The sequence below is a fragment of the Synechococcus sp. WH 7805 genome, from assembly GCF_000153285.1.
Taxonomy (GTDB): domain Bacteria; phylum Cyanobacteriota; class Cyanobacteriia; order PCC-6307; family Cyanobiaceae; genus Synechococcus_C.
This window is the reverse complement of record NZ_CH724168.1, coordinates 1,300,905-1,357,916: the sequence shown is the minus strand read 5'-3', so window position 1 is coordinate 1,357,916 and position 57,012 is coordinate 1,300,905. Positions and strand designations below refer to the sequence as shown.

Annotated in this window: 50 protein-coding genes and 2 tRNA genes (1 of these 52 cut by a window edge); 27 read left to right on the top strand and 25 right to left on the bottom strand. The window is 57.1% G+C overall.

The features are described from left to right. Positions 1-42 precede the first annotated feature (42 nt). Genes fabI through WH7805_RS07275 form a run of 3 tightly spaced genes read left to right on the top strand, consistent with a single transcriptional unit; the run spans position 43 to position 3,022 of the window. Complete coding sequence (gene fabI / locus WH7805_RS07285) at positions 43-825, top strand: enoyl-ACP reductase FabI (protein WP_006042383.1); 783 nt, start codon at positions 43-45, stop codon at positions 823-825. Positions 826-865: 40 nt separating this feature from the next. Continuing rightward, positions 866-1,477 carry an imidazoleglycerol-phosphate dehydratase HisB gene (gene hisB / locus WH7805_RS07280; protein ID WP_006042382.1) on the top strand — a complete coding sequence of 204 codons (612 nt, stop codon included), beginning with the start codon at positions 866-868 and terminating at the stop codon, positions 1,475-1,477. Positions 1,478-1,531: 54 nt separating this feature from the next. Beyond that, positions 1,532-3,022 carry a carotenoid oxygenase family protein gene (locus WH7805_RS07275; protein ID WP_038005210.1) on the top strand — a complete coding sequence of 497 codons (1,491 nt, stop codon included), beginning with the start codon at positions 1,532-1,534 and terminating at the stop codon, positions 3,020-3,022. Positions 3,023-3,057: 35 nt separating this feature from the next. Here the strand turns inward: WH7805_RS07275 and WH7805_RS07270 are convergent, their stop codons facing one another. After that, on the bottom strand, positions 3,058-3,252 hold the full coding sequence (locus WH7805_RS07270) for a PCP reductase family protein (RefSeq protein ID WP_369776001.1): 195 nt from the start codon (positions 3,250-3,252) through the stop codon (positions 3,058-3,060). 211 nt (positions 3,253-3,463) lie between these two features. Here WH7805_RS07270 and WH7805_RS07265 point away from each other — a divergent pair, with 211 nt between their 5' ends. After that, entirely contained in the window at positions 3,464-5,401 is a 1,938-nt protein-coding gene (locus WH7805_RS07265) for a sensor histidine kinase KdpD (protein WP_156783638.1), read from the top strand. 524 nt (positions 5,402-5,925) lie between these two features. Beyond that, positions 5,926-10,944, top strand: coding sequence for a peroxidase family protein (locus WH7805_RS07260; RefSeq protein WP_006042378.1), 5,019 nt, complete (start codon positions 5,926-5,928; stop codon positions 10,942-10,944). 1,004 nt (positions 10,945-11,948) lie between these two features. On the opposite strand, the gene WH7805_RS07255 is transcribed toward WH7805_RS07260, so the two are convergent. Beyond that, positions 11,949-12,734, bottom strand: a complete 786-nt coding sequence (locus WH7805_RS07255) for a response regulator transcription factor (RefSeq protein WP_006042376.1) — start codon at positions 12,732-12,734, stop codon at positions 11,949-11,951. 765 nt (positions 12,735-13,499) lie between these two features. Between WH7805_RS07255 and WH7805_RS13850 the strand changes: the two genes are divergently transcribed. From WH7805_RS13850 to WH7805_RS07245, 3 genes are all read left to right on the top strand, one after another. Then, on the top strand, positions 13,500-14,321 hold the full coding sequence (locus WH7805_RS13850) for a helix-turn-helix domain-containing protein (protein WP_071933689.1): 822 nt from the start codon (positions 13,500-13,502) through the stop codon (positions 14,319-14,321). Between the two features lie 61 nt (positions 14,322-14,382). Further along, positions 14,383-14,775 (top strand): response regulator, encoded by a 393-nt coding sequence (locus WH7805_RS13530; protein ID WP_006042375.1) that lies wholly within the window; start codon positions 14,383-14,385, stop codon positions 14,773-14,775. Between the two features lie 498 nt (positions 14,776-15,273). Next, positions 15,274-15,930: an SIMPL domain-containing protein gene (locus WH7805_RS07245; RefSeq protein ID WP_232198976.1), complete on the top strand. Its 657-nt coding sequence runs from the start codon at positions 15,274-15,276 to the stop codon at positions 15,928-15,930. Positions 15,931-16,079: 149 nt separating this feature from the next. On the opposite strand, the gene WH7805_RS07240 is transcribed toward WH7805_RS07245, so the two are convergent. The 6 genes from WH7805_RS07240 to WH7805_RS07215 form a co-directional block, all read right to left on the bottom strand. After that, positions 16,080-17,654 (bottom strand): BCCT family transporter, encoded by a 1,575-nt coding sequence (locus WH7805_RS07240; protein ID WP_038005205.1) that lies wholly within the window; start codon positions 17,652-17,654, stop codon positions 16,080-16,082. 36 nt (positions 17,655-17,690) lie between these two features. Next, positions 17,691-18,878 carry an FAD-dependent oxidoreductase gene (locus tag WH7805_RS07235; RefSeq protein ID WP_006042372.1) on the bottom strand — a complete coding sequence of 396 codons (1,188 nt, stop codon included), beginning with the start codon at positions 18,876-18,878 and terminating at the stop codon, positions 17,691-17,693. Then, positions 18,875-19,930: a Glu/Leu/Phe/Val dehydrogenase dimerization domain-containing protein gene (locus WH7805_RS07230; protein ID WP_006042371.1), complete on the bottom strand. Its 1,056-nt coding sequence runs from the start codon at positions 19,928-19,930 to the stop codon at positions 18,875-18,877. The genes WH7805_RS07235 and WH7805_RS07230 overlap by 4 nt, the downstream gene beginning before the upstream one ends. Continuing rightward, positions 19,930-20,967 carry a hypothetical protein gene (locus WH7805_RS07225; RefSeq protein WP_006042370.1) on the bottom strand — a complete coding sequence of 346 codons (1,038 nt, stop codon included), beginning with the start codon at positions 20,965-20,967 and terminating at the stop codon, positions 19,930-19,932. The genes WH7805_RS07230 and WH7805_RS07225 overlap by 1 nt, the downstream gene beginning before the upstream one ends. Positions 20,968-21,043: 76 nt before the next feature. Further along, positions 21,044-21,637 carry an RdgB/HAM1 family non-canonical purine NTP pyrophosphatase gene (gene rdgB, locus WH7805_RS07220; RefSeq protein ID WP_006042368.1) on the bottom strand — a complete coding sequence of 198 codons (594 nt, stop codon included), beginning with the start codon at positions 21,635-21,637 and terminating at the stop codon, positions 21,044-21,046. After that, on the bottom strand, positions 21,634-23,097 hold the full coding sequence (locus WH7805_RS07215) for a phosphoglucomutase/phosphomannomutase family protein (RefSeq protein WP_038005204.1): 1,464 nt from the start codon (positions 23,095-23,097) through the stop codon (positions 21,634-21,636). Before WH7805_RS07215 ends, rdgB begins: the two co-directional genes overlap by 4 nt. A gap of 52 nt (positions 23,098-23,149) precedes the next feature. Here WH7805_RS07215 and WH7805_RS07210 point away from each other — a divergent pair, with 52 nt between their 5' ends. Beyond that, on the top strand, positions 23,150-24,628 hold the full coding sequence (locus tag WH7805_RS07210; protein WP_006042366.1) for a TM0106 family RecB-like putative nuclease: 1,479 nt from the start codon (positions 23,150-23,152) through the stop codon (positions 24,626-24,628). Here the strand turns inward: WH7805_RS07210 and WH7805_RS07205 are convergent. Beyond that, a complete protein-coding gene (locus tag WH7805_RS07205; RefSeq protein WP_006042365.1) occupies positions 24,625-25,497 on the bottom strand; it encodes a folate-binding protein YgfZ in 873 nt (290 codons plus the stop codon). The genes WH7805_RS07210 and WH7805_RS07205 overlap by 4 nt on opposite strands. Continuing rightward, positions 25,494-26,075 (bottom strand): orotate phosphoribosyltransferase, encoded by a 582-nt coding sequence (gene pyrE, locus WH7805_RS07200; RefSeq protein ID WP_038005200.1) that lies wholly within the window; start codon positions 26,073-26,075, stop codon positions 25,494-25,496. Before pyrE ends, WH7805_RS07205 begins: the two co-directional genes overlap by 4 nt. A 59-nt stretch (positions 26,076-26,134) precedes the next feature. On the opposite strand from pyrE, the gene WH7805_RS07195 reads away from it, so the two are divergent. The 4 genes from WH7805_RS07195 to WH7805_RS07185 all read left to right on the top strand — a co-directional run bounded on the left by WH7805_RS07195 (position 26,135) and on the right by WH7805_RS07185 (position 29,131). Continuing rightward, on the top strand, positions 26,135-26,659 hold the full coding sequence (locus tag WH7805_RS07195; protein WP_369776000.1) for a hypothetical protein: 525 nt from the start codon (positions 26,135-26,137) through the stop codon (positions 26,657-26,659). A gap of 12 nt (positions 26,660-26,671) precedes the next feature. After that, positions 26,672-26,744 (top strand) — tRNA-Ile (locus WH7805_RS14395). A 13-nt stretch (positions 26,745-26,757) separates the two neighbouring features. Next, the gene (locus WH7805_RS07190) at positions 26,758-28,065 is read left to right on the top strand and encodes a hemolysin family protein (RefSeq protein ID WP_006042362.1); all 1,308 of its coding nucleotides are present in this window, start codon (positions 26,758-26,760) and stop codon (positions 28,063-28,065) included. 61 nt (positions 28,066-28,126) lie between these two features. Further along, positions 28,127-29,131: a Gfo/Idh/MocA family protein gene (locus WH7805_RS07185; RefSeq protein WP_006042361.1), complete on the top strand. Its 1,005-nt coding sequence runs from the start codon at positions 28,127-28,129 to the stop codon at positions 29,129-29,131. 30 nt (positions 29,132-29,161) lie between these two features. Here the strand turns inward: WH7805_RS07185 and WH7805_RS07180 are convergent, their stop codons facing one another. After that, on the bottom strand, positions 29,162-32,347 hold the full coding sequence (locus WH7805_RS07180; protein ID WP_006042360.1) for a glycoside hydrolase family 15 protein: 3,186 nt from the start codon (positions 32,345-32,347) through the stop codon (positions 29,162-29,164). Between the two features lie 49 nt (positions 32,348-32,396). On the opposite strand from WH7805_RS07180, the gene WH7805_RS07175 reads away from it, so the two are divergent. Further along, positions 32,397-33,143, top strand: a complete 747-nt coding sequence (locus WH7805_RS07175) for a WecB/TagA/CpsF family glycosyltransferase (protein ID WP_006042359.1) — start codon at positions 32,397-32,399, stop codon at positions 33,141-33,143. Between the two features lie 5 nt (positions 33,144-33,148). Here the strand turns inward: WH7805_RS07175 and WH7805_RS07170 are convergent, their stop codons facing one another. Next, on the bottom strand, positions 33,149-33,292 hold the full coding sequence (locus WH7805_RS07170; RefSeq protein ID WP_006042358.1) for a photosystem II reaction center protein K: 144 nt from the start codon (positions 33,290-33,292) through the stop codon (positions 33,149-33,151). Positions 33,293-33,323: 31 nt separating this feature from the next. Next, the gene (tgt, locus tag WH7805_RS07165) at positions 33,324-34,442 is read right to left on the bottom strand and encodes a tRNA guanosine(34) transglycosylase Tgt (RefSeq protein WP_006042357.1); all 1,119 of its coding nucleotides are present in this window, start codon (positions 34,440-34,442) and stop codon (positions 33,324-33,326) included. Positions 34,443-34,472: 30 nt separating this feature from the next. Between tgt and cobS the strand changes: the two genes are divergently transcribed. Continuing rightward, positions 34,473-35,285 (top strand): adenosylcobinamide-GDP ribazoletransferase, encoded by an 813-nt coding sequence (cobS, locus tag WH7805_RS07160; protein WP_006042356.1) that lies wholly within the window; start codon positions 34,473-34,475, stop codon positions 35,283-35,285. On the opposite strand, the gene WH7805_RS07155 is transcribed toward cobS, so the two are convergent. Then, on the bottom strand, positions 35,242-36,378 hold the full coding sequence (locus WH7805_RS07155; RefSeq protein ID WP_006042355.1) for a sensor histidine kinase KdpD: 1,137 nt from the start codon (positions 36,376-36,378) through the stop codon (positions 35,242-35,244). The two genes, cobS and WH7805_RS07155, sit on opposite strands and share 44 nt — an antisense overlap. 14 nt (positions 36,379-36,392) lie before the next feature. Next, positions 36,393-36,614, bottom strand: coding sequence for a hypothetical protein (locus tag WH7805_RS07150; RefSeq protein ID WP_006042354.1), 222 nt, complete (start codon positions 36,612-36,614; stop codon positions 36,393-36,395). A gap of 149 nt (positions 36,615-36,763) precedes the next feature. Here WH7805_RS07150 and WH7805_RS07145 point away from each other — a divergent pair, with 149 nt between their 5' ends. Further along, positions 36,764-37,132 carry a DUF3155 domain-containing protein gene (locus tag WH7805_RS07145; protein ID WP_038005198.1) on the top strand — a complete coding sequence of 123 codons (369 nt, stop codon included), beginning with the start codon at positions 36,764-36,766 and terminating at the stop codon, positions 37,130-37,132. Positions 37,133-37,141: 9 nt separating this feature from the next. Here the strand turns inward: WH7805_RS07145 and WH7805_RS07140 are convergent, their stop codons facing one another. Continuing rightward, entirely contained in the window at positions 37,142-37,765 is a 624-nt protein-coding gene (locus tag WH7805_RS07140) for an alpha/beta hydrolase (RefSeq protein WP_006042352.1), read from the bottom strand. A gap of 59 nt (positions 37,766-37,824) precedes the next feature. Here WH7805_RS07140 and purH point away from each other — a divergent pair, with 59 nt between their 5' ends. Together purH and WH7805_RS07130 are read left to right on the top strand one after the other, a co-directional pair. Beyond that, on the top strand, positions 37,825-39,411 hold the full coding sequence (purH, locus tag WH7805_RS07135) for a bifunctional phosphoribosylaminoimidazolecarboxamide formyltransferase/IMP cyclohydrolase (protein ID WP_006042351.1): 1,587 nt from the start codon (positions 37,825-37,827) through the stop codon (positions 39,409-39,411). A 69-nt stretch (positions 39,412-39,480) separates the two neighbouring features. Next, a complete protein-coding gene (locus tag WH7805_RS07130) occupies positions 39,481-39,942 on the top strand; it encodes a DUF4079 domain-containing protein (protein ID WP_038004521.1) in 462 nt (153 codons plus the stop codon). Positions 39,943-39,957: 15 nt separating this feature from the next. Here WH7805_RS07130 and WH7805_RS07125 read toward each other — a convergent pair whose 3' ends face one another. The 4 genes from WH7805_RS07125 to sfsA all read right to left on the bottom strand — a co-directional run bounded on the left by WH7805_RS07125 (position 39,958) and on the right by sfsA (position 44,300). Continuing rightward, positions 39,958-40,584, bottom strand: a complete 627-nt coding sequence (locus tag WH7805_RS07125; protein WP_006042349.1) for a DUF1997 domain-containing protein — start codon at positions 40,582-40,584, stop codon at positions 39,958-39,960. Positions 40,585-40,644: 60 nt separating this feature from the next. Beyond that, the gene (locus WH7805_RS07120) at positions 40,645-41,844 is read right to left on the bottom strand and encodes a 4-hydroxy-3-methylbut-2-enyl diphosphate reductase (RefSeq protein ID WP_006042348.1); all 1,200 of its coding nucleotides are present in this window, start codon (positions 41,842-41,844) and stop codon (positions 40,645-40,647) included. 129 nt (positions 41,845-41,973) lie between these two features. Continuing rightward, positions 41,974-43,443, bottom strand: a complete 1,470-nt coding sequence (locus WH7805_RS07115; RefSeq protein ID WP_006042347.1) for an ammonium transporter — start codon at positions 43,441-43,443, stop codon at positions 41,974-41,976. Positions 43,444-43,535: 92 nt separating this feature from the next. Then, positions 43,536-44,300 carry a DNA/RNA nuclease SfsA gene (sfsA, locus tag WH7805_RS07110; protein WP_006042346.1) on the bottom strand — a complete coding sequence of 255 codons (765 nt, stop codon included), beginning with the start codon at positions 44,298-44,300 and terminating at the stop codon, positions 43,536-43,538. A 77-nt stretch (positions 44,301-44,377) separates the two neighbouring features. Between sfsA and murJ the strand changes: the two genes are divergently transcribed. Then, a complete protein-coding gene (gene murJ / locus WH7805_RS07105; RefSeq protein WP_006042345.1) occupies positions 44,378-45,985 on the top strand; it encodes a murein biosynthesis integral membrane protein MurJ in 1,608 nt (535 codons plus the stop codon). Here murJ and WH7805_RS07100 read toward each other — a convergent pair. From WH7805_RS07100 to WH7805_RS07090, 3 genes are read right to left on the bottom strand one after another with little or no spacing between them, the layout of a single operon-like run. Next, complete coding sequence (locus tag WH7805_RS07100) at positions 45,972-46,235, bottom strand: hypothetical protein (protein ID WP_006042344.1); 264 nt, start codon at positions 46,233-46,235, stop codon at positions 45,972-45,974. The genes murJ and WH7805_RS07100 overlap by 14 nt on opposite strands. Positions 46,236-46,259: 24 nt before the next feature. Next, positions 46,260-46,550, bottom strand: coding sequence for a DUF3181 family protein (locus WH7805_RS07095; protein WP_006042343.1), 291 nt, complete (start codon positions 46,548-46,550; stop codon positions 46,260-46,262). Positions 46,551-46,580: 30 nt separating this feature from the next. Continuing rightward, the gene (locus tag WH7805_RS07090) at positions 46,581-46,835 is read right to left on the bottom strand and encodes a hypothetical protein (protein WP_006042342.1); all 255 of its coding nucleotides are present in this window, start codon (positions 46,833-46,835) and stop codon (positions 46,581-46,583) included. 94 nt (positions 46,836-46,929) lie between these two features. Between WH7805_RS07090 and WH7805_RS07085 the strand changes: the two genes are divergently transcribed. The 7 genes from WH7805_RS07085 (at position 46,930) to WH7805_RS07055 (ending at position 53,494) form a co-directional block, all read left to right on the top strand. After that, positions 46,930-47,003: transfer RNA gene (locus tag WH7805_RS07085), tRNA-Arg, on the top strand. Between the two features lie 90 nt (positions 47,004-47,093). Beyond that, positions 47,094-48,383, top strand: coding sequence for a serine hydroxymethyltransferase (gene glyA, locus WH7805_RS07080; protein ID WP_006042341.1), 1,290 nt, complete (start codon positions 47,094-47,096; stop codon positions 48,381-48,383). Positions 48,384-48,473: 90 nt separating this feature from the next. After that, the gene (locus WH7805_RS07075; RefSeq protein ID WP_006042340.1) at positions 48,474-49,619 is read left to right on the top strand and encodes a glycosyltransferase family 4 protein; all 1,146 of its coding nucleotides are present in this window, start codon (positions 48,474-48,476) and stop codon (positions 49,617-49,619) included. Further along, the gene (locus WH7805_RS07070; protein WP_006042339.1) at positions 49,612-50,889 is read left to right on the top strand and encodes a competence/damage-inducible protein A; all 1,278 of its coding nucleotides are present in this window, start codon (positions 49,612-49,614) and stop codon (positions 50,887-50,889) included. Before WH7805_RS07075 ends, WH7805_RS07070 begins: the two co-directional genes overlap by 8 nt. 54 nt (positions 50,890-50,943) lie before the next feature. Then, positions 50,944-52,365, top strand: a complete 1,422-nt coding sequence (gene leuC / locus WH7805_RS07065) for a 3-isopropylmalate dehydratase large subunit (RefSeq protein ID WP_006042338.1) — start codon at positions 50,944-50,946, stop codon at positions 52,363-52,365. Next, complete coding sequence (locus tag WH7805_RS07060; RefSeq protein WP_006042337.1) at positions 52,358-52,972, top strand: 3-isopropylmalate dehydratase small subunit 2; 615 nt, start codon at positions 52,358-52,360, stop codon at positions 52,970-52,972. The genes leuC and WH7805_RS07060 overlap by 8 nt, the downstream gene beginning before the upstream one ends. Positions 52,973-53,056: 84 nt before the next feature. Continuing rightward, positions 53,057-53,494, top strand: coding sequence for a pentapeptide repeat-containing protein (locus tag WH7805_RS07055; protein WP_006042336.1), 438 nt, complete (start codon positions 53,057-53,059; stop codon positions 53,492-53,494). Positions 53,495-53,506: 12 nt separating this feature from the next. Here WH7805_RS07055 and WH7805_RS07050 read toward each other — a convergent pair whose 3' ends face one another. Then, entirely contained in the window at positions 53,507-56,716 is a 3,210-nt protein-coding gene (locus WH7805_RS07050) for a DUF3769 domain-containing protein (protein ID WP_038004516.1), read from the bottom strand. A gap of 111 nt (positions 56,717-56,827) precedes the next feature. Beyond that, positions 56,828-56,947: a photosystem II reaction center protein I gene (locus WH7805_RS07045; RefSeq protein ID WP_006042333.1), complete on the bottom strand. Its 120-nt coding sequence runs from the start codon at positions 56,945-56,947 to the stop codon at positions 56,828-56,830. A 61-nt stretch (positions 56,948-57,008) separates the two neighbouring features. Between WH7805_RS07045 and WH7805_RS07040 the strand changes: the two genes are divergently transcribed. Next, positions 57,009-57,012: the 5' end (the start) of an alpha-mannosidase gene (locus tag WH7805_RS07040; protein WP_038005194.1), read on the top strand. It continues 2,984 nt past the right edge of the window; 4 of the gene's 2,988 nt are visible here — the first part of the coding sequence; the start codon lies at positions 57,009-57,011; its stop codon lies beyond the right edge, outside the window.

Genomic DNA, 57,012 nt, shown 5'->3' with positions numbered 1-57,012 from the left:
GATAGGAGAGAATCCCAGCAGTGTTCAATATCAGCCGGTCCGATGCTTCTCGATCTCACGGGCAAGAAGATTCTCGTTACCGGCATTGCCAACAACCGATCGATCGCCTGGGGCATTGCCCAGCAGCTCAAAGCCGCAGGCGCTGAGCTGGGTATCACCTATCTCCCAGACGACAAGGGTCGCTTCGAGTCAAAGGTGCGTGAGCTCACCGCACCCCTGGAGCCCTCGCTATTTCTCCCTTTGAACGTGCAGGATTCGGCTCAGATGGAGGCCGTGTTCAGCGAGATCAAGAGCCAGTGGGGTGTCCTCGACGGACTGGTGCATTGTTTGGCGTTCGCTGGCAAAGAGGAGCTGGTGGGCGATTACAGCGCCACCACGGCCGAAGGCTTTGCCCGTGCTCTCGAGATCAGTGCCTATTCCCTGGCTCCGCTTTGCCGTCATGCCAAGCCCCTGTTCAGTGAAAAGGCGGGGGTCGTGACCCTCACCTACCTGGGCGCTGAGCGCGCGATTCCCAATTACAACGTGATGGGCGTGGCCAAGGCGGCTCTTGAAGCTTCCGTGCGCTACCTCTCTGCCGAACTCGGCCCCGAGAAGCAGGTGCGCGTGAATGCCATCAGTGCCGGTCCGATCCGCACCCTGGCTAGTTCGGCCATCGGCGGAATCCTGGACATGATCCACAACGTGGAGGAAAAAGCTCCTCTGCGCCGGACGGTCACGCAGACCGAGGTGGGCAACACGGCCGCTTTCCTGCTCAGCGAGCTTTCCAGCGGGATCTCGGGGCAAACGCTTTATGTGGATGCCGGGTACTGCATTAACGGCATGTGAGCCGGCATGATCAGCGCATGCGTCCCCGATCCTGAGGCCGATGAGCATGCGTAGTGGTGAAATCCACCGGGTCACCGGAGAAACCGATGTGCAGGTGCGCCTGAACCTCGATGGCAGTGGTCAGTGCCAGGCCAGCACCGGTGTGCCGTTTCTTGATCACATGCTTCATCAGATCAGCAGCCACGGCCTGATCGATCTGGTGATCAGCGCGCAAGGGGATACGCACATCGATGATCACCACACCAATGAAGATGTGGGCATCGCCGTTGGCCAGGCCCTCGCTCAGGCCCTCGGCGATCGCCGCGGCATTCATCGCTTCGGCCATTTCCTCGCGCCTCTCGACGAGGCCTTGGTGCAGGTGGCGTTGGATTGCTCAGGCCGTCCGCACCTGAGTTACAGCCTCAGCATTCCCAGCCAGAAGATCGGCACCTACGACACTGAGCTGGTGAAGGAGTTTTTCGTGGCTGTGGTGAATAACAGCGGACTCACCTTGCACATCCGCCAACTCGATGGTGCCAATTCTCACCACATCGTGGAGGCTTGTTTCAAGGCCTTCGCCCGGGCTTTGCGCCAGGCCACGGAGATCGACCCACGCCGGGCCAATGCGGTGCCAAGCAGTAAGGGGGTGCTGGAGCAAGCTGGATTGAACTGAAGCGCGCGCTTCACAGTCCGTTACGAGAAGATGGGGTCAACTGCTCCATCTTCTGTGACCGTCGCTCCTGCCGTTGACCGTTTCGAGCGGTCGGAATGGGCTAGTGCCTTTCGCAATGTGGAGCAGGAGCTCACCGATGTGTCCCTGACCCCGGTGCGCGGCACCATCCCTCCCGACTTGGTGGGAACTCTGTACCGCAACGGTCCCGGTCGACTCGAGCGCAACGGTCAGCGGGTGCATCATCCCTTTGACGGCGATGGGATGATCACGGCTCTGCGCTTTCAGGAAGGTGCTGTTGCCCTGAGCAATCGCTTTGTGCGAACGGCCGGTTGGCAGGAAGAGGAAGCTGCAGGGAAGGTGCTGTATCGCGGTGTGTTCGGCAGCCAGAAGCCTGGTGGGCCTCTAGCGAATGCATTTGATCTCCGCCTGAAGAACATCGCCAACACCGGGGTGGTGCAGTTGGGCGATCAGTTACTGGCGCTCTGGGAAGCGGCGGAACCGCACGCGTTGGATCCCCGCACCCTTGAAACCCATGGCATCAGCCTTCTGGGAGGTGTGCTCAAAAAAGGTGAGGCCTTCAGTGCGCATCCTCGTTTTGATCCTGGCCATCACGACCGTCCACGCATGGTGACCTTTGGGGTGAAAACCGGGCCGCGCAGCACCATCCGCTTGATGGAGTTCGCCACTGAAACCGATCCTGCTGCAGGCATTAAGGCCGGCGATCTTCTCTGTGAACGTAAAGACAGCTTCAACGGCTTCGCATTTCTGCACGATTTCGCGATCACACCCAACTGGGCGGTGTTTCTTCAAAACGCCATCGCGTTCAACCCGCTGCCATTCGTGCTTGGTCAGAAAGGTGCGGCTCAGTGCCTGCAGTCAAAACCTGATGGTCAGGCGAAGTTCTGGTTGATCCCCCGCGACAGTGGTGCCTTCGCCGGTCAGTCGCCTCGCATTGTGGATGCCCCGGACGGCTTTGTGTTCCATCACCTCAATGCCTGGGAAGAGGAGGGTGATGTGGTGGTGGAAAGCATTTACTACAGCGACTTTCCCTCTGTCGGTCCGGAGATGGACTTCGCCGCGGTGGATTTCGATCTGATTCCAGAGGGTTTGCTGGAGCAATGCCGCATCAGCTTGGAGAGTGGCCGGGTGCAAACCACTCGCTTGAGTGAACGCTGCTGCGAATTCGCCATGGTGAATCCCGAAAAGGAGGGCCTGCCATGCCGCTACGCCTGGATGGCCGCGGCTGCCCGGGAGCAGGGCAATGACCCCCTGCAGGTGATCAAGAAGCTGGATCTCAGCAGTGGAGAGCGATGGATCTGGAGTGCCGCACCCCATGGCTTCGTCAGCGAACCACTGATGGTTCCCCGCCCCGGTGCAACGGCTGAGGATGAAGGCTGGGTTCTCGAGCTGGTCTGGAACGGTGACCGGGAAGGCTCTGATCTTGTGATTCTCGATGCGTCTGATCTGCGAGAGATCGCTGTGGTTGAGTTGCCTCTGGCGATCCCTCATGGTCTGCATGGGAGTTGGCAGCCGGCCTGCTCTTAAGTCATGCTTGCTGCCCTGATTGGCAGCAATGCTCCCTAACGTCCTCGAGCGGCTTTCGCTCTTGCGTACAGCTCGCTGTCGACCATGGTTTTGCCATCGGACGCAGCCATCTTTTCGATGCTTTTGCGAACGACAGGCCGAATGAAGAAAGGAACCTCTTTCAGGGTTTGTTCGGCATCAAGACTCCATTCCATCGTGGTAACTGGGGTGTAGTTCATTGAGACAGACATGTCTCAACATCAAGCTGGGAGAGTGGTGCTCTTGAAGGAATGAGCTGCTCCAGGTCTGCGTATTTGGTGTCTTGTGCATCGTTTTCCGAATAAATCTGTTGCTTCGTTGTCTCTTGGTCTCTAGGTGTGAGCTTAGAAAGCTTCCTAAGGGCGGTGCACTATTGCCTTTTGTCCGAAATACGAGCTCCTCTCAATTTTTGTGTGAATAGCGTTGTTTTGTTCGCTTGATGCTCAGCGTGCGATTCCTATTCCACCATCTGCTTGGGAGCAAAATGAGATTCTCGTAATGGCACTTAGTTCACTGGATCAGCAGCGCCTGTTTACTCGCAACAGTCTGGTTGAACGGATAAACACTGATGATGTTGCATTGGAAGCATATTTTTTATATAAAAATCCGCCTGCATCGCAGTTGGTTGCGGGCGATATGGAAACAAGTAAGTTCGATGGAGGCGCACGATGTGATGCCTTTTCAATTCCCTTTATAGATGAGAGAGTTGGTTTTAGATGGTGTCAATTGGTAGGCGATGGTTTAAGTGTTGGCGAGCAATTTCCCGAAAAAAGAGAAGCTATTGGAAGTTCAATAAATCATTTGGAGTGGGCGGACTTTCGTTGCCTGGATTGTAATCCTCAAGCGGTTATTCTCTCAAGAAGTGAGTTGAGTGATTTCGTTTCTTGGGTTAAGCTTTCATTGGAGATCGCTGATCAGTCAGCGCATGGGCAGTCTTCAAGTGCACTTTTCTATCAATGTCTTTCTACAGCTCTCTATAACGGTTGGGAGTTTTTCGGCGGCGCACCTGAAGCTTCTACGCTAAGGGTTAAGCACAAGAAAACTTTTATTCAACGGCTTGAAGAGTTGTCTTTGGGTGAGTGCTTTTTTGATGCTTTCAGGGAATTTTATGCAGGCCTGTCAGACAAGAGCCAGTTTAATCTGAGTGTGAATCTGCGCCAGGCAGTGATGAATATTGCGGTGTTTAATTTGTTGGCAAGCAGCAGTGCACTTGCATTGGCAGAGAACGAATTGCCATCTGCAATTGTCTCGAAGATGAATCGACTGCTTCAGCGGAATCTTCTGGTATTGAAGTCGAGCTCTGGGGACAGTCTTCTTCTTGAGGTGGCAACATTTGTCGCAGCTATCGTCTCACAAGGGATTATTGTTATCGCGAATGATCAGTCAGGATCTCAGCTTTTTTTAGATCAAGTGAAATCGCAGTGTATCTCTGCATTTGAATCAGGCAAAGTTCGAGGGAATTTAGATGCCCTCAGGACTCCATTGTCCGATCATCCGATGAACTCATTGATTCCTCATTTCAAGGCACTTGAAGAAATGATGGACCAAATGACATTGTGTTCTTATGGAGTGCCTCACAATGAATCTCTTTTGTTGGAGAGTCAACCTCAGGAATGGCAGGGAGTCGTGACTTCTTACAACCGACTTGCGGAACGCATTCAGCATGCATGGACACAGCAACAGCTCTTTATGCGATCAGTGAGTCACGAGCTGATGACACCGTTGGCATTGATCAGTGCGACAGCCCATCGTCTTGGAGATCGTCTGAAGGACGTACCTGACTCAGACCTTCAACTGATGCATTTGTTGGAAAATGAAGCGTGTAAAGCCGACCGACTCGTTCGCGATCTGACTGATTTGTCGTTGTGTGAATCTGGTCGATTGACTTTGTCTTTGGAGAAAATTTCTGCATTTGATGTGTTGCAACAGATGTTCAGACAGCTTGAATTACTCCCCTGGGGCTCCAGAGTTCAGCATGATCAACTTCAGGATTTAGAACAATTTAAAGACTTGTCATTGCTAATTAATCTTGAACGTTTGATTCAGTGTCTCATTAATGTACTTGAAAATGCTGCAAAGTATTCGCCTGAAGCATCGCCGATTTATTTAAGCCAGGGCACATCTTCGGAATGCTTCTTTTGTGAGATTAAGGATCATGGCCCTGGGATCTCAATCGAGGACCAAGCCAATATCTTCAAACCTTTTTTCCGCGGAATGCAGCACAATCAATCTGTACCTGGCTCTGGGGTCGGTTTGGCACTGGTTTCACAGCTCGTGGATCTGATGAACGGTCGGATTGCTGTGGCTGATTCGAGTGCGTTGGGAACAGTGATCAGATTGGAGTTTTCAGTTGTTCGCTGATTGTTAATTCAGCACGCACACCGTCTGAATCCCTTGACTGTTGGCTTGTGGCTCTGCGTTGATCAGTGAGCTTCACGCTGCTCTCTGCTATGAAGGATTTTCTGTTGTTGGGTCAGGCTCGATTGAACAGGTCATAGTCCCTGTTCAGTTGAGTACTGCGAACTCTTCCTGGTGCTATCGCCTCACGAGCTGTTCTGCTCGTGAGGTTTGTTGCGATTGAGCAAGGCCTGGTTGCGTTGACCTCTCCGAGGTTCGTTGACAGACGGGTGTCGCGTTGCGCCAGAGATGGTGAGCTAGAAGAGATGGATACTGATGCGTCAATGCTCTGAGAAAGCAGATGCATGCGTTTACTTGAAATGTAAACACGTTTACAAGCTTTGGTTTTCAGGCGCAGAGAAGTAGTCGTTGTGCAGTCTTTTTCTTGTCGATGTCGGTGTGGCGCACCGGGATTCATATGGTTGAACTGTAGGTGCCACTCTTGGGCTTACAAATAATGCAAACCTTTTCTCATTGAGGTAAAACTAGTGGCTCAAAACAAGCAGTCTAAAGACTTTCAAAACAATTCAAAGAAATTTATTGAAGAAGAATTTAAAGCAGAGTTTGGCACCGACATCAGTGGAGTTGAGATTAATCGAACGACAGAGCTGAAGCAAGACTTCGCTCTCGGCAAGGCAGATCTTTCGATGCTGCTGGACAAGTTCATGATGGACGATGTCCGCATTGTCGAGGTAGATGATGGCGGCTCACCGTTTGAGAGAATCTCCTCTGTTAATAATTACCCCGGAAGGGGTAGTCGTTCTCAAGGAACGATTGATAAAGCAGTGGCTCAGCTTGGAGAGGATAATTCTCCTACAGCCGTTGAAGGATATATTCAGAGTTTTGGTCCGGACGGAAGACCTTTCCCTAATTCTCGTCAAGTCAGCAACACGATTTCTGACCAGGGTGAGTGGTTCATGCCGGAAGAGGCCGGTTATAACAATCTCTTTATGGGCACTGGTCAATACATTGACCATGGCTTGGACCTGATTCCTAAACAGTCAGGTGAAGATGCAGATAAGATGACCGTTTTCCTGCCAAAGCAGGATCCTTTGCGAAATAAATCATTTGACTTTAATGGCCAGCCCGTCAAGTCGCTCCAACTTCTGAATGCAGCCGAACCTATTGAAGGCACTGATGCGCCTGGTGAAGGGGAATTCCAGAATGTCAAGACGCCTTTCTTTGACCAAGATCAATCCTATGGAGCAAATATTGAAATAAATAGCTATCTGCGTGAAAAAGATGCCGATGGTAATTTCACTGCAAGACTCCTTAATTCATACTGGTCAGCGACGAGTGATTTACGCTTTTTCAGAGAGTACACAGGGGATGTTGCTTCTCTCCCTAGCTTTTACGATGTCATCATCAATTCAGCCCAACGCTTGGGGTATGCATCACAGTCAGAGCTAAAGAATCTCGTTGATAGTCTGCTTGATAGCCGCTCTCTTTATTTCTCTGATCAAGTGGTCCGTGAGTGGGATCGCCAAGTTCGTGGTCAGGAATTGGGAAATAAAGTCACTGGAGATCCGCGGGTTGATGTCATTACTCTCAATATTGCAGGTAAAGACAAAACTTTTTCAGTGATGGAGGAGTTAGAGAACCTTCGAGCACAGCGTTCTCAATTTTTTGCTCAATTATCAGCAGGATCGAGCAACGGTACCGATTTTGAGCAAGTCTTTTCGATGCTGATTGGTGATGCAAGCCCCCTTGCGAATTACAGTGCTTTTTCAGCGCTCGGCCATAAAATTTCGGGTGATGCACGGACCAATGAGAATTCACAACTCATGGCCATCACAGAAGTCTTTTTGCGCAATCACAATCATCTTGTAGATCGTATTGAAGACCAGTTAGCTCAAGTTGCTGCAGAGTATGATTCGCTTGAGCAGGTAAGGCAAGAAGCACCTGGTTTAGAGCATATTGTCGCTTTGGCAAAGGGTTGGGATATTGAGCATGCCAATGCAGAGGGGCAGACACTGACGCTTGACGCCGCTCAAGCGGTGTTCGCAATGGCGCGTACTGTTAATAATGCTGGGTATCAGCGCATGATCGCTGATCAATATTTAGTGCATGCAACGGGTGGTATTCCTTTTGGTATTTCTGAGGCTCAGGATCGGGATCTGATGCCTGACACAGACCGGTTAATGCCACAAGAAATCATTCTCAATGAGCACGGATTTAACGGTGTTCATCCTGAGGTCAATCCTAATATTTCGACTGAGTTTGCCGGCGCTGCATTCCGTTATGGACATTCACAAATTTATTCTGAACTGAATGGAGCCAAGATTGAGGAATTGGAGGAATTGATTCGTGTCACGGAATTGATTGAAAAGCCTCTAATTGACGCTTTTATTAATCCAGCTCTTTACGGTGAGCTTGGTGGGGCAGAGGGAATTATCGCTGCCAATGTTCATGAGCGTTCCCAGGCTGTCGATACTCTGGTTGTCGATGCAGTTCGGAATATGCTTGTTGGACAGCCTAATGATTTGCTGGCCTTTAATGTTGAGCGGGCGAATGACATGGGTTTGCCGACTCTCCAAGAATTTCGTCGGTCGGTCAGCGAGTTGTTCTTAGAGACTGGTATTGGTAACGAACTCCAGTCTGGGGCTTCTGATGTTTCAGCTGGTATTTTTGCGCCTGGCTCGGAGCGTAATGAGTTTCTTCGGCGAATGAAGCCTTACGAGAATTGGGAGGACTTTTCTAAGAATCTCCGTGATACCGATCTTGTTTTCGATTTCATGGCCCTGTATGGAGGTCCCGATGCCGCCCTGGATAATAGTATTGGTTTAGATAATGTTTCGCTCTACGTGGGTGGACTTGCTGAGAAGCAAGTGAAAACCCCAACTGGTGAAGGGCTCATGCACAGCCTGATGGGGAATACATTTACATTCTTGCTGATTGATAGTTTTGATCGAGCACAAGATAGAGATGAAGAATATTACAAAATCAGTATTCCGGGCTCAGAGACATTGAGGCAACTGGGTCACCAGACCTGGACTGCAATGATTCAAACGGCACTGGGGGATGGAGCTCAATATGTCCATCAAGATACGTTCCGTGTTGCAAAGATCGATACCCTCGCTGATGGCACGAAGGATTTCGTTGCAGTGAATGAGCGTGATTGGGATGGCAATGCGTTTAATCGCATTATCGCGGGCAATGAACTGAATAATGTTATTCAGGGCAGTAGCGGAGCAGCGAAGAAAGGATTTGAGACGCGTGTAGCATCTGATGATATTCGTGGTGGTGCTGGTGATGACATTATCAATGCCCTTGGTGGTGAAGATTGGGTTTACGGCCAAGACGGTGCAGATCAACTTCGGGGAGGAGATGATCTCGACTTGGATCATATCTTTGGTGGTAATGATAATGACACTCTTTATGGACAAACCGAGGACGCTCTATTTGGTGAGAACAATGATGACTACCTGCTTCGCCTCAGCGGTTCTGGTCTCCATGATGCTGGCCTAGGCCATGATCTAGTTCTTGCAGGTGATCTGTTCGACGTTGTCTTTGGTGACTCTGGGGCTGCAGATGCCCTTAACGTGGAGGGCAATGACATTCTCTTTGGTGGGGCTGGGCCAGATGAGGTTGCCGGTGGTGGTGGTGACGACATCGTCGTTGGTGATGGTTCAGGCGGTCCTGGTGAAGAGTTTGGAGACATTCTCTTTGGCGATGGTGCGGCTCCTACCTTCAATGCCGAGATGCTTGCTCGTGCCTGGGAAAACCGTAATCGAAGAGGCAAAATTGTTAAGACCCTTCTGCCTCTCAAGACTGAAATTGGATATGGCGTTCTCGTTGGCGGAATCAATCCTTTAACTGGTGAGGCTTTTACTTCAGAACAGATCACTGCTTTCCGCGAATATATCGAAGGTACGCGTAAGATTGTTGATCCTGATGATCCTGGTGAGCGCGGTCCAAGACCAACGATGGTGGTGATGCCTTATGTCGGTCCAACTGGTAACGACACGATTTACGCCGGTAAGCATCATGACATTGAAGCTCTTCTCTCTAATCAAGTTGATGCTGAGGAATTAACAGCTTGGATGGAGCGTAACGGCTATATCGACGTTGCAGTAGAGGAACCACCCGTTGCTGAAGTGGTAGAACCGCTTGTAGAAGATCCGACGCTTCCGACTGATCTTATCTTTGCAGATGGAGGCGATGACACTATTTATACCGACGGTTCTGACTCAACTTATGTCTTTGGTGGTCCTGGGTACGACACCTTAGTGGCTGAAGTTTCACCTCAAGATGGTGTTCAAAGTGTTGCTGTTGATCTTTCATCTCTGAATCCATGGGGTGCAGAGGGTGTGGCCACTAGAGACGCTCTCGAAACTCTTGATCAATTCTTTGGCATTGAGCATGTCGTTTTGGATAAGGCGGCATACAAGCAGTTTGGAGCAAATTCATTTGTATTTAATACACCGGAGTCTGGTCTCAAGGTTGAATTTCAACCTGATGAAAGACATAGTGTGCTGTTAACGTCTGCTGATGAAGTTTCTCAGTCTTTGAAGGTGTCCAATGCCAATGATTTCGATTTTACCCGCGATAGCGGAGACAACACCGCAGTTTTAAAGCTTGGTGGTGAAGTTGGCAAATACTCGATTGATTTTGATGGACAGGCCTTGAATGTTGAATGGCGCAGCTCAGGTGTTAAGTCATTCCAAGGCATTGATAAAGTCGTTTATCAAAGCAATGGTGTTGTTAAACATGTTCAACTCGCTGACATGACGCTTGAAGTCGATGGTCATTTTGATCTAGGCACCGAGCTGATTGACGGTGGATTCTCGAACTTGGTTCGAGCCGGCTCGACCATTACTCAAACGAATTCTTGGTCGAATATTGCTGGATTTAAAGTGAAAGACCTGTCGCTCGAGAATTTTAGTAGTGATATCGCGCAGGTTTCTGCTGTGTTCGCTAACGGTGAAACTTTCTTAGAGACGCTTCCGGTCGATCGCTCTGTTGAAGTAACAGCAACGTTTAAGGTCAACGATGATGCTGTTGGTGAAATATTAAGCACCTCTGGTGATGCCGGTGCCGGCTATGAACTGACCACGAAGTCTTGGAATAGCTGGGATACTCGAGATATCAGTAATCTACATGTTAGGCATCTGGTGACTTTCCAGGGTGATCTTAATCTGGATGGTCGTGTTAATAATAAAGATGTTGACTTCTTGCAGAATGCAATCAATGCCGGTACTAATCCATCCCAAGCTGATGCCAACTTTGACGGCATTGTGAATGTCAATGATTTCGAGGTCATTGAGCAAGACATGTTGATTCCACGCCGTGTACGTAACCAAGCTTTCTCTGATCTTTTCCCAGAGGGAAATCTCGATGTCGCCGATGTCGAATTCTTGTTCGTGCAAGAACCACTCATTTGGGATAGCACCGCTTTCACGGAGCAATTGGGTGTGAATACACCTGATTTGATTAATGGAGGTTTGTTCACTCCATCTGGCGTTGATGAATTCTCCCCTAATGCTGACAGTAATGTCCTGGTATGATGTCAATTATTAAGATGGTTGTTTTCCTGTACAACGGCAAAATATTCTCAACCGAATCTCTTTGGCCCGTTGTAAACGACTAATGTTCTAGTCTTATCATTCTGAATTCAGCCCCAGAGTAAGTTCTGGGGCTTTTTTTATGGACTGACATCCACTATCACATGGTAATTTGGAAGGACATTGCCTTCACTGTATTGAGACGTGGACGATCTGCATTCATCCGTGTTTGATTCTTCAGGCATGGCAAAGGTATTGTTTTTGTCTGAGTCTTGTTCTCATCTCTTTGAACCATTGGTGATTCATCGAATTGTTCTAATGGCCATCGAATCTCTGTTAACGCATCACTTAATACTGCTTTCAGTCAAATTTCTTCAGATCCTTAATCCATTTGTAGCGTGCAAAACTCTCCGTGATGAAGTCCGTCTTGTCGCTCTTGAGTCTTCGTTCATTCCTTTTTTGCTGAGGCCTCTTGTCACCTCTGCTCATAAGTCACTTTCTTGCTAGTCGTTGTCCATCCATCAAGCCTTGCAATCCTAGTGGGGTGGTCATTGTTGCTGCCACAAGAAATCTTTTGCTTTGACGTTGTTCTTTAGAATTTGTGTCCCCGATGGGTCGTCAACATAGCAGTGAACGAGACATTGCCTCTATTTTGATTTGAGCTTCAATTTAGGTTGGCTTGAGATGCCTCTCAATACTTTTCTTCCGTCACCAATGGGCAGGTCACGTTTGTGAGCCGTTGCTTTTCAAATTTCAATGAATTCCTCAAGGGCATTGATGAGTGATTGATACTCATATCAACGCATCGGGATAAATTCCGAGGTCTTATTGTCTCTGCTTGCTTTAATCAGTGGCCTGGTCTGTAATTTGTTTTATGTGTGTAATATCCAGCATTGTTTTAATCCTCAAGCTTGATGAGTAGGCCAGTCTGATATCCTTGTTCGTTGTTCTGTCTTAACCAGGAGGGTTTTTAAATTTTTTTTGATTGCACTTGTTTTCTTGTGCTCTCATTTGATTTCTTGTATGGCTTGGGTATCACTCGTGAAGTGGTAACCTTCGTGTCGTTTTGACGTGATATATGTCTCATTTGGATCCAGAAGTGTTATTTTCTTTTTTAATTTCGAAATTCTTACATCAATAGTCCTGCTATTGCTGCTTTCTGTTTCCGTTAATGATGCTAGTCTTTGCCTGCTGATTGTCACTCCTTTGTTCTCGCAAAGTAGCAGAAGTAGGTTTACTTCTCCCTTGGTGAGCGATACGTGCTGCCCACTTTTGCTTTCTAAGTTTTTTGTTTCTGGGTAAAATTGTAAGTTGCAAATTGTATATTTTGCATTATTGTCCGTGTTTGCCGGAGTCGTGTGTGACCTGTTGGTTAATTTCGCGGCTCTTCTGGCTCTTGATACAAACTCTCTTTTGTTCAATGGTGAATGCAGATAATCATCGGCGCCTTCTTCTAGTGCTATGATGCAGTTTTCTGCTTGTAGTATCTTGCCAATGCATAGTATTGGAAACGTTATCCCCTTTTTTCTGAGCTCTCTAATAAGCTGATTCCCGAATGTAGACATTATGTCACTACACAGGATAAGAATGTCTGGTGATAGCTGACTAGCTAAAGACTCAAAGTAATCGAGTGATTGGATGGTTACAATCGGCCATTGCTCCTGTTTTAAGGCGTTGATTACTTGGCTTCTTTCTTCTCTGTCTCTTCCAAATATCCAGGCTTTAAATGTGCTTTTTTGCTGACTGAGGCTGTTTTTGTTTATTAAATTGAGATCTTCTTTGTAATATGACATGATGGCTACCCTCGTTTTTGTGTCTTAATTGGGACTTTGTTTGCAAGAAGACTAGTTTGCTTCGTTTTTGTCTGCTTTTATTGCCTTTGATTGCATCAGAGTCTGCTATCTATCTGCTTACAACTTAGTTGACAAGGATGATTTGAGCCTTGTGTGCGTATTATGTGCCTTATTGGCACATTGCTTTGCGCATCCGTCATAGTATTTGCCAATTGTCTTTTCCGGTGTGCCGTTCAATAGGTATATTCACTGATCTTTGGTGGCGTCAACAACCCTGGGGCTCGATCATTTTTTGCTTTCGCTCAGTGGTTTTCAGTACATTTATCGATGGCTATAGCTTGTGTGTTTTGCTTAAAACTCTTGTTCTGAACGTTTTCGCAAGTGTGATTTAAACGACTATTGGTTAGCGCTGATGCCTGTTTCTATGTGCATTGATCAAGATCCGTATTGTTGTTTGATTTTACCGCTCTGTAATGGTGGATATTTGTTGGTGTATTCTGTTTTGCGTAATAATTCGGTGGTTTTTGTGAAGCCGCGTTGTGGCTCGATCTTTATTTTTTGCTCATAGTGTTGTTGTTGAAGGCCTTTAAGGTTGCCTCTATGATTAATCGTGGATGAACCTAGGTCTTTATTCTTATGGAACTAGACGTTTGTTCTCGTCTGTCTTCCTGGTATGCCAGCCATAATGCTCGAGCGATTGCTCCTGAATCGTGTGATACGCCACCTTTTATAGAGGGTTTTCATTATGAGGGTACTGATCTTTGCGTGACTCGTCTCGAATTGCAGGCAATTGACAAGTTTTATTTTCGTAATCCAGAGTCTAGTTTCTGTTTTTTTATTCCAGAATTTGGTCAGTTTCGGGGTATGGTTGCTGAGCGATCAATCTGTATGACTCCTCAGCGCCTCGCATTTGTGATGTTGCCGGGAGAGTCGGCCAAGTTAGTTCCCAGTGCTGAATATGTAAGGCTTCTGCAAGTTAGTATCGGCGTTGAATTCTTGTTAAAAGAGGCTTCCATGCATGGAAGTCCATTTGTGAGTTTGATGTCCTTGAATGAATTAATCCCTGGTCACGAGCAATTAATACTCGCCTGTGCGCTGCATCTTTTTAAGTTCTCGTTAGCAGTTGATATTTCCCCCGAAAGGGTTCTTCAGCCTTTAGAGGCATCCATTATTTCTCTACTTGCTGCTCTGCTTGGCTCTAGCTCCGAGGTTCTTCAGCCAGTTGAGTCTGATACGACTTCTCATTCTTCCTATGTTCAGATGGCGTTGACATATATGGAAGATAATCTTGCGAAAGAAATTTGTCTTTCTGATTTGTGCAAGGTTTGTTGTGTGTCCTCTCGTACGTTGCAAGTTGCATTCAAAACTGTCATGAACCGCACTCCATTGCAGGTTTTGCATGAATTACGTCTAACGCAATTGCGAGGTTTGTTGCTTCAAGGTTTAGAGGTTGGTCGAGCTTGCGAAAGTGTTGGCCTTTTGCATAGTGGCAGGATTTCGGCCAATTACAAGCGTATGTTTGGTGAATTGCCGCGCCACACGCGTAGTCATCGTGTCCGGACCATCGAACCGGTTGGTTTGCTGTGAATTTCCTTTCAATATTTTTCGACTGTACTCGTAATGTTTTTTCGGTGATGTGGTATTGACGATGTCTTCGATTTTGCCTATAGATTGCGAGGGCCTTTCTGTCGTCATCCTTGATGATGATCCTAGGATTCGAGCATTATTAAACGCTCAGCTCAACGATTTCAATGTCACCGCGGTTTTTTTTGACAATGCTTTTGATTTGTTGCGAGACTTTGAACGCCATGAGCCTTCTTGCATTTTTTTAGACTTAATTCTTCCTCAGATGACAGGCATTGAATGTATTAGTAGTTTGCGTGATAAAGGGTATGCGAAGCCAGCATTTATTTTTTCAGCGCTCTACGATTCAACGCTACGAGAGCAGTCTCTTCGTGCTGGTGCAGATGATTTCTTTTTAAAAGCTGATTTTTTCAAGGATCTTGGCTCCATTCTGATGCGCGTGAGAGAGCATCATTGATGCTTGCTCTTGATGCTTTTTGAGTTCATCTTTCGCACGAGTTTGTTGGTTCGTTGCGTTCGTTTTCGACCATCTTTGATGACTTTTTTATGGTCGATGTCAGCTTGTATTGCATTTGGCTGATGAATCCTTGTTCAATGCGTTCTCCATGGTTTTTATCGCATCAGTTTTACTGCCATGAGTTTGGCTTGGGCCTAGTCGAGATTTCTTGCCTCGTGATAGTTGCGTACTTGTTTAATCCTGTTGCTCTCGATGCCTTGGGTCGTCGTTTCCCATGTTGCTCGCCATCCTTCACCGGGTGAACTCCCATGGCTTTCCTTGCAACTGCTGTGATTCCCGATGCTCAGATGGATTCTGAGATAACTGAACAGTGACACGTCACCTTGCAGTCACTAGCTCATGGCTCCCATTGATTTAGACAGCACTAAGGCTTTGTGTTCGTTCTTCGCCATGTGTTCCTGGAGATCCACGGTCTCTCTGCTTGCCGTCCCATTGACAATGCTGCTGTATCCCTCGGTTTCATCGGCTGCTTGGGCTGAGGTGAGTGGACCTCGTTGCAGTGGCACTGTGTTGCAGCTGAGTGTGCAGGAGCAAGGCGACACGCGCACCGACCGTTTTCGTTTCACGCTGCGTCTGGAGGCTGAAGCATCCAGCACTGCTGCTGCCCTCGAGCAGCTCAATGGTCGGCTCGCCCGTGTTCGCACTGATCTCACCCCTTTGGCGCTGGGTGGTCTGGACGTGTCTGCACCCAGCACATTCCCCATCAATCGTTCGCAGTCGTCTGATCGCTACCGGGCGTCCACAACCATCCGAGGCTCGGTCAGTCGCAGCAATTACGACACGGTGATTCAGCGGGCCGGTCGCCTGCCAGGGGTTCGCCTCCAGGGCATGACGTCCCTGGCTTCAGCGCAGGGCCAGACGGAGCTGGAAGAGCGCCTGCTCAAGCGGGCCTTGGATCGTGGTCAGTCGCAGGCGGCGAGCACGGCTTCAGCCCTGGGGCTGTCCCAGGTGAAGCTGTTGCGCATTGATCAGCGCAGCCAGCCCGCACCCCGTGAGCTGGCGATGGCGGCAACCGCCGCTCCCCGCTTCAGGCCTGGGGAGGCCCCACTCCCCACAAGGACTCTGATGCTCACCCTCGATTACTGCCTCTCATAACCCGCATTAGGCTGGTTTGGGTGGAGACCCGTCGTCGGTATCACTCCAGTTCTTTCGGATCTGACTTTCTTTTCAGTTCAACAGACCTGGCTCTGAATTTGGAGGTATCGGCCTCTCCCTTACAGACGCTGCTGACGTTCTTGCTCAGGTCAAATTTGAACTTGCTGACGCTGCTTCCACTCCCTCCATGCCAGCCGTGGCGCTGTCCAGAGAGTGATCAGCACGAGAGGAGTGACTGGAACGGCGGAGATCACAATGAAGGCCTGGAGGGCATTGATCGAAGTGCTGTCCCCCAGGCTGGTACCGATGCGCAGCAGCACCAGGGTGAGGCTGCCAATCATTAGTGCCCAGAACAGCCGCAGCAGTGCAGGTGGCTTGCGTTGGGCACTCACCACCATGGCGGCGGCGTAGCTCATCGAGTCGGCGCTGGTGGCCATGAACAGCACCACCAGGATCAGGCCCACAGGAATCAGCAGCCAGGGGAGTGGCAGCTGGCCAAGGATGGCGAGCAGAGCGCCAGCTTCGCCGCTGGCAGCCAGTGGTCCAGTGATGGCTCCCGGATTGCTCAGCTCCAGTTGCATGCCTGTGCCCCCTAGCAGCGTGAACCAGAGATTGGTCACGATCGGGCAGAGGATCGCGACCGCCAGCACCAGTTCACGAAGGGTTCTTCCCCGGCTGACGCCAGCGGTGAACAGCCCCATCAAAGGGGCGTAGCCCAGAAACCAGCCCCAGTAGAACACCGTCCAGCCATTCACCCAGTTGTCGGGCCCACGGTTGGCAGCCAGGGCCATCGGCACCAGGTTTCTCACGTACAGCGTGAAGGAACTGGCGAAGTGCTGAATCAGCCAAAGACCTGGTCCCAACAGAAGCAAAGCCGCGGCTAGGCCGAGCGTGAGCCAAACGTTCACTTCCGACAGCCATTTGATGCCCCGTTGAATTCCGCTCACCGTGGAGGTGGCAAACACCGCGGTAAGAAGTATCACCACTAGCGATTGCAGGCCTGCACTGTCGCTGAGGCCCGGAAGCATGCCCGCGGCGTTGCTCAGCTGCAGGGAAAGAAAACCGAGGGGCCCAACCGTGCCGGCAATGGCAGCCACCACAGAGAGTCCGTCGGCGATGTCTCCAAGCGGGCCTTCAACCCACCGATGGGGAAGCAGTCCCACCAGAAGAGTGCGCGGCCGCAGGGATTCACCGCGTTGTTCCTGGATCGAAAGTGTGATCGTGACCGTGGTGGCGACCAGTGCCCAAGCCAGGAATCCCCAGTGCAGGAAGCTGACGGCCAAGGAGGGATCGACAGCTGCCGCTGTGGAGCCTTCAACGTTGCTGAAGTAGGGCGCCGGCGTGCGGAAGTGGAACAGTGGTTCGGCCGCTGACCAGAACACACCTCCACCGGCGAGCAGCGTGCAGATCAGCACGGCGCACCAGTCGAAGAATTTCAGGCTTGGTTTGGCATCAACGCCTCCCAAGCGCAGGCGTCCCACTGGGCTGATCGCCATCACCACGGCGATCACGAACAGCACCAGCACCATCCATTGCCAAAGGCTGCCCAGGGAGTCGCTAACGATTGCTCTGCCCGAGCTGGTGAACTCCTGGGCCAGTTTCAGGTTGACGGCCGCCAGCACCAGAAAGGCCAGCAGTGGGCCTGCTCCGATCCAGAGGGGTGGGCGACGCCACCAGGGCCTTGGTGTACTTGAACCGTCGTCGAGATTGGTTGGATCGCTCACGGACAATGCTGAATCGAAGAACTGGCGGGTTGCGCTTCAGGCGCGCACGGCTTCGCGCTGGTGACCCCAGCAGGAGAGATCCACGGCTGGTGATTCTCCGCAAGCCAGTCGGGCAAGGGAATCCCCAACCAGAGGGGCGAACTTGAAGGCTTGGCCGGAGCCTCCGGCGAACAGGCTGAGCTTCGGCGAGAGGCGATCGAGAACGAAGTTCACATCGCTCGCCATGGAGTAAGGACTCATCACCGTCTCCACCCGTTCCTGTACACCGTCGAGTTCGTTGAATAGGAAGCTGTCGAGTAGTTCGACCAGTCGAGCCGGCGGTTCACTGCACATGGCATTGGGTTCGGCGACCCGCAGCTCTTTTGGAGCCCAGTCGATACCGGCCTTGATCCGCGGACGTCCATCCGCGGTGCGGCTGAGGACAGGGAATCCGTAGTACAGGCCACCATCGTCGCCGCGTTCCCGTTGGAAGCAGAACCATTGCGGGTAGCGATCCGCCAGGGACGGATCAACGGTGTAGTGCGCCCACAACATTGGCCAGATCTCGAGCTTGGGTGAAAGCCCGAGCGGAGCCAGCAACAGATCACTCCAGATGCCGCATGCCACCACCACCTGATCGGCGGCGATGTGATGACCGTCGGCCAGAGTCACGCCGCCGCCGTCGGAATCAATCTCCTTGACCGGAGTTCCCTCCAGCAGGCGATGCCCCGCCTGTTCCACTGTGCGTCGCCAGTGGGCGATCACCTTGTCGCTGCGCACGGCCCCGGCGGTGGGTTCGAACAGACCGGTGAAGTCTGGTCTGGGTTTGAGCGGAAAGCGTTCGGCGATCTCCTTCGCGCTCAGAGCCTCATAGGGAATGTTCTGTTCATCCATCACCCGTCGGGCGCCAGGGATGGACCCCTCGATGGTTTCTTCATCCCAGCTTTCGCCGTAAAACAGCAACCCGTGGGTTTCCCTCAGGCGCTCCCCGGCGTGCTGCTCTTCTTCGCGCCAGAGCCGATTGGCTTCCTGGGCCAGACGGCAGAGCACCGGGTCGGAATACATCTCCCGGAACATCCTGGTTTCACCGAAGCTGCTGGCCCGTGCATGGGCCAGGGTCTTCGCTTCCAGAAGCACCACATCACGCACTCCTCGCCGTGCCAGAGCTGCTGCACAGCTCAGGCCGGCCATGCCGCCACCGACGATTACGACCTCGGCCTTGACAGGCATTGGTGGCTGGCTCATTCCGCGTCTCCGAAGCTCAGGCCGATCGGATCATGTTCACGTTCTGCGGCCACTTCCACGAGGGCAGCCCCCACCGACAAGCCCTGATCACGCTGATTGAGATAGTTGGTTGCGCGTTGGTGCACTTCCTGGCGAACGAAGGCATAGACATCGTTTGCACCCGCTCCTTCCCAGGCGTCCGGTGAAAAGCGTTCGATTGAATCAGCAATCACCGCACCGGCATTCACCAGCGGGTCGGGAAGCACCCGAATGCCGCGACGGCGCAGCTCGTCCGCGAGCTGGGGGTGCTGGAAGGGGGCATTGGCGGCTGGTACCACTGCAGCAACCTTGAGGGCGGACGCCATCTCTGCGTTGATCAACCCGGAAATGGAGCAGGGGATCAGCAGATCCACCTTGATCTCCCACCAAGGGCAATCACTGGGCAGGGGAGTGGCTCCGGGAAAACTCGCCCGCGCCCGGTCAAGATCGGCGGTAAACACGGTCCAGCCGTGTTGGACCAGCACGCGAGCCACTGTGCCTCCCACGGCGCCGCAGCCATGCACGAGAGCGCGGCCAGGGGTTGCTTGGCTGAGCTCGGCCTCCAGCACGGCTTCAACGGCGCCCAAGGTGCCGTGGGCCGTGGCCGCACTGGCGTCGACCGGGCTTCCCACAGCGGCCAGCACATGGGGGGTGAGCGCCGTCAGACGCTCCATGTCTTCCAGGCTGGTGTTCAGATCACAGCCGGTGATCATGGCGCCATCGAGGGATTCGAGCAGGCTGGCGGTGACTTGGATCAACTCGTCTTTCACAGCGGCCGGCTCAGTGGCCCGCGCCACGATCTTGCCCCCGGCGAACCCTGTTCCGTAGAGGTCATGCTTGTGGGTCATCAGTCCTGCCAGACGTTCACCGTCGGCGATGCACGCTGCGTCGCTTGGATAGTTGAGCAAGCGCAGTCCGCCATTGGCGGGGCGCGCGGAGTCGGTGTCCTCTGCGACGACAAACACCGACAGGTGATCGGAGACATGCTCAGCGAGCACCGACACGGTCGGCTTGGTGTGGGTTGTGGTTGTCATCAGGCCACTTTCTCCATCATCTGGTGGTGTTCGACGTAATCAAGGCTCCATTCACTCGGAGCATCGGCGATTCGTTGCTGGAGGCGCTCATAGACCAGGTCCGCGGCTTTGTCGCCAGCGGCACTGGCGAAGCTGTGTCGACTCCAGCTGCGGATCGTGGCCATCAGGCCCGCCGCGAAGGTGGCCGTGTCGCCATCCTCGTTCCAGCGCCTGCGGTAAGGGCATTTGACATACACCGTGCGCTCATCCACCAGACGCAGGCCGTTGCGGTAGGGCGCTGAGGATTCATCCTTCAGCGGCGCCATGAATTCGTCAGGGGACTTGTAGAAGTTGAGCACCGTGCCGCTGCGGTACTGCTCCTCATTGATCACTCCCTCGTCGGCCAACCCACGCCAGATCTGATGCAACTGGTCGTGCACATTGCGAGTCTCCCCGCCGTTGTGTCCGAGATAGCGGCCTTCATGGTCCCGTGACAGGTTCACAGTCAGCAGACGACCACCCACGATCAGCTCACGGCTGCGCAGTTCGAGCACGTAGGTCCAGTCCTTGAGGGCCTGGCTTGTAAACCGCTGCAGAGCGTCGGCGTCGGCCGAGGCCAGCACGTGCGTATGGGTATCGAGCGGTCCGGGCGACTGGCTCAGCCAATGCATGGCTGTCGCAGAAAAGCCGAAGCTGATGGTGTTGGGACCGACAGAGGGCTCGTAAAAACTTCGGGCACTCACCAGAACGGTGGGCTTGGGCTCCCTGGGAATCTGCAAAGCCAGGTTTTCGGCCAGGGCCACGTTGTCGTTGCTTGGCAGGTCGTTGCCGATCAGCGTGAGGTGAGCCTGCGGCTGATTGGCGTGCAGGCGATCGAGGATCTGGTTCCAGAGCCCTACGGCGGTGCCTCCATCGGCTGCTCCGTAATCGATCAGCACGTGGCTGTCAGATACAGGAAGTTGATCCACACAAGTCAGGGCCCAGTCCGAGGCGGCTTCGATGCAGAGGAGAGCGCCTTCGGTCTGCGCGCTGTAACCCGTGGTCATGGCAATGGCCATGGACCTCGTCAGCGACAGCGTTCACGGTACAGGACACTTCTGTCAGGACTTCGTGACATAGGTCACCCCGGTGGCCTCAGGCCTTGAAGAGGAGTTGCCGCAGCTGGGGTTCCAGCAGGGCGAAGGCCCGGCCCCGGTGGCCGTGCGCTTTCTTCTCGGGTGTGGACATTTCGGCGAAGGTGCTTGCGGTGCCATCCACCTCGAAGATCGGGTCATACCCGAAGCCCCCCTCGCCCCTGGGGCTTCGCGTGATCTGTCCTTCGCAGCGCCCCTGCACCTCAAGCAGCACACCATCGCCAGGTGCCGCCAGACATAAGGCGGCACAAAAATGCGCGCTTCGGTCGTCGTGATCTTGTAGGGCCTCGAGCAGTCGGCTGATGCGTTGCGGGTCAGTTGGGGCATAGCGGGCGGAATGCACCCCAGGGGCTCCGTTGAGAGCGTCAACGCTCAAGCCAGAGTCGTCGGCGAGGGCCCAGGAATCGGTCGCGTTGGCGACGGCTATGGCTTTCAAGCGGGCATTGGCCGCGAATGTCTGACCCGTTTCCTCCACCTCCAGCCCTTCTGGTTGGGCGGTGATCCGAAGCGGAAGACTGCTCAGAAGGTGTTCGAACTCACGGATCTTGCCGCGATTGCCACTGGCGATCACCAACGTTCGCGGGGACGGACTCATGCTGCCTCCGCGAAGCTGCGGGCCCAGGCGAGCACTTCGGCTACACGCCCAGCGTCCGGCGCCTCGCAGTAGAGGCGCAACAGCGGTTCGGTTCCAGAGAAACGGAGCATCAGCCAATGGCTTGGGCCAAGTCGCAGTTTCACGCCATCGGTGGTTATCACCTCCTGAACGGCAACACCAGCCACCGTCTGCGGTGGCTGGTCCCCAAGCAGTGCCTCGAGGCGGCGGCGCGAGTCCATGTCGGGCAGGCGCAGGTCGAGGCGGTCGTAATGGCTAGCCCCTCCGCAGCGATCCCGCAACGCCGCGAGGCGTTTCCCCAAAGGCTGGCCGCCCGCAACAAGAGCCTCAAGAACCAACATCGCTGCGAACAGGGCGTCCCGTTCCGGTAAGTGCATGCCGAAGCCGACGCCGCCGGATTCCTCGCCGCCGATGAGTACCTCTCCGCTCAGCATCTCGGCAGCGATGTATTTGAAGCCAACGGGCAGTTCGAGCACGGTTCGACCGAGATCCTCGGCAACCAGGCGCATCAGATCAGAGCCGCTCACGGTCTTCACAACAGCGCCAGGTAGTTGTCTCGACCCTGCTAGATGGTCGATCAGAAGCGGCATTAACTGCTGGGTGCTGCAGAAACAACCGGTTTCATCTACCGCTGCGATCCGGTCGCCATCGCCATCAAACACCAGGCCCACAGCTGGATGGCCAGATTGCGTGGAGGCCTGTACGGCGGCGATCAGCTGTTTCAGGTGAGGGGCCAGAGGTTCCGGCGGGCATCCCCCGAAGAGAGGATCTCGGAGGCTACGGATCTCGGAAACGATCCCGTTGGCCTCGGCACCCAGGAGCTCCTGCACACAGCCTGCGGCGGAGCCATGCATCGGATCCACGATCACTTTCAGGCCCATGGAGTTCAGGCCCTGGGTGATGGCGCTCAAATCGAGCTTGTTGCGCAGCCCTTGGAGATGCTCGTTCCGAGCATCAAACCGTGGCAGGTCACCAGGAATAGGAACAGTGATTCCACCGGCGGCCAGGCGCTGTTCCACCGCAGCCGTGAAATCACCCTCCACGGAGCCGCCGAAGGGCCCTTTGATCTTGAGACCCAACCATTCCGGTGGGTTGTGACTGGCGGTAATCACGAGGGCTCCAAGGGCCTGGCGCTGGACCACAGCCCAGCTGCAGGCGGGCGTGGGCACCGCTGTGCTTGTCAGCAATGGATCCAGCCCAGCGCCGCGTACTGCGGCGGCGATCGCCTCGGCCAGCTCCGGTGCCAGAAAACGTCGGTCATAACCGATCACCACCGTTCGGCTTTTGTGGTCCTCAGGCGCCTGATAGGCCAGTTCCCGAGCAGCTGCAGCTGCCACCTGCAGGAGCCGTTCCACGGTGATGTCCACCCCAAGAATTCCGCGCCATCCATCAGTTCCAAAACGGATCGGTGCTGCAGTTAAAGGAAGAGGAGCCGACGCCATAGGAAGCCTGCGATGCATTGGATCTAGCAGCTGGCCGCCGTAACGTCGGCCCATGGGTGACACCCCCTCTGCTGACAAGCCGCTTACAGATCGTCTGCTGCGCAGCTGGACGCGCTGTCGGCGTCGCGCCTGGCTCGATCGCCATGGCGACGACCGGCAGCGGCTCTACACAGCCCACCGAACCCTCCAGCTCGACGATCAGCAGCGCAGTTTTGTGGCTCTCTTGGCCAAGAAGCCTGGCCATGGACTGCAGGCCTGTGCGCAGGGTGAGGCCGGTGTGGTGGGGTTGCGGCTTCGCTCTACCACCCGGGATGGTCTGGCTGTTGAGGCTCATCCCGCTCTGCTTCAACGTCGAGCGGGCTCCAGTCGTTGGGGATCTTTTGTCTACCGACCTGTGCTGGCACGGCAGGGGCGACGGCTGACGCGCGAACACAGACTGCAGCTGGCCTTGGCCGGGCGTCTTCTCGAACGGTTGCAGCAAGCACCTGTCCCCGATGGCCTTGCCTTGGCTGGATCCGGTCGTCGCCTTGAGCGGGAAACAGTGCCGCTCGGTGGTGGACTCCAGCATCAGCTGGATGAGTCCCTGTCCAAGCTTGCGACGGATCTGAGTCGCCCCACTCCGCCGGCTCTGGCGGCGGACCGACGCAAATGCACGTTGTGCTCATGGCGTGGCGTGTGCAATGCCGACGCCGCCCGTGAAGGCCATCTCAGTGAAGTGAGCGGCATCGGTGCCAAACGCCGGGAGATGCTGATGGAGATTGGCATTGAAGGCTTGGCGGCTCTGGCCGACGCCGATCCGGAGCGGCTGGCGCTGCAGCTCGAGCGGTTTGGTGAGCAGCACGGTGCTGTGGCGGCACCTCTGGTGGCGCAGGCAAGGGCCCAACGCGATGGATGTGCTGAGCCACTGGCTGCACCACCAGTCCTTCCGGAACTGGCTGAAGCGCCTGGGGTGCTGTTGTATGACATCGAATCCGATCCTGATGCCCGCGACGATTTCCTCCATGGATTCGTGCGCTTGCCAAGAGGACTGGATGGTCGCTGGGATCCCTCGCTGGCGACTTATCACCCTTTGCTGGCGCTGCAGGAGCACGGGGAGGGGGCCTGTTGGACGCGTCTCCAACGGATGCTGCGGCTTTACCCCGATTGGCCCGTGCTCCATTACGGAGAAACCGAATCCCTAGCGCTGCGTCGCATGGCCCAGCGTCAGGGGATCGGGGATGGGGACCTGATGGCGTTGCGACGTCGGCTGGTGGATGTTCACGAGAGATTGCGCCGTCATTGGCGCCTGCCGCTGAACAGCTACGGGCTCAAGACCGTGGCGGATTGGCTTGGCTTCCGTTGGGGACAGACAGGCGTGGATGGAGCCCGGGCACTGCTTTGGTGGCGGCAGTGGCGGGGAACCGGCCCGGGGGACCGGGGCCACGTGCAGGCTCTGCGCTGGATTTTTGCCTACAACCGGGATGACGGTATGGCGACCTGGGCGGTGGCCGCCTGGTTGTTGGCGCAAGACGAAACGGAGCGGAAGGCTTAACGCCCGCTTGGTGGATCTTGAAAGGCTCCGGGGCGCTGCAGCGTCAAGGTCAGTGGATGGGGTCGGGACTCCGTGGTTTCGCTCTGCAGTTCCTCAGCCTCGAGCGCTTGTCGTCGGATCAGGGCCAGCCCACACTGGGGTTCACACGCGTTGGGATGAGCAACGCTGGTGATGCGTCCGGCTCGTTCACCGTTCAGGGTCAGCCCATCCCCTGGCTTGAGCTCTGCAGCCACTGGATCTGCGCATTGCCAGGAGCGCAACTGCTGTTTCACCGCACCGCGAGATCCCAGTTTGGCCAGGGTCTCTTGGCCCAAATAGCACCCCTTCTCGAGGTTCACCCACCCCGCCAGGCCCAGCTCAAAGGGATTGGTGTCGCCATTGATCTCTTCGGCGCCGAGGGGCCAGCCCTGCCGAAGCCGCCAGCGCTCCAGGTCGGCCGCGGCGCACGCTTGCGTTCGATCCCATGGCGGAGGAGGGACGGCGGCGTCATCCAGCCACAGCACGGTCTCCGGGCCTGGTGCTTGATCGCTACTCAAGTGCTGCAGGCGCCTTTGCTGTCGCGCTGGACCGAGCCTGACGCGGTCCGCTGGGAAGATCACACGATCCAGGCCTTTGGCCAGATGGTCAGAGTTTCCGTTGAGCACAAGCACGTCGGCGCCTTGATCGTCGAGGCGCAGCTCCAGCAGCGCCTGCACCCGGCCCGTGGCATTGAGCCAGCACGCCTGAAGCAACTGCCCTAAGGCTGCGCCGTCCACCCTGGCGCTTGTCTGGCCATGCAGGAATCCCGCGGAGCCCGAACCCTCGAGTCGGATGACATCAAAGTGTGCGTCCCAGAGGAGGGCTTGTGGTTTCGATCCATCCATCGTCAAGCCGTCAGCTCCTTGGCGCGGGTTGCCACCTGGTGCAGTTTGAACAGGCTGACCAGCTCGAGATCGGTCGCGGCCATCGCGGCGCTGCCCCCTTCCTCACGATCCACGATCGTCACAACCCGACTCACGTTGTACCCAGCCTCACGCAGTTGCTGCACGGCTTTGATCGATGAGCCCCCGGTGGTGACGACATCTTCCAGCACCGTGACGCGGGCGCCTGGCTCGGGCAGAGGCCCCTCGAGCCAGGCGCCAGTGCCATGGCCCTTTGCCTGTTTGCGCACGATCAGGGCATCGAGTGCACGACCTTGCTGCGCGGCTGCCATCGCCACACCGCTCACCAGGGGATCAGCACCGAGGGTGAGTCCCCCCACTGCAACGGCCTCTATGTCCACCAGCGCGAGCATCGCTGGACTCAGCAGGGCCAGGCCGCTGCCACTGAGAGCGACGGGCTTGCAGTTCACGTAATGGTCGCTGCTGCGGCCGGAGGCCAAGGTGAAGTGTCCAAACCGATAGGCCTCCCGCGCCAGGCGGTCGAGAAGAACATCGCGATCCATGGATGGGTCGGAACGATCGGTCATGGGGGGCTGGTGCACGGCGAATCCTCTGCCTAGTTTGCGCGCAGAGTTGCCTCCGTTCCGTGGCCAGGCGTCGCCCCAGCCCATTGCTTCTGTTCATTCCTCTGGCCCTGTGTCCCAAAGGAATGGCCAGACCCATGGTCTGCACCACAACTTTGGAGGCACCTGCAGGGATCTCGGCTTCGGCTGAGGCCGTCGCCCAGCAGCCTGTGGAGGTGACTCGATGTGCCCCTGTGGAGGCCACCGAAGCCCTGGTGGAGCGTCGTTTCTACACATGGACGTCGTCTTATGCCCGAGGGGTCGACCTCCTACACCAGGTCACCGATTTGTTCGGAATCGCGCTAGCTGGGTCCGATGGCCAGCGATTGATGGGCCTGGGGTTCCCTGATCAGACAATCATCTGGGATGGATCTGCACTGCAGAACACCACCCGAATCCTGCTTGAAGAGCAGAGCGCACCGATTCCCTGGCGCACGGTTGATTTATCCAATGGATTTGGCAGCAGTCTGGCGGAGGAGATGCAGCAGCCCCCGTCCGTGCTCAAGCCGTCACCAAACCCCTTTCCTGCTGTTCGGGCTCTGTGGTAAGACCTCAATTGTGGGGGTCTAGCAATCTGGTGAATGCAGCGAACTCATAATTCGCCTAAGGCGAGTTCGATCCTCGCGACCCCCATCCCCTCTCCCGAATGCGCCCCCTTCTGCTGATCGCGCTGCTGGTTCTGCCGGCTCTGTTTTCAGCAGCCGAGGTGGCGCTGCTGAGGCTCAGACCGAGTCAGGTGCATGAGTTCAGCGAGCAAGGTCGCCCCGGTGCTCAAGCCCTGCAAAGGCTGCAGCGTCGCCTGCCGACAGCGCTGCTTATGACCCAGTTCGGTACGACGCTCTCCCTGGTGGCGCTTGGCTGGACGGGGCGGGGTTTCGGTCAGCGCTGGTGGCCGCTTGATACGCCCGCCGGTCGCTGGTGGGATCTCGCCTGGTTCCTCGTACTAGTGGTGATGGCCACCTTGCTTGCGGGGCTGTTGCCCCGGGCCTGGGTGCTGAGTCGTCCCGAATCCTCAGCGCTGCAGCTAGGGCCAGTGCTGGAGGGAGCGATTCGGGCGCTGCAGCCACTGCTCACGATCCTCGATGCTCTGGCCACACTTCTTCTGCGACTCGCCGGCCTCAGCCAGCGCTGGGGAGCCACCGTCTCCGCGCTGTCGGCCAGTGAGCTGGAGACCTTGATCGAAAGTGGCGGTGTGACAGGACTCAAGCCCGATGAACGCAACATCCTTGAGGGTGTGTTTGCTCTGCGCGATACCCAGGTGAGAGAGGTGATGGTTCCCCGCTCAGGGATGGTCACCCTGCCGGTTGAGGTTCGTTTCGCTGGGTTGATGGAGGCAGTGCATCGCACCCGTCATGCTCGTTTTCCCGTGATCGGTCAATCGCTCGATGACGTGCGTGGTGTTCTCGATCTCAGGCGCCTTGCGGAACCGATCGCCCGGGGAGAACTGAAGGAAGACTCTTCGTTAGAGCCCTACCTGATGCCTGCTGAGACCGTTCTGGAAACCAGCAACCTCGCTGAGCTCTTGGCGATCATCCGTTCAGGCCATCCCCTTCTTCTCGTTGTGGATGAACATGGCGGCACGGAGGGCCTGGTCACCGCCGCTGATCTCAATGGCGAAATCGTCGGCGATGAGCCAGCGGAGGAGACCGATGAACCCGATCTTCAACCGGTGGAAGGTCAACCGGGGACCTGGCTCGTCGCAGGCGACTTGGAGATCTTCGAGCTGAACCGCCAGCTGGCACTTGATTTGCCAGAGGCCAGCGACCATCACACTCTGGCTGGTTTTTTGCTGGAGAAGCTTCAGCACATCCCCTCGCCAGGGGAAGCACTGCGTCATAACGGGCTCCAGTTTGAGATCTTCGCCATGGCGGGCCCCCGCATCGTGCGGGTGCGCTTGGTGCTTCCAGACCAGGAGGTTTCCACCCAGGATTCTCCAAATCCAGAAGAGCTGTAATTCCGTTTCACTAACCGTTCAGTCGATCAACGATAATCAGCGCGTTCGCGCAGGCTCGTTGATGACCGACACCATGGTTCCGGTGAAGGTCGGCGTGATCGGCATCGGCAACATGGGCTGGCACCATGCTCGCGTTCTCAGCCTGCTGAAAGACGCTGACCTGATCGGCGTGGCCGATCCGGATGAGGCCAGAGGGGCGCTGGCCAGGGAGCAGTTCGGATGTCGCTGGTTCGCTGACTACCGCGACATGTTGAGTGAAGTTGAGGCCGTTTGCATTGCCGTTCCGACACTGCTCCATCACTCCGTGGGTCTGGCCTGTCTTGAAGCCGGTCTGCACGTTTTGATCGAAAAGCCCATCGCTGCAAGTCAGGAGGAGGCTGCCGCTCTGATTGATGCAGCGAGTAAGGGCGGACGTCTGCTTCAGGTTGGTCATATTGAGCGGTTCAATCCTGCCTTTTGTGAGCTCACCAAAGTGGTGGCCAATGAGGAGGTTGTTGTGTTGGAGGCACGCCGGCACAGTCCCCACGCAGACCGCGCCAATGATGTCTCCGTGGTTCTGGATCTGATGATTCACGATCTCGACCTCGTTCTTGAACTCGCCGGTTCGTCTGTGGTGCATCTGTCCGCGGCCGGTGGTCGCAGTTCTTCAGGTCCGATCGACTACGTCAATGCCACGCTCGGGTTCGAGAACGGAGTGGTGGCCAGTCTCACCGCCAGCAAAATGAGCCACCGCAAGATCAGAAGCCTTAGCGCCCACTGCCGCTCCAGCCTGGTGGAGACGGACTTTCTCAATCACAACTTGCACATCCACCGCCGCGCCCACGAGTGGTATTCGGCTGACCATGGTGAGCTGCTCTACAGAAATGACGGGTTCATTGAGGAGGTGAGCACCACCTCCATCGAACCCCTCTACGCCGAGCTCGAGCATTTCTTGCAGTGCGTGCGAGGCCAGGAAACTCCAGCGGTGGATGGGCAACAGGCCTCAAGGGCCTTGCGATTGGCTGATTTGATCGAGCAGGCGGTCGAACAACCTGGTGTTGGCATTCCGCTTGAGGCGCCGATCTGAGTTGGGTCTCCCTCGCCTCAGGGGCTCAGGTCAAGTGAGATTGTCCTGATCGGCGAGCTGACGCAGGGCCTCGATCTGCCAGTGACGGCAGAGGGCAGGGGATGACCGGTAAAACTGATCCCATGCACTGGCTTTGTGCTGGGCGTAATCAGCTTCCGTTAAGTCGGGGTGGGTGGCGTGCCATCCAACGCGAACGGCATGACCGATCACCACATCCAGCGCGATGTCGTCATCGATCTGGATCTTGGGATTGGCGGTGGTAAAAGCCATCAGTGAGAGCAGACTTTCCGTGCACAGTTGCCGGTACTCGGGCGCGGTGATTCGGCTCAGAAGATGTTCAACTTGGATCGCGAAGTTGCGCTCGCCGGGTGTTTTCTCCAGCAGGAGGGCACTGGTCAGGCGATTGCGGCGTTCAAGTTTGTCTCCAATCACCAAGCCCCGGCAGTGGTGAAGAAGCGACCAGATGCCTGCGTAAAACTCCTTGGGGACTTGCTGGAGGGAGCCAAGACGGATGCGATGTTGGAGCCAGTCATTTCCACCGGGACCCGTTTCAAGGGGGGCCGGCACACTCCATTGCACCGTCCCGCGCACATGCAGCAACTCCCGCCGCTGCAAGGCGTCGCGGGCATGATCGACATCCTCCAACACCGTACGTAGCCGTTGGCCAAGGCGGTGCGGCGGTTCATCACACACGGCTTCGAAGGCTTCGTCCTGGCTGAGTTGTCGTTCAGCAGCAAGCTCAGACGTGAGCAGTAGCAGCAACTGTCCGAGCTGGAAGGTCAGAGAACCTCGGATCATGTCCGGTTCGCGCCGAGCGATTCCGTCGAGCGCCAGCAAGAGTTCCTGCTGCAGCATCCACTCGCGACCGTCACTGCCGCATGTTTGCTCGATTAGGGCTGCAATCTCGTGGCTGGACACGGGAGTGCTCAGTCGTGAAACCTTGGTGTAATTCCGTCCAACCACCACCTGCTTCTGCCGGCTGAGCAGGTCGATGAGTGCATCGTCGAGCTGCGGGTGAACGAGTCCCATGGCACCGGCGCAGCGACGGGCCACGTTCCAGTCCTCCTGCTGCAGCCCCCGTCTGTAAATCTCTTCCAGCAGGGTCTTGATCTCAACCGGAGCACCCTGGGGGCCGCTCAGGATCGATGCGCTTCCCAGCCTGCGCGTGAGTAACTCCAGTACTTCGGCCTGCTCTCGCAGGGAGTTGCTGGACCAGAGACGGCGCCGCAGCTCCTCCAAGGATGTGTCGTCCAGCTCCTGTTCCTGGGCAGCGGTGAGATCACTCAGATCTGTTGAGGCCCGCAGCAGTTGTTTGGCACTGGGGGCGGCGGGTAGACCGGCGGTCCCCAGCGAACCCGGCAGTTCATGCCACTGGGCGCTGGCCGCCAGGGTTTCTAGGGTTGCAAATTCCACACTCACTTCCTCCACGGAACCACTGCCGAGGCGCTCTGTAAGGGCGAGCAGATGCGTGTCACCCCGCTCCAGCAAGGAGGCTTGCACCGGAATCAAGAGCAGGGGTGAGCCAGGCCCCTGCCAGTGTCTCTGCAGCAGATGCAGCTCGTTCACCACACTGTCCACCAGGTGTCTGGGATCGTGACTGAGGTAAAACGTTCCCTCCTCAAGGACTGCGGGAAGGAAGGCCAGCTGCCTCTCACCCAGTCGGTAGAGCCTTGCGCTGGCAGCAGTCTCAGGTCGCAGAGGTGGATGACCGCTCAGGCCGAGAGCCTCGTCCACGCCGACAGCGCCCAGGTGTTGCCGCAGTGCATCGGAGCTCAGAACCTCGATCCCTGCAGTCTCTAAATCGCAGACCGGAAGGCCCAGCTCCTTCAGCCGCGAGGCCACGGTGGAATCGTTGGGTACCAGGCAGACCAGCACCGACTCGGCGCCAAGAACGGACGGCAGACGTCGGCCGCAGGGATCGAGGTCTGCCGCCTCGATCAGCCCATCCATCAGCATCTCTCCAAGCCAGGCCAGGCTCTGCGTCCAAAGCAGGGGGACATTGTCATTGGCGACCCGTTTCTGGCTCCCTGGGACTTGGCGTTCACGTTCCAGGGCTTCGGCAGGAACGAGGTACAGCTCCGGGTAAAGCATCTGGCCGTTGCGTTCCACGCGTAGAGCTTCCAGGCGATGGCGCCACTGCCTGGCTTCATCCCAGCGCTCCTCAAAACAGGCGGTGACCAGTTCATACGCCAAGAACAGGGGCCACTCCGACTCGACCCCCTCAAACGTGGCCAGTTCATCGCATTCGTAGTGCAGTCGGGTGATGTCTTCCACCACGGTCTGGTGGCCGTCGCGCCGGAAGCGCTTGTACCCATAGAGACCGCCCAGTTCCCTGCGGATGCGTCGGGCCGTGCGTTCGACGAGCTCAGGATCCTCGAGAGCCCAGGCGGGATAGCCGATCACCGAAAGGCAGGCGCTGTCCACTTCTTTGCTGGCGGATTCGCGAGGGAGAAGCCCTTGCAGCGCTCGCCGGAGACGCACCACCGCACCATGGGGGATCAGGACGGTCACGCTGCCATCGCCGTGCGCGGCAAAGAGATCCACGCCGTCCAGAGCCTCTAGGGCCGCCTTCGCCATGCCGATCGAGCTGGCATTGCGTTCTGGCAGTCCGTGGTTGCCCTTATCTCCCCGTTCCCAGATGCCGTAATCGGGGGTCTGGTAAGCCCGGGCGACGTAATAAACCAGGTTCTGAATGAAGGCCGCTTCATGGCGGTTGTGGATCACGGCCAGGCCACTGCGGCTCAACTGGGCCAGTTGGAGCAGAAAGAGTGATGTGGCATCCAGCTGGAGGTGCCCCCAGCCGTCATCGGGCACCACCGGTTCACCATTGCGGCTGTCGTACTTGGCATGGAGTGCATCCAGCGGATCCAGGCTGTGCTTGAAGCGTTCAACCTTTTCCGCTTGTCGCATCATGGCGCTGAGCAGTCCGCGCATAAGGTCGACCACCCGCTGCTCCAGTTCCCAACTGCGTTGGCATGGGCCTAGGAGTTTGCGGTGGGCAATGGCTAGTCCCCAAACGCACTGGATCGAGTACACGCAGTCGCGAACCCAGGCATCGCCGTAGTTGCCATGAACGGTGTGAGCTGTGCTCGCCGGAAGGAGTCCGCTGAGAGGGTTCTGCCGTTGCAAGACCACGGCTTCAATGGCGCTGTCCAGGTGCTGCAACTGGACCAGCTTCTCTTGGTCATTCCCGGCAACCGGATGGGACAGAACCATGGCCTCGCGTTCGACCGGACTTAGATTCTCACTCGGAGCCGTTTCGGAGATGGAAACAATCAGCACTGGCCCGCGAGATCGCCGTCGCTGCCACGTTCTTGGGGTTCCTGTTGACGCTTGCCGGGACGTGGCGGCTGCTGCCATCGGCCTGCATGGAGAGGGTGGCGGTCAGATCGTGACGCTCAATGCTGAGATGACGATGCGGGCCCGTCAGGACGCAGAACTGGGTGCGGTGATCGCCCAGGCCGACCTGGTGGTTCCGGATGGAGCGGGAGTGGTCTGGGCCTTAGGTCGCCAGGGGGTCAGGGTGCGTCGCAGCCCTGGAATTGAGCTGGCTTGGTCACTGCTCAGCTATGCCGAAGCCCATCACTGGTCCGTCGCCCTGGTGGGTGGTTCACCCGAGGTGATGGAGTGTTTGAAGACCACGCTGGCTCGGAGCCATCCCCGCTTGAGGTTGCTGATGGCAGAACACGGATTTCAAGCGTCAGATGCTTGGCCAGCTTTGGAGTCTCGTCTGCGTGGTCTGCGGCCTGATCTCGTGCTGGTGGCTCTTGGTGTGCCCCGTCAGGAAGTCTGGGCGAAGAGCATGCGTCAGTCCCTTCCAGGTCTCTGGATGGGTGTGGGCGGCAGCTTCGATGTCTGGTCCGGTCTCAAGCAGCGCGCACCGGAGTGGACCAGTCGTCTGCAGATGGAATGGCTGTTCAGGCTGCTCCAGGACCCATCACGCTGGCGGCGTTATCTGGTGCTCCCCCAATTCGCTTGGGCTGTGCTTCGAGCCGGCGGTCGCCGGCGTTAACGCGCTTAACGAAAGCCCACAGAGGCCTGCCAAACGAAGGCCAGAAGCAGGAAAAACACTGGGATGATCGGCAGGATGTCGATCAGTGGGCCGAATGCCTGGTAGGCCTCGGGAAGTTGGGCCAGCAGGTCAAGGGAGAAGGCAGCCATCCCGGCGAACAGTTCGGTCAGTGAGCGGACGCTACCACGTGTGATGGGCCGGTGAGTCCTCGTTCCAGGGACGGAAATCCTCTGCAAAACAGCCGTCGCGAATGGCGCGTTCCATGGCACTGGTGAAGCGGATCAGATGCGTGAGGTTGTGCAGGCTCAGCAGGGTCAGTCCGAGCAGCTCTTCACTACGAATCAGGTGGTGTAGATAGGCCCGGGTGTGCTGCTTGCAGGCGATGCAGGGGCATGTGGGGTCGAGCGGTGTGTGGTCGTGCCGGAAGCGGGCGTTGCGGAGGTTCCAGCGTTCCCCGGCCACCATGGCTGTGCCGTGTCGCCCTAGGCGGGTGGGGAGCACGCAGTCGAACAGATCGATTCCATTGGCGACAGCGACTGCCATTTCCTGCAGCGTGCCGATGCCCATCAGGTACCGCGGACGGTCTTGCGGAAGCAGGGGCGTGACCTGCCGAACAATGCGGTGCATGTCCTCCACCGGCTCTCCTACGCTGACGCCACCGATGGCGATGCCTGGGAGGTTGAAGTCGGCGACCGCTCTCGCGCTGGCTTCCCGCAGGTGGGGGAAGCATCCTCCTTGCACGATCCCGAACAGGGCCTGGTCGGTACGCGAGTGGGAGGCCACGCAACGTTCGAGCCAGGCATGGGTGCGCCGGCTTGCTTCCTCCACATCATTTTCCGTGGCTGGGTAGGGGGGGCACTGGTCAAACGCCATGGCCACATCCGCTCCCAGGGCCATCTGGATCTCCATCGACCGTTCCGGCGTCAGCAGGATGCGGCTGCCGTCCCGGGGATTGCGGAAATCAACGCCATGGTCGTCGATGCGATTGAGGTCCCCCAGGCTGAACACCTGGAATCCCCCTGAATCGGTGAGCATCGGGCCCTGCCAGCCCATGAAGCGATGCAGCCCGCCGGCGGCCTCCACCACGGCTTCACCGGGTTGGAGATGCAGGTGGTAAGTGTTTGAGAGCACCATCTGTGCTCCCGTGGTGGCGAGTTGATCGGCTGTGACGCCCTTCACGGTGGCCAGCGTTCCTACGGGCATGAAGCGCGGCGTACTCACCGGTCCATGGGGAGTCTCAAAACAACCGCAGCGTGCAGCGGTGTGCCGGCATGTTGCGTTGATCTGGAAGTCGAACACCCGCATCTCCGCCCAGGTCTTGACCCTACGGTGAGGTCAGATCGCCGATGCTGCCCCCTGAGAATCGCTTCTCTGTTCTGGGTTCGGGATCTTGCCGGTGCCTGGATTTTCTATTCAGTACTCCCCGCCTGGCCTTGGCCTTCACCACGGTTCGAGCGCATTGCCCGCTTTGCTCCCTGGATCGGTCTGGTGATCGGTAGCCTTCAGGCGTTGCTCTGGCTACTGCTCAGTGCCATGAACTGGTCGGCTGAGAGCTGTGCCTTGATGGTTATTGCCCTGGGAGCCTGGCTCACGGGAGGATTGCATGTCGACGGCCTGATGGACACGGCCGACGGTCTGGCTGCAGGGCAAGAGCGATGCCTTGAAGCCATGGACGACAGTCGTGTCGGAGCCAGCGGTGTTCTGGCCCTGCTGCTTGTTGTGCTTCTGCAAGCGGGGGCCTTGATCAGGCTGGGGACATGGGGCCCGCTCGCGCTGGTGATGGCTGCTGTGATCGGCAGGATCGCTCCTCTCGCTGCAATGGCACGGTTTCCCTACCTTCGCCAAGGCGGGACTGCGGCCTTTCATCGCCGGCATTGGCGCGGGTTCTGGGACTGGTTTCCGGCCCTGGTGCTGGTTCTCCTCCTGACCATTGGAGTGGCTTGCGCAGTGCCCAATTCCTTTGTGGCCGTGTCTTTGGTGCTTGTGCTGGGACTGGCGGCGGCACTGCTGATGGTGGAGTGTTTGGGAAAGCGCCTGGGTGGTCACACCGGCGATACCTACGGAGCCTGTCTCGTGTGGGGGGAGACGTTCACTCTTTTCAGTTCAGCGCTGCTGTTTCCTGTTCTGTGGGGGGCAGGCTGAGCAGAAAGGCATTGCCCTCAGTCGGTAGACACGGATCAAGTTCCGCCGGTGAATGCAAGAGTTCGAGCTGTCCTCCCCGTTGCTCGGCCAGTGACTGCGCCAGGGCCAGACCGAGACCTGAGCCGGCTCGTTCGCGGCTTGTACTTCCACGCACCCCCTTGAGAAAAATTCGCTTTCGTTCATCCGCAGGGATCGGGGGGCCGGCATCCCACACGCACACCCCATGGTCGTGCAGGTGCAGGCCTAGGTCACAGCCATTGGGGCTGTAGCGAAAGGCATTGTCAAGCAAGTTGGCCACGATCTCTGCCGTCACGGCATCGGCCGCCGGACGTTGTCTGTGCGTCCAGTTCGGCCATTGCTTTGGTTCTTGCCACAACCTTCCCTGCAGTGCGGCCGTCGCAGCAGCGCGTTCCACCAGAGGGCTCAACAGGTCGGCAATTGTGAGATCGGGTGCATTGGAAGGCACCGGTGGTAGCAGCAGTGGGGTGGAGTTCTCTGGCTCAAGCCGCAGGTCCTCCCGGCCGATCTGGTCAAGAGAGCTCACGTAGCGATCGAGCTGCACTTGTTCGCGGATCAGGTTTTCCACCAGCGGTCGCTGTTGGTCGTCAGGACCCAGGCGTCGCAACAACAACTGGGCATAGGTCCGGAGAGCAGTCAGCGGGTTGCGCAGCTGATGGACCATCACGGAGAGCTGTTGGCGTTGCCCGTTCAGTTGCCCGTTTAGCCGTTCCTGCTCGAGTTCCAGTCCGAGGATGCAGGCCAGTGTTTCGGCGCAGGTCTGCAGGCGGGGAGCAGGGGCCACAGGCTGTCCATCGTCTGCGTGCTGTTCAGACCGCAGCACCCCCAGCAGCAAGGAGCCATGACGTAGGGGGTACCAGCGTCGTTCTGGTGCTGAACTGCGCATATTTGGATCTTGCGCAATTGATGCAGGTAGAGCGGCATCCTGCGGTGCCTGGGCAACCAAAGTGAGGCTTGGTGTGTTCTCTCCGTTGCGTTCGGTGAGGTATAAGGCCAAGCGATCGGCGACTCCGTCGGTGATCAGAAGGCTCAAATGCTGTTGTGCCAGAGCCAGAAACCGATCAGAGAGATGCATCAGCGAGGAAACGCTCAGACGGTCAAAAGGGCGACAGACATCGTCAGCTTGCCAATTCGGAAAAAAGTCTTAAGATCAGATGAACGACCAAAGGGCTCGATCTCGTGGAGATCGGACTCAGTCGATTGTTTGATCGAGGTTGCGCTTTCAGCACGACCAAGGCTACAGCAGAGGTTGATGAATCCTCTGCTGTCTTCGTCATCACTGTCGAAGATTTCAACGGTGCGTCTCCTCATGGCCGATGCGGTTTAACGAACCGCATTGGCAGAAGGAACGCAGATTTTGGGTGCTCGTGATGAGCCACCTGCGGTATGCGCTGAATTCACGGCTCTCCCCGCTCTTTCACTGTCCTTTCCTTTCTCCCCACTTCGGGTCGACGATTTCCATGTCAAAGAAGCGCAAGCGGATCAGCCGCCGTCGTCTTGCCGGCCAGAGGGTTCTTGCCCATGTTCCGACGTTCCATCTGGAAACCGGTGAGCACAAGCCTGTCACAGCAGCCCGTCGCTTCATTGCGGAAGGCGGACTGGTGCCTCCTGCCCTTCTGAACGTTCGGCGCAACGAGCACACCACCGACCGTTTCTTCTGGGGTGAAAAGGGCCTGTTTAGCGCTCAGTACGCCGAAGAGAACCATTTTCTGTTTCCATCCTTGCGCTTGATTGTCGACAAGGTCGGCGAAGAGGTGATCTTCGAGGGCCTCGAGCTTGCCTCCGACGATTGGGAAGAGATGGAAGAGTACGAATACGCGTTCGTTTGAGCTGACTGCCTAGGAGTCCTGGCTGATTGGCTTCAGCCAGGACTGCATGGCCTGAATCATCTGAGGCTGAGTGCTCTCAGGAATGGTGTGCCCTCCTGAGAAAGTAATCAGCTGGCAAGTCTGGCTCTCGCCCCCCAGTTGTTCTGACAATCTCTTTTGTGCTTCGAAGGGCACGATGTCATCGTTCCGGCCGTGGATAAGCAAGACAGGCGGTCGTTCTGTTCTCGGTTGCCAGCCGGGGTGCGGATAGGCACTGCAGGCGATGATTCCCGCCAAAGGGAGTTGGCATCCCACATCGATGGCCATGGCGCCGCCTTGGGAAAACCCCAGCAGGACTGTTCTTGAAAGCGGAATTTGCCGTTGATCGCCCCCCTCCAGGCGCTCTCTTAACTGGCTCACAGCCTTGGGAACATCGGCCCACTGAGGTGGAAATAACCCATACCACTGGCGCCCAAAACCCGCCGGATGAGGTTCAGGGGCATGTAAGGCCATGCGCTCCATGGCTAGTCCAGAGCCTGCAACGAGCGAATCTCCTAAAGGAATCAGATCATTTGCATCAGCCCCCCAGCCGTGCAGAAGCACCAGACGTGTCTGGGGGTGTTCCTCGCCGCAATGGATCAGGAGGTCGCCCATGGATGACTTGATCGACTGCTGCGTAGGTTGGCGAATGGTGTCCCCTGTGTCCTGCTCCCATGGCTCCCACAGCGCTGCTCAGTGTGTCTGACAAGAGTGGTCTGGTGCCACTGGCCAAGACCCTGCATGAACGTTGTGGGTATCAGCTTCTTTCCAGTGGCGGCACGGCCAAGGTGTTGAAGGAGGCCGGCCTGCCGGTCACGCCAGTGGCAGAGCACACCGGTGCCCCCGAGATCCTTGGTGGTCGTGTGAAGACGCTCCACCCCCGCATCCATGGCGGAATCCTGGCTCGTCGTGGTGATCCAGAGCATGAAGCGGATCTTCTGGCTCAGCAGATCACACCGATTGATGTGGTGGTGGTCAATCTGTATCCCTTCCGTGAGACCGTCGCTGATCCCGCTGTGGATTGGGAGCGTGCGATTGAGAACATCGACATCGGAGGGCCCACGATGGTGCGTTCCGCAGCCAAGAACCATGAACACGTGGCTGTACTGACGGATCCGGACCAATACGACCGCTTTCTCCAGGATCTGGCTCAATCAGGAGGAACCGTGAGTTCTGGGCTGCGGCGGCGGCTTGCCCTGGAGGCGTTTGCTCACACAGCGGCCTATGACGCTGCGATCACGCGCTGGATGCAGAGCAGGTCTGAGCTGCAGCAAGTCGATGACCCTTCAGCAACTGCGCTCCCATTTTTGCAAGCACTGCCCCTGCGTCAGCGGCTGCGTTATGGAGAGAATCCTCACCAACGTGCGGCCTGGTACAGCGCACCCAAGACTGGCTGGGGAGGTGCCATCCAGTTGCAGGGAAAGGAGCTGAGCACCAATAACCTTCTCGATCTTGAAGCAGCCCTCGCCACGGTGCGGGAATTTGGCTACGGCAAGGGTGGGGCCTACCCGGCTTTGCGTCCGGCGGCTGTTGTGGTCAAACACACCAATCCCTGCGGAGTGGCGGTCGCCGATGGCGAAGCAGCCGCTCTCACCCGAGCCCTGGATGGCGATCGGGTCAGTGCCTTCGGAGGCATTGTGGCGGTCAATGGTCGCGTGGATGCCCACGCTGCCCGTGAACTCACCAGCTTGTTCCTGGAGTGCGTGGTGGCGCCGGAGTATGCGCCTGAGGCCAGAGAGATTCTCGCGTCGAAGGGCAATCTCAGGGTTTTGGAGCTTCCACCCACTGCCATCGATGCTGCCGGGCATGACCATGTGCGCAGCATCCTGGGTGGTCTGCTGGTTCAGGATCTCGATGACCATCCGGTCGCGGCGGACGGGTGGACGGTGGCCACCGAGCGGGCTCCTAGTCAGGCTGAGCACGATGACCTGTGCTTCGCCTGGCAGTTGGTCCGTCATGTCCGCTCTAATGCCATCGTCGTGGCCAGAGACGGTCAGAGCCTCGGAATCGGCGCAGGCCAGATGAATCGGGTTGGATCAGCCCGAATCGCCCTCGAGGCTTCAGGGGATCGTGTCCGCGGTGCCGTCCTTGCCAGTGATGGCTTCTTCCCATTCGATGACACGGTGCGACTGGCTGCGCAGCACGGCATCACGGCTGTGATTCACCCTGGTGGCAGCAAACGTGACGAGGATTCCGTCAAAGCCTGCAACGAATTGGGGCTGGCGATGCTGCTAACAGGCCGGCGACATTTTCTGCACTGAGTTTTTCAGTACCGCTTTTGATGACCACGGAGTCCTAACCTCGCGCCAACCTCCACGGGATGACCTGTGATGACGCTTGCCGCGCTGCCTTTCGCCTTGAGTTTTGTTCACCCACTGATGATGTGGATGTTGCTTTTGGCATCTGCCTATGCGATGTATCTGGGAATTAAAGCCAAGAAGACCCGCACGGGAACGCCTGAAGAGCGCAAGGCTTTGATCCCTGGAAAGTTCGCCCAGCGTCATTTCCGTTGGGGTGGAGTGCTGCTTGGACTGATCGTTCTGGGCAGCATTGGCGGCATGGCGGTCACCTATCTGAATAACGACAAGCTGTTCGTTGGCCCTCACCTCCTAGCCGGTCTCGCCATGACCGCCATGATCGCGGTGGCGGCGTCCCTGACTCCGTTCATGCAGCAAGGCAATCTGATTGCCCGTAAAGCTCATGTGGGTCTCAACATGGGGATGATGACTCTCTTCCTCTGGCAGGCGGTCAGTGGAATGCAAATTGTCAACAAGATCTGGTCGAGTCGCTGACTGCTCCTGGGCTGATCAGAAGGTGGCCCGCCTGCGTGGCGGGCAAGCCAGCCCATGGGTTCCATGAAAATCTTCCTGCACCTTCCAAGTGAGTCGTCGTGAAATCTGTCTCACGATCTGACGCAGCAGTCGATCACCGCTGGATTGCACCAGGCCATCGGGAAGCATGGTGATCACTTTGGGAAGTGAGATCCAGATGCTGAGATCAAGCTCCCAGCGCACACAAGTTGCAGGGAGACCCTGGTCAACGTCGTTGATCAGGTTGAGATCAGCCTGAAAATCAACGTCGTAGAGCGCAGCCAATGCTGGATCCACCGCCGGCAGCTTTACCGTTTCGATGGCATAGGTGCCTTCATGGCCAGGCAGCAGGCGCAACGCAATGGTCGGCTCTACCTCAAAGCCAAAATTCCCGAACCTCCCGAGAGTGAGGACATAAGTCTGGGCGTCCAGTGCCTCCACCTCCATCGGAGCGGCGCTGCGGCGGAACCAATCGTCATGTCGATCGAGGTAGCTAGCCACCACCGCAGGGCTGGCGCGCATCTCCATGCAGTCGCTGAAGTGGCTGCGGTAACAGCGCACCTGTGGATCCTGGCCATGGCGAGAGCGAAGGGAATCGGCTGGTGGTCTCGACACGAGCAGCACGGATGAGCGTCCCTGGAGGGGTGATCCCCAAGATCAACCAATGTAAAGCGAGCGGGTCCTTCAGTTTTCCTCGCTGAGACTGATCAATTGCTGGATCACGTGTTCCACCACACGATCCGGGGTGGAGGCGCCGGATGTGATGCCCACCGTGACTGTTCCGCCTGGCAGGAAATTTTGTTCGCGGATGAGTTCTTGACCGAGAGGCTTGTGTTCAATGCTGTTGTCGGCGCTGATTCGCTCCGGTGTGTCGATGTGGAACGAACGGATGCCGCGGTTGATGGCGATTTCCTGAAGATGCGTTGTGTTAGAGGAGTTGTAGCCGCCAATGACCACCATCAGGTCGAGGGGTTCATCCACAAGAGAAAACATTGCGTCCTGGCGTTCCTGGGTGGCATCGCAGATGGTGTTGAACGCCAGGAAGTGCTCATTGAGTTGCGTTGGGCCGAATTTGCTGAGCATGGTGCGTTCAAACAGGCGACCGATCTCTTCGGTTTCCCGTTTGAGCATCGTGGTTTGGTTGGCAACGCCGAGTCTCTTTAGATCCTGATCTGGGTCGAAGCCTGGAGAGCAGGCTTTGGAAAAGCGAGCCATGAAGCTGTCTCGGTCCCCTTCACCGAGGATGTAATCCGCAACGATCTGTGCCTCTTCCAGATCAAGAACCACGAGGTAGGTACCAGCGAAGGAGCTGGTGGCCAAGGTCTCCTCATGCTTCACCTTGCCATGAATGATTGAGGTGAAGGTCTGCTTCTTGTGCTTCTCCACAGTGTTCCAAACCTTGGAGACCCAGGGGCAGGTGGTGTCAACGATGTGGCAGCCCCGTTCGTTGAGCAGTTGCATTTCCTGAACCGTTGCGCCGAAGGCCGGAAGGATCACCACATCTCCGGACGTAACACCTGAGAAGTCCTTCACACCCTGCTCAACAGGGATGAACTGAACGTTCATCTCACGGAGATGGTCATTCACTGAGGGGTTGTGGATAATTTCGTTGGTGATCCACAAACGCTCACCGGGGTAGTGCTTGCGTGTTTCGTAGGCCATGGCGACAGCGCGCTCCACCCCCCAGCAGAAGCCGAAATCCTTGGCCAGGCGTACCTGAAGCCGACCATGATTGAGTTGGTAGCCGTTGTCTCGGATGGATCCGATCAGGCTGCTTTGGTAGGCCTGCTCAAGGCTTCCTGCTACCTCATCGGCACGTCCGAAACCTCGGCGGTTGTAGCGATCTGAATGGTGCAGGGAGCGCTTGAAGGCGTGGGTATCCATAGCCGCGGCGACGATGCGATGACTCTATGGGCTGTGGGTCAGGCTTGGCTCATCTGCTTGAGACAGGGCAACCCTTTCCATAAAAAAGCCCCGGCATTGTGGCCGGGGCTCTAAGACAAAAACTGGTGATCAGTTTCCTGCAGAAGCGAAGTCCGGATAGGCCTCCATGCCGTGCTCACCGATATCGAGACCGATGGTCTCTTCTTCCTCGGTGACACGGATGCCTCCGAAGAGTGCACCAATGATGCTCCAGGCAATCCAGCAGGTCACCAGTGCCCAGATGGCATAGGCAGCACAACCGAGAGCTTGAATGCCGAGCTGCTCAACTCCACCACCGACAAGGAGTCCAAGAGGTGAGCCATCACCCTGGATGTCAAAACCCCAGAGTCCAACGACCAACGTTCCCCAAACTCCACAGACACCGTGGACAGAGAAAGCTCCAACGGGATCATCAATTCCTGCTGAATCGAGTGCAGAAACTGAGAACACGACAATCACACCACCGATGAGTCCAGCAACCCAGGACCCCACCAGGGTGAGGTTCCCGCAACCTGCTGTGATGCTCACAAGGCCGGCGAGAATTCCATTGATGATCATGGTCAAGTCAGGCTTGCCAGATGTCATCGTTGAAATGATTGTTGCGCCGATGGCTCCGCCTGCGGCAGCAAGTGTTGTTGTGACTGCAACGTAAGGAACCCATTGGTCCATGGCCAACTGGGAGCCAGGGTTAAACCCGTACCAGCCGATCCAGAGAATGAGTGCGCCGAGTGTCGCAATGGCCATGTTGTGGCCTGGAATGGCTTGCGTTCGTCCGTCAACGTATTTGCCGATACGTGGGCCAAGCAACATGGCGCCTACCAGTCCAGCCCAAGCTCCAACGGAGTGAACGATGGATGAACCTGCGAAGTCAATGAATTCTTTGTTGCCGACGCTGTTAAGCCAGCCACCATTCCATTCCCAGCTACCAGCAATCGGGTAAATCACTGCAGTGAGAACGAGAGCGAAAACAACAAATTCGCCAAATTTCACTCTCTCGGCGACAAGGCCGGACACGATGGTTGCAGCTGTACCAGCAAACGCTGCTTGGAAGAGGAAATCAACAGTTGGAACCAAGCCAGCTTCGCTGATGGTTTCTGCCGAAACAGCTGGGTCGAAGAACAAGCCCTTGAAATACAGCCAGCCATCAACAACTGAGCCGCCGTACATCAATGAATAACCAATGAACCAATAGGCTGTGACCGCAAGAGCGAAAACAAACAGGTTCTTGGCGAGAATATTGACAGCGTTTTTTTGACGACACATTCCAGCTTCCACCATTGCGAAGCCGGCGTTCATGAAGATCACGAGAATTGTCGCGACCAGCAGCCAGAGATTGTTTGCAAGGAAAGCTGCGTTGAGTTCGGGAAGTTCTTCGGCGTGTGCGGAGAGATTGAAGATGCCAAGGCCGAAGAGAGCGACTGGCACACAAGCAAGCCAAAGGAGTGCTCGGTTCGTTCTGAAACCTCGGATGCTTTGCAGAAGGAGCATTGGCCCCTCAAGCAGGCTTGCCTCCTGGAGAGCTTTTCGCCTCCCTGATGGAGTGTTCAGAGCAGTTGTCATGAAAAGAAAGCGGAACTGCAGGTCGGACTGTCGTGATGACCGTCTCACTGACCTAAGATGTACTTGCAGGTACACCTTTCAAGTCGCCGTTGTTACCAAACCGGCGATTGCCTCTCCTGAACGGCGCGCTTGCCTCGCCAGAGAATCTTCTCGCGTTCAAATCGGAATGCGCTGGGGAAGACTTCCACCCCTTTCGACAAGGCTTCTCGGAACAGTTCTCCGTAGTGGGCATCTGCGTTGTCTCCCGGTGCGAACGCACTGAGGTCATCACGGCTGAGGCAAGGCACCAGAAGGGCTCTCGCGTTCGGCAGCACGCTCATGAGTTCCCGAAGATGCTTCTGGCCACGTTCGGTGACGGTGTCCGGGAACAGTGCCAGTGATCCCTCGCACCAGGTTGTGTTTTTGACTTCCACATAAATCGGCCTTGGATCTGCCGCATTAGCCATTGGCGTGAGCAACAGATCAATGCGACTGCGCTTGTTCTCGCCATAGGCCACCTCGGGTCTGATCTCACTGATCGGACCAACGATCTCGTTCAGGTATCCGGCTTCAATTGCCGCCCTGATTAAGCGGTTGGGTAAGGCGGTGTTGATGCCAACCCAACAAGGATTCCCATCAGCGCCGGGTACTTCCGCCTGTTCCCAGGTCCAGGCCAGCTTGCGGGTTGGGGATGGGGCATGGCGAAGGCGTACTCGCTGCCCTGGAATCAGCACACCGGTCATCGGTCCGGTGTTGGCGCAGTGGGCGGTCACGCAGGATCCATCCTTCAGCTCGATGTCAGCCAGAAAGCGCTTGTAGCGCTTGATCAAAATCCCCTCCGTGAGTGGTTCAAATGAGAGGAGAGGGGTGCCGGTCATGGGGGCGGGCAAGTTGGGGCCATGGTGCCTGGGAATCGACCGAGAATGAGTGCAGTAACGGCGGGTTGGCAGCGCTGATGGCGAGATCTCTCAAGCGCATTGCCCTCGTGGTCACCGTTGGGACTCTCTTCAGCAAATTCGGAGGCCTTGTCCGGCAATTGGTGATCGCTGCAGCGTTTGGCGTTGGCGCTGCTTACGACGCCTACAACTACGCCTATGTGCTTCCGGGTTTTCTCCTCATCCTTCTGGGGGGCATCAACGGTCCCTTCCACAGCGCCATGGTGAGTGTGCTCAGCCGTAGGCCCAGAGACGAAGGCGCCCACATCCTGGCCACGCTGAACACCACGGTGAGTGCCCTGCTTCTGGCTGTCACGGTGGTGCTGGTGATGGCTGCCGGTCCATTAATCACCCTGGTTGGGCCAGGCCTGCCGCCCGAGCTTCATCGCATTGCTGTCGCGCAGTTGCAGGTGATGGCCCCGATGGCCCTGCTCGCTGGTCTGATCGGTCTTGGCTTTGGATCGCTCAATGCCGCGGACGAATTCTGGATCCCAGCGATTTCCCCGCTGATGTCGAGCTTGGCGCTGATATTTGGAGTCGGCTTGCTCTGGTGGCAGCTCGGGTCTGCCATCGCTTTGCCAGAGCATGCCCTCTGGGGAGGGGTGGTGCTGGCTCTGGCCACGCTCTCTGGAGCCGTCTTGCAGTGGTTGTTGCAGTTGCCAGCCTTGATTCGGCAGCGACTGGCCCGGTTCAAACTGTCCTGGGATTGGGGGCACCCCGGGGTGCGGGAGGTTTGGCAGGTGATGGGCCCAGCCACCCTGTCGTCCGGAATGCTTCAGATCAATGTTTTTACGGATCTGTTCTTCGCGTCGGGCATCCTCGGCGCAGCCGCAGGGCTTGGTTACGCGAACTTGCTGGTGCAGACACCACTCGGACTGATTTCCAATGCCTTGTTGGTGCCGCTTCTACCCACGTTCTCCCGGCTCACGGCTCCGGAGGATCGGCCTCAGCTCATCGCCAGGATCCGTCAGGGCCTGATGCTCTCCACTGCTTCGATGCTGCCGCTGGGGGCCCTTTTCCTGGCATTGGCTGCTCCGATCGTTGCGCTCGTTTATGAGCGCGGTGCCTTTGATGCTCAGGCGGCGCAGTTGGTCACCGGACTGTTGATGGCTTATGGAATCGGGATGCCGGCCTATCTCGGCCGCGATGTGCTCGTGCGCGTGTTCTACGCCCTTGGAGATGGCTCAACTCCCTTCCGACTGTCGTTGGCGGGTATCGGTCTGAATGTTCTGTTCGACTGGGCCTTGGTTGGGGGGCCCTCCCCCTGGGGCCCTCAGCTGCCCTTTGATTTCGGGGCGCCTGGGCTGGTGCTGGCCACGGTGCTGATCAATGCCCTGACCTGTCTCGCTCTTCTCTTAGTGCTCCAGCAACGCTTGGGAGGTCTGCCTCTGCGTAGCTGGGGATATGACGTCCTACGACTCTCAGCATCGGCAGCACTAGCCGGTTGTGCCGCCTGGGGGCTCAGCACAATGGTGCGATGGCCTCCTGATCTGATCGGCCGCGGGATTCAGGTGGCTTTCTCCGGTGGCTTCGGAGGGGTTCTGTTTGCGTTGTGCGGCCAGGCGTTCGGAATCGTTGAAGTTGTTGAGATCAATCAAGGGATTGCACGGCGTTTCAGCCGTCGCTGAGCGTCACTGTCCTGTCATCGCGCACCTGAATCGGCAACTCGAGCTGCTGCCGGCCTACGAGCTGTGGCCCTTGCACCGACACGATGCGAGCTTCAATTCCAAACTCACGGAAGGCTGTATCAAGTTCCTGAATCAGGGCCTTCTCCACCTGGGCTTCGGGGTCCACGACCTTGCCAATCAGGCGCTCCCCAAGGCGGCCGATGCGCTGACGCACCACCTCACGTGCGTTGGTGACCTCGATAATCAGCACGCGTTTTCCCAGATCAGAGCAACCTTATCGGCCGTGGTCCTCAAGAATCTGTTCGAGGTCGGAAAGTTGGGAGGACGGCAACAACCTGGCGAGAGGCAATCGACTGCTTCCGCCTCCGATCGGGACCTGGACACGCTCAAGAGCATGTCGAGCGGCGATCGCCGCTCCCTGATCGACGAGTGCGCTGCATTCGATCGCGAGGGACTCGGCAAGGCCCGCATCTTTGAGATAAAGATGCCAGCCGGCGACCTGCAAGTACAGACGATCGCCGATGGCCGAGCTCAGATCATGCAGATCAGCGGCATCCATGGTCATGGCAGACGTTCAAACAGGCGCATGCTGGCTTTAGGACGCCATGTTGTCTGTATCCACTTCTGGCCGCAGTTTCAGCACCATCGAGAGATGCACAGCCAGTCCGACAAGCCACAGGCCCGTGAGAACACTGAGATGGTTCCAGGGATGGCGGATCTCTTGCAGGAACCAGAGCCCACTGTTCACGGCGGCGAACACCATGGCGTGAAGCGTGAGATTCACCACCCGGTTGAAATGCCTGTAAGTGGGATCAGCGGGGTCAGCAGGCCCGTACCAGCGGATCGGCATGGAGGGAGACCGAATGGAATGCAAACGATTCTCGCGTGAGGATGTGCGCCAGTTGACGAAGGGCCCCTTCGTGGGGTCAGATAGTGAAACGCCAGCGCTTGTAGCTCAGCGGATTAGAGCATCTGACTACGGATCAGAGGGTCGGGAGTTCGAATCTCTCCAGGCGCGTTGTTCAACTGCCTTCGGGCAGTTTTTTTTTGTCTAACGCTGCTGCTGTTGACCGTTGCTTACCATCAAAACAATGCATCGAGGCAACGCATGGTGGATTTCGCAACCGCTCCGATCAATGCACCCCTGGCAGACTCTGATCCTGCGATTGCCCGCCTGATCGATCAGGAGCGCGAGCGTCAGGAAACCCATCTTGAGCTGATCGCGTCGGAGAACTTTGCTTCGAGCGCCGTGATGGCGGCCCAGGGGTCCGTTTTGACCAACAAATACGCGGAAGGCCTTCCAAACAAGCGCTACTACGGCGGTTGTGAGCACGTAGATGCCATCGAGGAACTGGCGATTGAGCGGGCCAAGGAACTCTTTGGTGCAGCCTGGGCCAACGTTCAGCCTCACAGTGGTGCCCAGGCCAATTTCGCTGTTTTCCTGGCCCTGCTTCAGCCTGGCGACACGATCATGGGTCTGGATCTGTCCCATGGCGGTCACCTGACCCATGGCTCACCGGTGAATGTGAGTGGGAAATGGTTCAACGTTGTCCAATACGGGGTCGATCAAGAGACCCAGCGATTGGATATGGAGGCGATCCGTCAGCTGGCTCTCGAGCACAAGCCCAAGCTGATCATCTGTGGTTACTCGGCCTACCCTCGCACGATTGATTTTGCGGCTTTTCGTTCGATTGCCGATGAAGTTGGCGCTTACTTGCTTGCCGACATGGCTCATATCGCTGGACTCGTGGCAGCAGGCGTCCATCCCAGCCCTGTTCCGTACTGCGATGTGGTCACCACAACAACGCATAAGACGCTGCGCGGTCCTCGCGGTGGTCTGATTCTCTGCCGGGATGCAGATTTCGCCAAGAAGTTCGACAAGGCCGTGTTCCCTGGCACGCAAGGCGGGCCTCTCGAACATGTGATCGCGGCAAAGGCCGTGGCCTTCGGTGAGGCTCTCCGGCCATCATTCAAGGTCTACAGCCAGCAGGTTGTGGCTAACGCTCAAGCGTTGGCCGACCGATTGATGGCCCGCGGCATTGACGTGGTGAGTGGGGGGACTGATAACCATGTGGTGCTGCTTGATCTGCGCAGCATCGGTATGACCGGCAAGGTGGCTGATCTCCTGGTGAGCGATGTGCACATCACGGCCAACAAGAACACGGTTCCTTTTGATCCAGAATCCCCCTTCGTGACCAGCGGGCTGCGCTTAGGGACCGCTGCTCTCACCACCCGAGGCTTTGATACCGATGCATTTGCTGAGGTGGCGGAGGTGATTGCCGATCGCCTCTTGAATCCCGCAGACGACGCGGTTCAGTCGCGCTGTCTTGAGCGAGTGGCGAATCTCTGCCGTCGCTTCCCCCTTTACGCACAGGCGACGGAGCCGGCGCTTGTCTGACTGGACCATGCAGACCTGGATTGCGAATTCAGGTCTGCCTAAATTGGGCGGTATCAAACCCTTGTTGGGTCGTCCTCTTCGGAGTTTTGCGTGACCGTTGCGAGCACTCCTCTCGCAGTCGCTGTGGTGATTTTCCTGGCGGCGGCTCTGGTCACCATGGTGACCGTGCCCCTGATACGCAGGCTTGGCCTTCGCCACGGCTTCACCGATGCTCCTGACTCACGCAAGCAGCACAGCGTGCCGATGGTCCGTCTCGGTGGCGTGGCCATGGTGCTCGGGTTCAGTGTTGCGCTCGGTCTCACGTGGATGGCCGGTGGTTTCGGCATGCTCATCCCCGCGAGGGATCAGTTGATCTGGACCACGCTTGCGGGGTCTCTGTGTTTTTTCATCATCGGCTTGGCCGATGATCTTTTTTCTCTGTCACCTTGGCCTCGTCTGGCAGGCCAGGTGGCGATCGCCATGGTGGTCTGGTCCCAGGGCGTGAGGATCGGCGCCATCGATTTGCCTTGGGCTTCCAGCACCGCTGACGCTGTTGTGCTTCCGGGCTTGGTGAGCCTGATCGCCACGGTGATCTGGCTTGTAGGCATCACCAACGCGATTAATTGGCTCGACGGACTCGATGGCCTAGCGGCCGGAGTCGCTGGGATCGCGGCCATCGGACTGGTATCCGTGAGTTTCTCACTGCATCAAGTCGCTGCTGCGTTCCTGGCGGCAGCGTTGGCTGGAAGTTGTCTTGGTTTTCTCCGGCACAATTTCAATCCTGCACGGATTTTCATGGGTGATGGCGGGTCATACTTCCTCGGTTTCAGCCTCGCTGCTATCAGCATCGTTGGCCCAGCGAAGGGCCTCACCACGGTGAGTTTGCTGCTGCCTTTGCTCATTCTTTCTTTGCCACTAGCCGACATGTCGGCCGTGATCATGGGGCGCTTGAGTTCCGGACATTCCCCCTTCTATCCGGATCGTCGCCATCTGCATCACCGGCTTCTGAGAGCGGGGTTCAGCCACCGTCGCACCGTGCTGCTGATCTATGTCTTCACCCAGTGGCTTGCTGCCTTGGCCATGGTGGTGGCCAATGTGGAAATGCGCTTTCTCTGGTTAGGTCTGGCGACGGCCATCCTCGTTGGCACTGTGGTGGTGATGCAGAGACAGAAACAGGCAGAGCTGGCTCAGGACGCGGCGGCAGAGGATGCCCTCCCGGAGAATCGGCAATCCTGCTCCTGCGATCACCATGGCTAACGGTGCCGGCCGTACTGGCGTGGAGATTCTCTGCATCGGTACGGAGCTTTTGCTCGGGAATATTGTGAATGGGAATGCTCGCTGGCTTGCTGAGGAGCTGGCTGCTCTGGGTCTGCCTCACTTCCGGCAAACCGTTGTGGGAGACAACCGGGATCGTTTGATTGCGCAGGTGCGGGAGATTTCCTGTCGTTCCAGGGTGTTGATCACCACGGGTGGTTTGGGCCCGACCCCCGATGACCTCACCACCGAAGCGATCGCTGCGGCCTTCGCGACTCCCCTCGAGGAGCGGGCCGACGTCTGGGCTGACATCACGGCCAAGTCACGCAGCCGTGGAAGGGAGCCCGGCCCTGAGACCAGGCGGCAGGCCCTCCTGCCTGTCGGCGCGACATTGCTTCCCAATCCCACGGGAACGGCGCCGGGGATGATCTGGTCACCCACTGAAGACTTCACGGTGCTCACCTTCCCGGGGGTTCCGAGTGAGATGCGTGCCATGTGGCAAGCCACTGCGGCTCCTTGGTTTAGCCAGTCGGGACTCTCCAATGGCGTTTTTGTCAGCCGGTTGCTTCGCTTCTGGGGAATCGGCGAATCAACCCTGGCTGAGCAGGTCAGTGATCTGTTGGATCAGGCCAACCCCACGGTGGCTCCCTACGCCGGCCGCGGCGAGGTGAAGCTGCGCATCACTGCCTGCGCGTCTTCGGAGCCCGAAGCCCTTGAGCTCGTGGATGAGACCGAACGAAATCTCCGCGACCGAACAGGCGATCTCTGTTTCGGTGCCGACGATGATTCACTCGCCTCTGTGGTGCTGAAGCATCTGCGCGTGCGTGGGGAGACCCTGGCTGTGGCGGAATCCTGTACGGGTGGCGGGCTGGGTTCCGAGCTCACAGCCGTTCCTGGTTCCTCGGAGGTGTTGCTCGGCGGTGTGATCGCCTATGCCAATGCAGTGAAGTGTGAGTTGCTGGGTGTTCCCTCTTCTCTCCTGGAGGAAGTCGGCGCTGTCAGTGCTCCGGTCGCCCAGGCGATGGCTGAGGGTGTGCGACGGCTGACAGGCAGCGATTGGGCCCTCGCACTCACGGGAATTGCCGGTCCGGGAGGTGGTAGCGATGAGAAACCGGTCGGGCTGGTGCACATCGCTGTGGCAGGACCGGACGGTTGCGAAAGTCACCCCATCCGGCTTGGCTCGTCCCGAGGACGGGACTGGATCCGGCTGGTGAGTGCTGGGGAGGCACTGAACCGCCTGCGGTTGCGGTTGATGGCAACCGAGTCGGGGTGAGGCAATGAGTCAGGCGACAAGCCATTAGGGTTGGATGTTCACAGCTGACCTGGAATGAGCAGCGGGACCCTTTACGACAAGGTTTGGGATCTGCATCGCGTTGCTGATCTTCCTGGTGGATCCACCCAGTTGTTCATCGGCCTGCACCTGATTCATGAGGTGACCAGTCCTCAGGCTTTTGCGGCCCTCGAAGACAAGGGACTTGCGGTGCGCTGCCCGCAGCGCACCGTGGCCACGGTGGATCACATTGTTCCAACCACCAGTCAGGCCAGGCCGTTTGCGGATCCACTCGCAGAGGAGATGCTGAGCACATTGGAGCGCAACTGTTCCAATCACGGCATCACCCTGCATGGTCTCGGCAGTGGTCGCCAGGGAATCGTGCACGTGATTGCGCCGGAGCTCGGTCTCACGCAGCCCGGAATGACGGTGGCCTGTGGTGACTCGCACACGTCCACGCATGGGGCCTTCGGGGCCATCGCCTTCGGGATCGGGACCAGTCAGGTGCGCGATGTCCTCGCCAGCCAGAGCCTGGCGATGAACAAGCTCAAGGTGCGTCGGATCTGGGTGGAAAACAAGCTCAGCCCAGGGGTGTTCGCCAAGGATTTGATCCTGCACGTGATTCGCTCACTGGGCGTGAAAGCAGGGGTGGGACATGCCTATGAATTTGCCGGTCCAGCTATCGAGGCGCTGTCGATGGAAGAGCGCATGACCCTCTGCAACATGGCGATTGAAGGAGGTGCGCGCTGCGGGTACGTGAACCCTGATCAGACCACCTTCGACTACCTCCATGGTCGTGCTGAGGCGCCTACGGCAGAGGCCTGGGACCGTGCGCTGACCTGGTGGCGATCTCTGGCCTCCGGTGCTGATGCCCGCTTCGATGATGAGGTGCGCTTTGACGCCGCCACCATCGCTCCCACGGTGACCTGGGGCATCACACCCGGTCAGGGAATCGGTGTTGATGAGACGGTGCCCACGCCTGAGCAGCTGGACCCGGCCGATCGCCCCATCGCGGAGGAGGCTTATCGCTATATGGATCTGGCGCCCGGTCAGGCGATCGCAGGGGTGCCTGTGGATGTGTGCTTCATCGGCAGTTGCACCAATGGACGGCTCAGTGATCTGCAGGCTGCGGCTGCGGTGGCTAAGGGACGTCATGTGGCCTCGGGTATTCGGGCTTTTGTTGTCCCTGGATCGGAACAAGTGGCCCGGGCTGCGGAGGCTGAGGGTCTTGATGCCGTGTTCCGCGAGGCCGGATTTGAATGGCGCGAACCTGGCTGTTCCATGTGTCTGGCCATGAATCCTGATCGTCTGGAGGGGCGCCAGATCAGCGCCAGCTCAAGCAATCGCAATTTCAAGGGCCGGCAGGGTTCGGCCAGTGGCCGAACCCTGCTGATGAGTCCCGCGATGGTTGCTGCCGCCGCCATCACTGGTCAGGTTCGTGATGTGCGGCAGCTGAACTGCATGACTTCCGATGACTGAGACCACTCCTTTCCCGCAAGGTCGGATCCCGATGGTGAGGGGGCGTGCACTTGTGTTGCGCGGTGATGACATCGACACCGATCGGATCATTCCGGCCCGCTTCCTCAAATGCGTCAGTTTCGAGGCTCTCGGAGCACAGGCCTTTGCGGATGATCGCCAGGAGCTGGCTGGTCGCCATCCCTTTGATCAGTCCGTGCACGCCGGGGCCTCGATCCTGGTGGTCAATGACAATTTCGGCTGCGGGTCCAGCCGTGAGCATGCTCCCCAGGCGCTGATGCGCTGGGGGATCAGGGCGCTGGTGGGTGTGAGCTTTGCCGAGATCTTTTATGGCAACTGCCTCGCACTCGGGATTCCTTGTGCCACGGCCGCCTCGCAACAGATCAGCCTTCTTCAGGATGCTGTGGCTGCTGATCCCTCCGAGAACTGGCTGCTGGATCTCAACGGTCTTACATTCTCGGGCGGTTCCGTCTCCGAGCCGATCCAGGTTGCCTCGGGTGCTCTCGACATGCTGCGCAGTGGTCAGTGGGATGCCACAGGTCAACTGGTGGATCGAGATGACGAACTCACGCGCACGATGGATAATCTTCCTTACCTTCGCGGGTTCTGAACGGCATCCGCCTGCAGAATTGTCTATGAATGAGACAGATGATCTCAGGTCATGGTGAATTCGACGTCATATTCCTTGGCAGCCATGTTGATGTCAGCACTGCTGGCACCCATGGCTCTACAAGCGGGAACGCCGCAATCCATTGAGGTTGTTCCCTATGCAACACCGCAGGAGCGATTGCTTCATCTTGGAGCCTGTGCTGGATGCGATCTGCGTGGGCTAAGCCTTCAGGGGGCGCATCTGATTGGTGTTGATCTGCGCGATGCCGATCTGCGAGGAGTGGATCTTCGGGAGGCCAATCTTGAAGGAGCCGACCTCAGCGGTGCTCAGCTCGATGGAGCTGATCTGCGCGGAGCACGGCTCAGCAATGCCGACCTCACAGATACAGACCTTCGACGGGCTGACCTGCGCGATGCGGTGGTGATCAATGCCTATGCCCCGAATGTGCGAACGGACGGCATGCGTTTTGCCGGGGCCGATCTCACTGGGAGCCATCTGATTTATGGCGGCGGTCCCGATTAGATCTGAAGCGCCTTAGAAGGGGCGACTATCGAGCGGGTTGCGGAGAGGGTCTGGCGAATAGGGAATGAAAGGTCGGCCAGTTCCGGTGAAGTTGAAGTCGTTGAGACGGAAGCGGAATCCACCGACGCCCTCATAAGGGTTGTAGTAAAAACCAAGGTCATAGGACCTTCGCTGCCAGCGCAGCTCGATGTTCGAATTGATCACATTGCCGAAGAACTCGGATGCTGGATCAATATTCACGCCTACACCTGCATTCAGAAGGAGAGGCCCTGCAATTTGCTGTGTCAGGCCGAGCCCAAGGGTGCCTAAGTCAACCGCTTGGTCGAATTCGAAAGGACTGGACCCCTGCTTCAACGTGCCTCCACCAGCGATCGAGAGTTGGGTGTAATCCAGGAATGTCTTGCTGAAGTTGCCAAGGGTAAGTGTGGGGCCTCCAGTAAGGCTGATGGTGTTCTGGCGCGTTCCGTCTCCAAAAGCTGCCAGCGCTGTGTTCAGATTCGTCCGCAGCTCCAGCCCAGGCACAATCGCAACGGGGCTGTAGCGATAGGCCGCTTCCGGTGTCAGCTCTGCTGGCTTGCCACGCCACAGTTGGTATCGACTGTTCAGTGAGCCATAGAAGTTGGCCCTCAGGGTGTCGATCAGGTTGGTGCTGGTGAAACTTTCAGCTTGGTAATTGCCGACCCCGATGCGCCAGATGTAGTCGTTCTTGAGTTTCCCCCAGTTCCAATCGCCTTTTTGTTCCGCGAGGACCCCATAGGCGCTGTAGACATCCGTTTCCCCCAGTGACCCATTAAATGCTCGGAAGCGATAGGCACCGAAAACGCGTGCGCTCACGTCTCCGAGCCATGGAAGGGTGACTGTGCGCCTGGTTGAGCCCGAGAAACGGCTGCCGTTCAGGAAGTTGCTTGGATTGAAAGTACTGATTTCGGCTTCTACGTTGGTTGTTAACCCCAGGAACTGACTACTGAGTTCCGCGTCCACCCCGAAAAGGTCGCTGACGGTGTTGTCTTGAGTGACGTCTCCACTGTCGATGGATGCACCAGGCGCCACGTAGCTGTTGTTGTCACCATTGATGGCACGCTGCAGTAGGAACTGCGGCTGAATCTGGAGAACGAGGTCGTCGGCCAATTCGATTGGCCGCAGATTCCGGCCGATGAAGAATCCATCGCGATCGTCGTTGTCGATACCGAAAACCCAGCGATTCTCCACTTCTTCCTGTTTCTGGATTCTCTGTGTTCGCGATACGGGAATCGGCAGTCGCTCCTCAACGATCAGGCGATTGCGTTCACTCTTAATCAAGATGTCGCCATTTTCCTCTTCCGTTGCCACAACGTTTTCGGCATCGATGCGCGTCTGCGCCGGGGTATAGGGATCGTTGGTGAAACCCATGCGATCGGCACTCCACCCATCCGGAGTGATTCGGACCCTGGCGGCCTGAACGCGCCAACGGCTGATTTCACCAGTGATGAACTGGGTTTGTCCCTGGGTGTTGAGCTGGGAAGGCCGTACGCCGCCGAAGCGATTGGCGGCCAAAACTTCGTTGTTCCGGAGATTTTCGGATCCACGGCTGCGCTGAATCACGAGGCGCTGCTGCAGCTGAATGCTGCTGATGCGCTGATCGATGGCAGCGATGGCTTCTGCTCGCAGTCGCTCCTGTTCAGGCAGAGAAAGCTTGGAGTCTTGTGTCTGGGACAGGACAGTGGAGGATGCTGCGTTGGCTGATGGCGTCTGCGCTTGACGCACTGGGTTGCCGAGTGTGATGTCTTCGAGTTGCTCGCTCATCGTCTGGGGCGCGAGGCGTGCGATGCGTCCAGGGTCTGGACAACCCAGAGGCGGTGGTGCCTCAGGTGATAGGGCTTCGGGTTTGTCTTCTCCCCAGCGATAACGGACGCCGAGTAGGTAAGCGTTGCTTCCCTCTTTGACGCCGTTGTAAGTGCCGAACGCGCCAGATCGGTGGTGGATGCGTCCGACCATGGACAGCTGGGGAGAGACAGCGGCTTCAACTTCGAAGCCGAGGTAGTTCAGCAGCTGGGAGAAGTTCTCTCGGAAGGTGCGTTCGTAGTTGCTGACGGAGGAGTTGTAACTGATGCCCTCGACGAATCCAAAGCTCAGCCAGGGCTGGACCCAGAGACGGACACCAAGACCGAGGATGCCCTCTAGGTAGGCCTGGTCAGGGGTGCTGGCATTGGGGACGCTCTGGTTGAAGGCGCCACCTTGTTGTTGGTAGGCCTGGTGGCCAAAGAGATCGGCTTCCAGCTCGAAGGCCACGGGCCCTGCGCGCCAGATGCGCTTTTGCATGCTGACGCCCAGCAGGTATTCGGCACGCAAGCGACCTTTAGCGATAAAGGTGTCACCGAAATTCGCGTCGATCATCTGTCCACCCCAGACGGTGACAGCCCAGGGATAGGGGTGCCAGTCGGGAATCGGAGGCAGTTCCGCTGGACATGCCATGCCCTGGCGATCTTCGGAAGATTGTGGCTCCGAAACCTCAGGGCCCATCCATTCCGGCGAGGGGGGGAGCTCCAGATCCCAGAAGGTGCTGTTATCCCCTTGCGGACTCAGTCGTTCTGAAGTATTTGCATCAAGCTCAATGTCGAGGGCTGTCGGGAATCCCAGGCCACTGCTCTCCCGAACCGGGAGCGTTTGTTCTGGCGCATCCGAGGACTGACCTGGTCGAACTCGGTCGGAATTGCTTTTGGAGGGGAAGGGATTGAGATCAAGCGCTGCTGTGTCGAGATCGAGGACGCCATAAACGTCTTCCATCTCTCCACTGCCTTGGATCAGGCTGAGGCGCAGCGTGCTGGCTTGAAAGTACTGAGATCCCTTGCGGAAACGCACGCTGCCTCGGGCGAAGAGCGTGTTGAACTCAGAGTCGAATTCGATCCGATCGGCCTGCAACACGCCACCGTTAAGGGTGACTTGAACATCACCTGAAGCAATGAACAGATTTCGACGTGCGTCGAACACCTGACTGTTGGACTTCAGCAGAAGTTCAGCCGGAGGTTGAGGACTGGCTGAAGCTCGATCCTGCGTGTCGTTGCTCGAAGGGAATGGAACTGAATCAACTTTCGGTGAATCATTCACCCGTGGCAGTGAACCCGAATCGGCAGGCATCCCGGAGTTGACAACTCCTTCTGCTGATTGCGCTCCAACAGGTACGCACAAAGCAGATGCGATGGCCAGGAGACCAGTGATGGTGATTGGCCCCCGGAAGGCTCTCAAACCCGATCAGCGTTGGGCGGCGATCCTCACATGGAGGAGAGCTTTGTGAACCTGTTAATGACCAGTGGTCAGCGTGGTCCTGACCTGAATCAGTTCAGAGAGCAATCGTGATCAGTCTTCGAGGTCCTTGCGGCTAGGCGTGCGGCTGGGATCGCTGGCAAGAAAGCCGAACACAAAGATCCCGAGGAAAAAGAAGACGACCGAGTAAACGGAAATCTTGAGGGCGAGCATGGGGACCGACCGGCGTCTGGGACAGCGTCATCATCTTATGGGTCAAGGTTGTGAGTTCACGATGC

Excerpts from the sequence above, each read along its gene's own strand:
- WH7805_RS07070 (WP_006042339.1), top strand. The coding sequence starts at position 49,612 with ATGGCTAACGGTGCCGGCCGTACTGGCGTGGAGATTCTCTGCATCGGT.
- WH7805_RS07090 (WP_006042342.1), bottom strand. The coding sequence starts at position 46,835 with ATGCCGATCCGCTGGTACGGGCCTGCTGACCCCGCTGATCCCACTTAC.
- WH7805_RS07115 (WP_006042347.1), bottom strand. The coding sequence starts at position 43,443 with ATGACAACTGCTCTGAACACTCCATCAGGGAGGCGAAAAGCTCTCCAG.
- WH7805_RS07210 (WP_006042366.1), top strand. The coding sequence starts at position 23,150 with ATGGGTGACACCCCCTCTGCTGACAAGCCGCTTACAGATCGTCTGCTG.
- WH7805_RS07235 (WP_006042372.1), bottom strand. The coding sequence starts at position 18,878 with ATGAGCCAGCCACCAATGCCTGTCAAGGCCGAGGTCGTAATCGTCGGT.
- WH7805_RS07140 (WP_006042352.1), bottom strand. The coding sequence starts at position 37,765 with ATGGGCGACCTCCTGATCCATTGCGGCGAGGAACACCCCCAGACACGT.
- WH7805_RS07120 (WP_006042348.1), bottom strand. The coding sequence starts at position 41,844 with ATGGATACCCACGCCTTCAAGCGCTCCCTGCACCATTCAGATCGCTAC.
- WH7805_RS07175 (WP_006042359.1), top strand. The coding sequence starts at position 32,397 with ATGGAAACAATCAGCACTGGCCCGCGAGATCGCCGTCGCTGCCACGTT.
- WH7805_RS07255 (WP_006042376.1), bottom strand. The coding sequence starts at position 12,734 with ATGTCATATTACAAAGAAGATCTCAATTTAATAAACAAAAACAGCCTC.
- WH7805_RS07270 (WP_369776001.1), bottom strand. The coding sequence starts at position 3,252 with ATGTCTGTCTCAATGAACTACACCCCAGTTACCACGATGGAATGGAGT.
- fabI (WP_006042383.1), top strand. The coding sequence starts at position 43 with ATGCTTCTCGATCTCACGGGCAAGAAGATTCTCGTTACCGGCATTGCC.
- glyA (WP_006042341.1), top strand. The coding sequence starts at position 47,094 with ATGGTGGATTTCGCAACCGCTCCGATCAATGCACCCCTGGCAGACTCT.
- purH (WP_006042351.1), top strand. The coding sequence starts at position 37,825 with ATGGCTCCCACAGCGCTGCTCAGTGTGTCTGACAAGAGTGGTCTGGTG.
- WH7805_RS07060 (WP_006042337.1), top strand. The coding sequence starts at position 52,358 with ATGACTGAGACCACTCCTTTCCCGCAAGGTCGGATCCCGATGGTGAGG.
- leuC (WP_006042338.1), top strand. The coding sequence starts at position 50,944 with ATGAGCAGCGGGACCCTTTACGACAAGGTTTGGGATCTGCATCGCGTT.
- WH7805_RS07170 (WP_006042358.1), bottom strand. The coding sequence starts at position 33,292 with ATGGCTGCCTTCTCCCTTGACCTGCTGGCCCAACTTCCCGAGGCCTAC.
- WH7805_RS07230 (WP_006042371.1), bottom strand. The coding sequence starts at position 19,930 with ATGACAACCACAACCCACACCAAGCCGACCGTGTCGGTGCTCGCTGAG.
- WH7805_RS07190 (WP_006042362.1), top strand. The coding sequence starts at position 26,758 with ATGCGCCCCCTTCTGCTGATCGCGCTGCTGGTTCTGCCGGCTCTGTTT.
- murJ (WP_006042345.1), top strand. The coding sequence starts at position 44,378 with ATGGCGAGATCTCTCAAGCGCATTGCCCTCGTGGTCACCGTTGGGACT.
- WH7805_RS07155 (WP_006042355.1), bottom strand. The coding sequence starts at position 36,378 with ATGCATCTCTCTGATCGGTTTCTGGCTCTGGCACAACAGCATTTGAGC.
- WH7805_RS07215 (WP_038005204.1), bottom strand. The coding sequence starts at position 23,097 with ATGGCGTCGGCTCCTCTTCCTTTAACTGCAGCACCGATCCGTTTTGGA.
- WH7805_RS07130 (WP_038004521.1), top strand. The coding sequence starts at position 39,481 with ATGACGCTTGCCGCGCTGCCTTTCGCCTTGAGTTTTGTTCACCCACTG.
- pyrE (WP_038005200.1), bottom strand. The coding sequence starts at position 26,075 with ATGACCGATCGTTCCGACCCATCCATGGATCGCGATGTTCTTCTCGAC.
- WH7805_RS07055 (WP_006042336.1), top strand. The coding sequence starts at position 53,057 with ATGTTGATGTCAGCACTGCTGGCACCCATGGCTCTACAAGCGGGAACG.
- rdgB (WP_006042368.1), bottom strand. The coding sequence starts at position 21,637 with ATGAGTCCGTCCCCGCGAACGTTGGTGATCGCCAGTGGCAATCGCGGC.
- WH7805_RS07045 (WP_006042333.1), bottom strand. The coding sequence starts at position 56,947 with ATGCTCGCCCTCAAGATTTCCGTTTACTCGGTCGTCTTCTTTTTCCTC.
- WH7805_RS07145 (WP_038005198.1), top strand. The coding sequence starts at position 36,764 with ATGTCAAAGAAGCGCAAGCGGATCAGCCGCCGTCGTCTTGCCGGCCAG.
- WH7805_RS07225 (WP_006042370.1), bottom strand. The coding sequence starts at position 20,967 with ATGGCCATTGCCATGACCACGGGTTACAGCGCGCAGACCGAAGGCGCT.
- WH7805_RS07185 (WP_006042361.1), top strand. The coding sequence starts at position 28,127 with ATGACCGACACCATGGTTCCGGTGAAGGTCGGCGTGATCGGCATCGGC.
- WH7805_RS07180 (WP_006042360.1), bottom strand. The coding sequence starts at position 32,347 with ATGGTTCTGTCCCATCCGGTTGCCGGGAATGACCAAGAGAAGCTGGTC.
- sfsA (WP_006042346.1), bottom strand. The coding sequence starts at position 44,300 with ATGACCGGCACCCCTCTCCTCTCATTTGAACCACTCACGGAGGGGATT.
- hisB (WP_006042382.1), top strand. The coding sequence starts at position 866 with ATGAGCATGCGTAGTGGTGAAATCCACCGGGTCACCGGAGAAACCGAT.
- WH7805_RS07150 (WP_006042354.1), bottom strand. The coding sequence starts at position 36,614 with ATGAGGAGACGCACCGTTGAAATCTTCGACAGTGATGACGAAGACAGC.
- WH7805_RS07095 (WP_006042343.1), bottom strand. The coding sequence starts at position 46,550 with ATGACCATGGATGCCGCTGATCTGCATGATCTGAGCTCGGCCATCGGC.
- WH7805_RS07245 (WP_232198976.1), top strand. The coding sequence starts at position 15,274 with ATGCTGCTGTATCCCTCGGTTTCATCGGCTGCTTGGGCTGAGGTGAGT.
- WH7805_RS13530 (WP_006042375.1), top strand. The coding sequence starts at position 14,383 with ATGTCTTCGATTTTGCCTATAGATTGCGAGGGCCTTTCTGTCGTCATC.